The sequence below is a fragment of the Pseudomonas sp. SGAir0191 genome (genome assembly GCF_002812565.2).
Lineage (GTDB): Bacteria > Pseudomonadota > Gammaproteobacteria > Pseudomonadales > Pseudomonadaceae > Aquipseudomonas > Aquipseudomonas parafulva_B.
On sequence record NZ_CP025035.2, the window covers coordinates 229029 to 285869 of the forward strand.

At 60.3% G+C, this 56841-nt stretch carries 51 protein-coding genes, 1 tRNA gene and 1 pseudogene (1 of these 53 cut by a window edge); 25 read left to right on the top strand and 28 right to left on the bottom strand.

Going from position 1 to position 56841, the window contains the following annotated elements:
* The first annotated feature begins 163 nt into the window (after nucleotides 1–163).
* The 6 genes from ssuE to CWR53_RS00995 all read left to right on the top strand — a co-directional run bounded on the left by ssuE (nucleotide 164) and on the right by CWR53_RS00995 (nucleotide 4879).
* Complete coding sequence (gene ssuE, locus CWR53_RS00970; protein WP_058604715.1) at nucleotides 164–757, top strand: NADPH-dependent FMN reductase; 594 nt, start codon at nucleotides 164–166, stop codon at nucleotides 755–757.
* Between the two features lie 84 nt (nucleotides 758–841).
* Nucleotides 842–1807 (top strand): sulfonate ABC transporter substrate-binding protein, encoded by a 966-nt coding sequence (locus CWR53_RS00975; RefSeq protein WP_100850593.1) that lies wholly within the window; start codon nucleotides 842–844, stop codon nucleotides 1805–1807.
* A 57-nt stretch (nucleotides 1808–1864) separates the two neighbouring features.
* Entirely contained in the window at nucleotides 1865–3013 is a 1149-nt protein-coding gene (ssuD, locus tag CWR53_RS00980; protein ID WP_078477820.1) for an FMNH2-dependent alkanesulfonate monooxygenase, read from the top strand.
* A gap of 10 nt (nucleotides 3014–3023) precedes the next feature.
* A complete protein-coding gene (ssuC, locus tag CWR53_RS00985; protein ID WP_058604718.1) occupies nucleotides 3024–3821 on the top strand; it encodes an aliphatic sulfonate ABC transporter permease SsuC in 798 nt (265 codons plus the stop codon).
* Nucleotides 3818–4630, top strand: coding sequence for an aliphatic sulfonates ABC transporter ATP-binding protein (gene ssuB, locus CWR53_RS00990; protein WP_058604719.1), 813 nt, complete (start codon nucleotides 3818–3820; stop codon nucleotides 4628–4630). Before ssuC ends, ssuB begins: the two co-directional genes overlap by 4 nt.
* Nucleotides 4631–4663: 33 nt before the next feature.
* Entirely contained in the window at nucleotides 4664–4879 is a 216-nt protein-coding gene (locus tag CWR53_RS00995) for a molybdopterin-binding protein (protein ID WP_003255829.1), read from the top strand.
* Nucleotides 4880–4906: 27 nt separating this feature from the next.
* Here CWR53_RS00995 and CWR53_RS01000 read toward each other — a convergent pair whose 3' ends face one another.
* The 4 genes from CWR53_RS01000 to CWR53_RS01015 form a co-directional block, all read right to left on the bottom strand.
* A complete protein-coding gene (locus CWR53_RS01000) occupies nucleotides 4907–5539 on the bottom strand; it encodes a TetR/AcrR family transcriptional regulator (RefSeq protein WP_100850594.1) in 633 nt (210 codons plus the stop codon).
* Nucleotides 5539–7131, bottom strand: coding sequence for a glutamate--cysteine ligase (gshA, locus tag CWR53_RS01005; RefSeq protein WP_058637077.1), 1593 nt, complete (start codon nucleotides 7129–7131; stop codon nucleotides 5539–5541). Before gshA ends, CWR53_RS01000 begins: the two co-directional genes overlap by 1 nt.
* A 139-nt stretch (nucleotides 7132–7270) precedes the next feature.
* A complete protein-coding gene (locus CWR53_RS01010) occupies nucleotides 7271–7654 on the bottom strand; it encodes a PaaI family thioesterase (RefSeq protein ID WP_100850595.1) in 384 nt (127 codons plus the stop codon).
* Entirely contained in the window at nucleotides 7654–9978 is a 2325-nt protein-coding gene (locus tag CWR53_RS01015) for a Tex family protein (RefSeq protein WP_100850596.1), read from the bottom strand. The genes CWR53_RS01010 and CWR53_RS01015 overlap by 1 nt, the downstream gene beginning before the upstream one ends.
* 216 nt (nucleotides 9979–10194) lie before the next feature.
* Between CWR53_RS01015 and ompR the strand changes: the two genes are divergently transcribed.
* Complete coding sequence (gene ompR, locus CWR53_RS01020; RefSeq protein ID WP_058604724.1) at nucleotides 10195–10935, top strand: two-component system response regulator OmpR; 741 nt, start codon at nucleotides 10195–10197, stop codon at nucleotides 10933–10935.
* Between the two features lie 13 nt (nucleotides 10936–10948).
* Nucleotides 10949–12262, top strand: a complete 1314-nt coding sequence (locus tag CWR53_RS01025; RefSeq protein ID WP_058604725.1) for an ATP-binding protein — start codon at nucleotides 10949–10951, stop codon at nucleotides 12260–12262.
* A gap of 83 nt (nucleotides 12263–12345) precedes the next feature.
* On the opposite strand, the gene rimK is transcribed toward CWR53_RS01025, so the two are convergent.
* Nucleotides 12346–13251, bottom strand: coding sequence for a 30S ribosomal protein S6--L-glutamate ligase (rimK, locus tag CWR53_RS01030; RefSeq protein ID WP_027914119.1), 906 nt, complete (start codon nucleotides 13249–13251; stop codon nucleotides 12346–12348).
* Entirely contained in the window at nucleotides 13248–13664 is a 417-nt protein-coding gene (locus CWR53_RS01035) for an ATP-dependent zinc protease (RefSeq protein WP_230396037.1), read from the bottom strand. The genes rimK and CWR53_RS01035 overlap by 4 nt, the downstream gene beginning before the upstream one ends.
* A 175-nt stretch (nucleotides 13665–13839) precedes the next feature.
* On the opposite strand from CWR53_RS01035, the gene CWR53_RS01040 reads away from it, so the two are divergent.
* Nucleotides 13840–14241, top strand: a complete 402-nt coding sequence (locus CWR53_RS01040; RefSeq protein ID WP_058604726.1) for an RNA-binding S4 domain-containing protein — start codon at nucleotides 13840–13842, stop codon at nucleotides 14239–14241.
* A gap of 24 nt (nucleotides 14242–14265) precedes the next feature.
* On the opposite strand, the gene CWR53_RS01045 is transcribed toward CWR53_RS01040, so the two are convergent.
* Nucleotides 14266–15060 carry a phosphatase PAP2 family protein gene (locus CWR53_RS01045; protein ID WP_058604727.1) on the bottom strand — a complete coding sequence of 265 codons (795 nt, stop codon included), beginning with the start codon at nucleotides 15058–15060 and terminating at the stop codon, nucleotides 14266–14268.
* A 105-nt stretch (nucleotides 15061–15165) separates the two neighbouring features.
* On the opposite strand from CWR53_RS01045, the gene hslO reads away from it, so the two are divergent.
* The 3 genes from hslO to CWR53_RS01065 all read left to right on the top strand — a co-directional run bounded on the left by hslO (nucleotide 15166) and on the right by CWR53_RS01065 (nucleotide 18535).
* Nucleotides 15166–16065, top strand: coding sequence for an Hsp33 family molecular chaperone HslO (hslO, locus tag CWR53_RS01050; RefSeq protein ID WP_058604728.1), 900 nt, complete (start codon nucleotides 15166–15168; stop codon nucleotides 16063–16065).
* A gap of 179 nt (nucleotides 16066–16244) precedes the next feature.
* Nucleotides 16245–17786: a phosphoenolpyruvate carboxykinase gene (locus CWR53_RS01060; RefSeq protein WP_023535742.1), complete on the top strand. Its 1542-nt coding sequence runs from the start codon at nucleotides 16245–16247 to the stop codon at nucleotides 17784–17786.
* A gap of 311 nt (nucleotides 17787–18097) precedes the next feature.
* The gene (locus CWR53_RS01065; protein WP_100850597.1) at nucleotides 18098–18535 is read left to right on the top strand and encodes a thioesterase family protein; all 438 of its coding nucleotides are present in this window, start codon (nucleotides 18098–18100) and stop codon (nucleotides 18533–18535) included.
* Between the two features lie 50 nt (nucleotides 18536–18585).
* Here the strand turns inward: CWR53_RS01065 and CWR53_RS01070 are convergent, their stop codons facing one another.
* The 3 genes from CWR53_RS01070 to fdhD form a co-directional block, all read right to left on the bottom strand.
* Nucleotides 18586–19065, bottom strand: a complete 480-nt coding sequence (locus CWR53_RS01070; protein WP_058605994.1) for a glycine zipper domain-containing protein — start codon at nucleotides 19063–19065, stop codon at nucleotides 18586–18588.
* A gap of 195 nt (nucleotides 19066–19260) precedes the next feature.
* Nucleotides 19261–21606, bottom strand: coding sequence for an FdhF/YdeP family oxidoreductase (locus CWR53_RS01075; protein WP_100850598.1), 2346 nt, complete (start codon nucleotides 21604–21606; stop codon nucleotides 19261–19263).
* A gap of 5 nt (nucleotides 21607–21611) precedes the next feature.
* Complete coding sequence (gene fdhD / locus CWR53_RS01080; RefSeq protein ID WP_100850599.1) at nucleotides 21612–22442, bottom strand: formate dehydrogenase accessory sulfurtransferase FdhD; 831 nt, start codon at nucleotides 22440–22442, stop codon at nucleotides 21612–21614.
* A gap of 191 nt (nucleotides 22443–22633) precedes the next feature.
* Between fdhD and lysM the strand changes: the two genes are divergently transcribed.
* On the top strand, nucleotides 22634–23074 hold the full coding sequence (gene lysM / locus CWR53_RS01085; RefSeq protein WP_058605997.1) for a peptidoglycan-binding protein LysM: 441 nt from the start codon (nucleotides 22634–22636) through the stop codon (nucleotides 23072–23074).
* 59 nt (nucleotides 23075–23133) lie between these two features.
* Here lysM and yrfG read toward each other — a convergent pair whose 3' ends face one another.
* The gene (yrfG, locus tag CWR53_RS01090) at nucleotides 23134–23796 is read right to left on the bottom strand and encodes a GMP/IMP nucleotidase (protein WP_100850600.1); all 663 of its coding nucleotides are present in this window, start codon (nucleotides 23794–23796) and stop codon (nucleotides 23134–23136) included.
* 63 nt (nucleotides 23797–23859) lie between these two features.
* Here yrfG and nudE point away from each other — a divergent pair, with 63 nt between their 5' ends.
* Nucleotides 23860–24426 (top strand): ADP compounds hydrolase NudE, encoded by a 567-nt coding sequence (gene nudE, locus CWR53_RS01095; protein ID WP_058605999.1) that lies wholly within the window; start codon nucleotides 23860–23862, stop codon nucleotides 24424–24426.
* Nucleotides 24423–25241, top strand: a complete 819-nt coding sequence (cysQ, locus tag CWR53_RS01100; RefSeq protein ID WP_100850601.1) for a 3'(2'),5'-bisphosphate nucleotidase CysQ — start codon at nucleotides 24423–24425, stop codon at nucleotides 25239–25241. The genes nudE and cysQ overlap by 4 nt, the downstream gene beginning before the upstream one ends.
* Nucleotides 25242–25497: 256 nt before the next feature.
* Here the strand turns inward: cysQ and CWR53_RS01105 are convergent, their stop codons facing one another.
* From CWR53_RS01105 to rfbC, 4 genes are read right to left on the bottom strand one after another with little or no spacing between them, the layout of a single operon-like run.
* On the bottom strand, nucleotides 25498–25953 hold the full coding sequence (locus CWR53_RS01105) for a YiiD C-terminal domain-containing protein (protein WP_058605938.1): 456 nt from the start codon (nucleotides 25951–25953) through the stop codon (nucleotides 25498–25500).
* Nucleotides 25953–27356, bottom strand: a complete 1404-nt coding sequence (locus CWR53_RS01110) for a sigma-54 dependent transcriptional regulator (RefSeq protein WP_100850602.1) — start codon at nucleotides 27354–27356, stop codon at nucleotides 25953–25955. The genes CWR53_RS01105 and CWR53_RS01110 overlap by 1 nt, the downstream gene beginning before the upstream one ends.
* A complete protein-coding gene (locus CWR53_RS01115; RefSeq protein ID WP_058605940.1) occupies nucleotides 27353–29167 on the bottom strand; it encodes an ATP-binding protein in 1815 nt (604 codons plus the stop codon). The genes CWR53_RS01110 and CWR53_RS01115 overlap by 4 nt, the downstream gene beginning before the upstream one ends.
* 42 nt (nucleotides 29168–29209) lie before the next feature.
* On the bottom strand, nucleotides 29210–29755 hold the full coding sequence (gene rfbC / locus CWR53_RS01120; RefSeq protein ID WP_100850603.1) for a dTDP-4-dehydrorhamnose 3,5-epimerase: 546 nt from the start codon (nucleotides 29753–29755) through the stop codon (nucleotides 29210–29212).
* Nucleotides 29756–30023: 268 nt separating this feature from the next.
* On the opposite strand from rfbC, the gene aguA reads away from it, so the two are divergent.
* Nucleotides 30024–31130 carry an agmatine deiminase gene (gene aguA / locus CWR53_RS01125; protein ID WP_058605942.1) on the top strand — a complete coding sequence of 369 codons (1107 nt, stop codon included), beginning with the start codon at nucleotides 30024–30026 and terminating at the stop codon, nucleotides 31128–31130.
* Nucleotides 31131–31579: 449 nt separating this feature from the next.
* On the opposite strand, the gene CWR53_RS01135 is transcribed toward aguA, so the two are convergent.
* On the bottom strand, nucleotides 31580–33682 hold the full coding sequence (locus tag CWR53_RS01135) for a TonB-dependent siderophore receptor (protein ID WP_100850605.1): 2103 nt from the start codon (nucleotides 33680–33682) through the stop codon (nucleotides 31580–31582).
* 462 nt (nucleotides 33683–34144) lie between these two features.
* On the opposite strand from CWR53_RS01135, the gene CWR53_RS01140 reads away from it, so the two are divergent.
* A complete protein-coding gene (locus CWR53_RS01140) occupies nucleotides 34145–35464 on the top strand; it encodes an OprD family porin (protein ID WP_058605944.1) in 1320 nt (439 codons plus the stop codon).
* A gap of 69 nt (nucleotides 35465–35533) precedes the next feature.
* Here CWR53_RS01140 and CWR53_RS01145 read toward each other — a convergent pair whose 3' ends face one another.
* Both CWR53_RS01145 and CWR53_RS01150 read right to left on the bottom strand, forming a co-directional pair.
* Nucleotides 35534–36901, bottom strand: coding sequence for an ATP-binding protein (locus CWR53_RS01145; protein WP_100850606.1), 1368 nt, complete (start codon nucleotides 36899–36901; stop codon nucleotides 35534–35536).
* Nucleotide 36902: 1 nt separating this feature from the next.
* Nucleotides 36903–37625, bottom strand: coding sequence for a response regulator (locus CWR53_RS01150; RefSeq protein WP_058605946.1), 723 nt, complete (start codon nucleotides 37623–37625; stop codon nucleotides 36903–36905).
* 139 nt (nucleotides 37626–37764) lie between these two features.
* Here CWR53_RS01150 and CWR53_RS01155 point away from each other — a divergent pair, with 139 nt between their 5' ends.
* Nucleotides 37765–40062 (top strand): TonB-dependent siderophore receptor, encoded by a 2298-nt coding sequence (locus CWR53_RS01155; protein WP_100850607.1) that lies wholly within the window; start codon nucleotides 37765–37767, stop codon nucleotides 40060–40062.
* A gap of 72 nt (nucleotides 40063–40134) precedes the next feature.
* On the opposite strand, the gene CWR53_RS01160 is transcribed toward CWR53_RS01155, so the two are convergent.
* Nucleotides 40135–40341 (bottom strand): DUF3079 domain-containing protein, encoded by a 207-nt coding sequence (locus CWR53_RS01160; RefSeq protein WP_100850608.1) that lies wholly within the window; start codon nucleotides 40339–40341, stop codon nucleotides 40135–40137.
* A gap of 337 nt (nucleotides 40342–40678) precedes the next feature.
* On the opposite strand from CWR53_RS01160, the gene CWR53_RS01165 reads away from it, so the two are divergent.
* On the top strand, nucleotides 40679–41491 hold the full coding sequence (locus CWR53_RS01165; RefSeq protein WP_100850609.1) for an alpha/beta fold hydrolase: 813 nt from the start codon (nucleotides 40679–40681) through the stop codon (nucleotides 41489–41491).
* Entirely contained in the window at nucleotides 41484–42641 is a 1158-nt protein-coding gene (locus CWR53_RS01170; RefSeq protein WP_100850610.1) for a HAMP domain-containing sensor histidine kinase, read from the top strand. Before CWR53_RS01165 ends, CWR53_RS01170 begins: the two co-directional genes overlap by 8 nt.
* Nucleotides 42642–42775: 134 nt before the next feature.
* Here the strand turns inward: CWR53_RS01170 and CWR53_RS01175 are convergent, their stop codons facing one another.
* Nucleotides 42776–43417, bottom strand: a complete 642-nt coding sequence (locus tag CWR53_RS01175; RefSeq protein ID WP_100850611.1) for a hypothetical protein — start codon at nucleotides 43415–43417, stop codon at nucleotides 42776–42778.
* Nucleotides 43418–44398: an ImmA/IrrE family metallo-endopeptidase gene (locus CWR53_RS01180; RefSeq protein WP_100850612.1), complete on the bottom strand. Its 981-nt coding sequence runs from the start codon at nucleotides 44396–44398 to the stop codon at nucleotides 43418–43420. It abuts the gene before it with no gap.
* Nucleotides 44399–44688: 290 nt separating this feature from the next.
* On the opposite strand from CWR53_RS01180, the gene CWR53_RS01185 reads away from it, so the two are divergent.
* On the top strand, nucleotides 44689–44871 hold the full coding sequence (locus CWR53_RS01185) for a hypothetical protein (protein ID WP_100850613.1): 183 nt from the start codon (nucleotides 44689–44691) through the stop codon (nucleotides 44869–44871).
* Between the two features lie 279 nt (nucleotides 44872–45150).
* Here the strand turns inward: CWR53_RS01185 and CWR53_RS01190 are convergent.
* A pseudogene (locus CWR53_RS01190) lies at nucleotides 45151–45840 on the bottom strand (tyrosine-type recombinase/integrase); the annotation flags it as partial.
* Nucleotides 45841–46475: 635 nt separating this feature from the next.
* Between CWR53_RS01190 and CWR53_RS01200 the strand changes: the two are divergent.
* The 3 genes from CWR53_RS01200 to CWR53_RS01210 all read left to right on the top strand — a co-directional run bounded on the left by CWR53_RS01200 (nucleotide 46476) and on the right by CWR53_RS01210 (nucleotide 48936).
* Nucleotides 46476–46628, top strand: coding sequence for a DUF4113 domain-containing protein (locus CWR53_RS01200; RefSeq protein ID WP_017903422.1), 153 nt, complete (start codon nucleotides 46476–46478; stop codon nucleotides 46626–46628).
* 92 nt (nucleotides 46629–46720) lie between these two features.
* Complete coding sequence (locus tag CWR53_RS01205; RefSeq protein WP_100850614.1) at nucleotides 46721–47983, top strand: HAD-IA family hydrolase; 1263 nt, start codon at nucleotides 46721–46723, stop codon at nucleotides 47981–47983.
* Nucleotides 47980–48936, top strand: a complete 957-nt coding sequence (locus tag CWR53_RS01210; RefSeq protein ID WP_017903420.1) for a DNA-processing protein DprA — start codon at nucleotides 47980–47982, stop codon at nucleotides 48934–48936. The genes CWR53_RS01205 and CWR53_RS01210 overlap by 4 nt, the downstream gene beginning before the upstream one ends.
* 497 nt (nucleotides 48937–49433) lie before the next feature.
* Here CWR53_RS01210 and CWR53_RS01215 read toward each other — a convergent pair whose 3' ends face one another.
* From CWR53_RS01215 to CWR53_RS01240, 5 genes are all read right to left on the bottom strand, one after another.
* Nucleotides 49434–50660, bottom strand: a complete 1227-nt coding sequence (locus CWR53_RS01215; protein ID WP_181405451.1) for a hypothetical protein — start codon at nucleotides 50658–50660, stop codon at nucleotides 49434–49436.
* On the bottom strand, nucleotides 50653–51696 hold the full coding sequence (locus CWR53_RS01220) for a nucleoid-associated protein (protein ID WP_100850615.1): 1044 nt from the start codon (nucleotides 51694–51696) through the stop codon (nucleotides 50653–50655). Before CWR53_RS01220 ends, CWR53_RS01215 begins: the two co-directional genes overlap by 8 nt.
* A 1239-nt stretch (nucleotides 51697–52935) precedes the next feature.
* Complete coding sequence (locus tag CWR53_RS01230; RefSeq protein WP_100850617.1) at nucleotides 52936–54255, bottom strand: integrase arm-type DNA-binding domain-containing protein; 1320 nt, start codon at nucleotides 54253–54255, stop codon at nucleotides 52936–52938.
* A 163-nt stretch (nucleotides 54256–54418) separates the two neighbouring features.
* A tRNA-Thr gene (locus tag CWR53_RS01235) sits at nucleotides 54419–54494 on the bottom strand.
* A 98-nt stretch (nucleotides 54495–54592) separates the two neighbouring features.
* Nucleotides 54593–54841, bottom strand: a complete 249-nt coding sequence (locus tag CWR53_RS01240; protein ID WP_058606182.1) for a hypothetical protein — start codon at nucleotides 54839–54841, stop codon at nucleotides 54593–54595.
* A 652-nt stretch (nucleotides 54842–55493) separates the two neighbouring features.
* On the opposite strand from CWR53_RS01240, the gene CWR53_RS01245 reads away from it, so the two are divergent.
* Entirely contained in the window at nucleotides 55494–55769 is a 276-nt protein-coding gene (locus tag CWR53_RS01245) for a DUF3077 domain-containing protein (protein WP_100850618.1), read from the top strand.
* 428 nt (nucleotides 55770–56197) lie between these two features.
* Here CWR53_RS01245 and CWR53_RS01250 read toward each other — a convergent pair whose 3' ends face one another.
* Nucleotides 56198–56841 carry the 3' portion of a methyltransferase gene (locus CWR53_RS01250; RefSeq protein ID WP_100850619.1) on the bottom strand. It continues 562 nt past the right edge of the window, so the window shows 644 of its 1206 coding nt (coding positions 563–1206); its start codon lies beyond the right edge, outside the window — the gene reads right to left on this strand; it ends in the stop codon at nucleotides 56198–56200.

The following is a 56841-nucleotide window of genomic DNA, read 5'->3' on the forward strand; positions in this document are numbered from 1 at the left end:
CGCTTAGCCAAGCAGGGATTTTCGGGCCGTTTCGACGGCCCTTTTTTTTGACTTAAATTACCTTGCAAATATCTAAATAGAATAAACAAAGAATTAAATATGATTTATAGATATATAAGGAAACTGCTAATGTCATTCCACCGTAACCCAAGGAAGCGCAGCAATGCTGGTCGTATCAATCGGTGGTAGCCCAAGTCCTCGTTCACGCTCAGGCGTGCTGCTCGAACGTTCGCGGCAGTGGCTCGAGCACCGTGGTGTTGAAGTCGTCACCCTGCAGGTGCGCGACTTTCCTGCCGAAGACCTGTTGCATGCCCGCTTCGACAGCCCACACGTGCAGCACTTCCAACAGTTGGTGGCCCAGGCCGATGGCTTGATCGTTGCCACGCCGGTGTACAAGGCGTCGTTCGCCGGTGCGCTGAAAACCCTGCTTGACCTGCTGCCCGAGCGCGCACTGGCCAACCGGGTCGTGCTGCCCATCGCCACCGGCGGCAGCATCGCCCACATGCTGGCCGTGGATTACGCCCTCAAGCCCGTACTGTCGGCTCTCAAGGCCCAGGAGACCCTGCAAGGGATCTTTGCCGATGACAGCCAGATCGCCTATGCCGAAGGCAGTAAGCCGGCCCAGCTGGCGCCTGCCCTTGAAGAACGGCTGCACGACTCGCTGGAAACCTTCCACCTGGCCCTGGCCAGGCGCCCGCGCCCGGTCGCACCCGGCGTGCTCAATGATCGCCTGATCAGTGCTCGCTGGAGCATCTGACCCGGCAAACCCGCTGTATCACCTTACTCGCCCGTCAACGAGGCAAGCAGGTGCAACCCGAACCCCATCGCACAGGAGAGCGCCATGCGCACAATCTTCTTGCGTCGTGGTCTGGTCGCCCTGTTTGCGGCGGCTGTGTCCCTCGGCGCCATTACCCAGGCACAGGCTGAAACCCTGCGCATCGGTTATCAGAAATACGGCACCCTGGTGCTGCTCAAGGCCAAGGGCACGTTGGAAAAGCGTCTGGCCGAGCAAGGCGTGCAGGTGCAGTGGACCGAGTTTCCCGGTGGTCCCCAGCTGCTTGAAGGGCTGAACGTCGGGTCTGTCGATTTCGGCGTGACCGGCGAAACGCCTCCGGTATTCGCACAGGCCGCCGGGGCCGACTTGCTGTACGTGGCCTACGAGCCACCCGCGCCCCACAGTGAGGCCATCCTGGTGCCCAAGGACTCGCCGATCCAGTCGGTGCAGGCACTCAAGGGCAAGAAGGTCGCCCTCAACAAAGGCTCCAACGTCCATTACCTGCTTGTGCGGGCGCTCGAAGATGCAGGCCTGAAGTACACCGATATTCAACCGGTCTACCTGCCCCCGGCCGATGCGCGCGCAGCGTTCGAGCGTGGCAGTGTCGATGCCTGGGTCATCTGGGACCCGTACCAGGCCGCCGCCGAGCAGCAGCTGCAAGCCCGCACCCTGCGTGACGGCCAGGGCCTGGTCGACAACCATCAGTTCTACCTGGCCACGCGCAGTTATGCGAATCAGCACCCGGCCGTCATCAATACCGTCATCGATCAGGTACGTGCGGTCGGTGAGTGGTCGCAGGCCAACCCGCAGGAAGTCACCGACCAGGTCGCCCCGCTGCTCGGGCTCGCGCCGGACATCACCCTGACGTCCGTCAAGCGCCAAGGCTACGGCGCAGCGCCCTTGACGTCGGACGTCGTGGCGGCCCAGCAGAAAATCGCAGACACCTTTCAGACGCTCAAGCTGATACCCAAGCCGCTGCGCATCAAGGACGTGATCTGGACACCCCCGGCCAAGGTTGCCAGTGCGCCTTGATTGATCTGCCCGTGCCGGGCGTTCCCCGGCTCAGCTACCCCTTAGGAGACAACTCCAATGAGCCTCAACATCTTCTGGTTCCTCCCCACGCACGGTGATGGCAAATACCTGGGCACCGCGCAAGGCGCCCGGGCGGTGGACCATGGCTACCTGCAGCAGATTGCCCAGGCGGCCGACCGCCTGGGGTTCGGCGGCGTGCTGATACCCACCGGGCGTTCCTGCGAGGATTCCTGGCTGGTGGCCGCGTCCCTGATCCCTGTTACCGAACGCCTGAAGTTCCTGGTGGCCCTGCGCCCTGGAATCATCTCGCCGACGGTCGCCGCGCGGCAGGCCGCCACGCTCGATCGCCTGTCCAATGGCCGGGCGCTGTTCAACCTGGTAACCGGTGGCGATCCGGACGAGCTGGCCGGTGACGGCCTGCACCTCAATCATCAGGAGCGCTATGAAGCGTCTGTCGAATTCACCCGCATCTGGCGCAAGGTGCTTGAAGGCGAAGAAGTCGATTACGACGGTAAACACATCCAGGTCAAAGGCGCCAAGCTGCTGTACCCACCCATCCAGCAGCCTCGTCCACCGTTGTATTTCGGTGGCTCCTCCGAAGCCGCCCAAGACCTGGCTGCAGAGCAGGTCGAGCTGTACCTGACCTGGGGCGAGCCGCCCAGCGCGGTGGCTGAAAAGATCGCCCAGGTGCGTGATAAGGCAGCTGCCCAGGGCCGCGAAGTGCGGTTTGGCATTCGCCTTCATGTGATCGTGCGTGAGACCAATGCGCAAGCATGGGACGCGGCTGAAAAACTCATATCCCATTTGGACGACGACACCATCGCTCGCGCCCAGGCGTCGCTCGCCCGTTTCGACTCGGTAGGGCAGCAGCGCATGGCCGCGCTGCACAATGGCCGCCGCGACAAGCTTGAAGTCAGCCCCAACCTGTGGGCGGGGGTAGGTTTGGTTCGCGGAGGTGCAGGCACTGCGCTGGTGGGCGATGGCCCGACCGTCGCCGCGCGGGTCAAGGAATATGCCGCCCTGGGCATCGACACCTTCATCTTCTCTGGCTACCCGCACCTTGAAGAGTCATACCGGGTGGCCGAACTGTTGTTCCCGCACCTGGACGTACAACGGCCTCAGCCTGCGACCAGCGGCGGCTACGTGAGCCCGTTCGGCGAGATGGTTGCCAACGACATCCTGCCCAAGTCCGTGGCCCAGCGATGAGGGGCATTGTATGAGTCGGAAAACCTCGAATACCGTGATAGAGCGCTTGGCGCCCTGGGCGCTGCCGGTACTGCTGCTAGCCGCGTGGCAACTGGCGGTCAGCGCGGGCTGGCTGTCGACCCGCATTCTGCCAGCGCCCAGCGCTGTGCTGTCAGCCGGCGTCGACCTGGTACGCAGCGGAGAAATCTGGACGCACCTGGCCATCAGCGGCTGGCGTGCCGGGCTGGGCTTTCTGATCGGTGGCAGCATCGGCCTGGTGCTGGGCTTCATCACGGGGCTGTCCAACTGGGGCGAGCGCCTGCTCGACAGTTCGGTGCAGATGATCCGTAACGTGCCGCACCTGGCACTGATTCCGCTGGTGATCCTGTGGTTCGGTATTGATGAGTCGGCGAAGATCTTTCTGGTCGCGCTGGGCACGCTCTTCCCTATCTACCTGAATACCTATCACGGCATCCGCAATGTCGACCCGGCCCTGGTGGAAATGGCACGCAGCTATGGGCTTTCGGGGTTCAGCCTGTTTCGCCAGGTGATCCTGCCCGGTGCCTTGCCTTCGATACTGGTGGGCGTGCGCTTCGCACTGGGCTTCATGTGGTTGACCTTGATCGTCGCCGAAACCATTTCGGCCAACGCCGGCATTGGCTACCTGGCGATGAACGCCCGGGAGTTCCTGCAGACCGATGTGGTGGTGCTGGCCATCGTGCTGTACGCCGTGCTCGGCAAGCTCGCCGACCTGGCTGCCCGTGGCCTGGAACGTGTGTGGCTGCGTTGGCATCCGGCTTATCAAGTTGCCAGGAAGGAGGGCGCATGACCGTGCTCAAGGACAATCCGCCACATCTGCTGCGTGGTATCCCATTGGCCGCCAAAGGCCTGCGTAAAACCTTCGGCTCGCGCGAGGTGCTAAAAGGCATCGACCTGCATGTCCCGGCCGGCCAGTTCGTCGCCATCGTCGGCCGTAGCGGCTGCGGCAAAAGTACCTTGCTGCGCCTGCTGGCCGGGCTCGACCAACCGACGGCAGGGCAACTGCTGGCAGGTGCTGCACCGCTGGACGAGGCTCGGGAAGAAACCCGCCTGATGTTCCAGGACTCGCGGCTGCTGCCGTGGAAAAAGGTCATCGACAATGTGGGGCTTGGCCTGTCCGGCGATTGGCGTGCCAGGGCGCTGGATGCGCTGGAGGCAGTGGGCCTGGCCGACCGCGCCAACGAATGGCCCGCGAGCCTCTCGGGCGGGCAGAAGCAGCGCGTTGCGCTTGCCCGCGCATTAATTCACCAACCGCGTCTGCTGCTGCTGGACGAACCGCTAGGTGCGCTGGATGCACTGACGCGCATCGAAATGCAGCAACTGATCGAGCGCCTGTGGGGCCAGCATGGTTTCACCGTGCTGCTGGTCACCCATGACGTCAGCGAAGCGGTTGCGGTGGCCGATCGCGTGATTCTGATCGAAGACGGCGAAGTCGGGCTCGACCTGACGGTCGACCTGTCACGGCCACGACCGCGCGCCTCGCACCGCCTGGCCGCGCTTGAAAGCCAAGTGCTCAACCGAGTCCTTTCTGCGCCGGGCACTGCGCCCGAACCGGAGCCTGTTGCCCCCCTGCCCACGCAGTTGCGTTGGGCGCACTGAACCCCCAGAAGCCATCGAAAAGGAAACACGCCAATGACCATCAAAGCCATCAACGTCCGTAATCAGTTCAAAGGCACCGTCAAGGAAATACTCGAAGGCCCGGTGCTGTCGGAGATTGACGTCCAGACCGCCTCGGGTATCGTTACATCGGTCATCACGACCCGCTCCGTGCGGGAACTGGAACTGCAGGTGGGCAGCGAGGTGATCGCCTTCGTGAAGTCCACCGAGGTGTCCATCGCCAAGCTGTGATCGAGCACGGGGCCGCCTTGCGGCCCCTCAGTGCGAGCGCTTGACCAGAAAAGGTGGCAGGTACAAGCCCAGGTAGGCTTCGAACACCCGCTTGCCTTCTTCGGCCATGCGCGGGGTGATGGTCTCGTGCAATTGCATCGACCGGGCATACACTCGATCGCTCAATTCCATGGCCAAGGCGAACACATCCACATCCGCAGGCATCACCGGCAAGTGAAAGTGCTGGTCGAACAACCTGTGCATCAGGGCACCGAGCTCCATGTCGTGCTGCCGGTCGGCCTGCATGACCTCGCTGAGCCCATGCTGCGCCAGGATCAACTGCCGCGCAGCGGCGTCCCCGTTGTAGATATTCAGCATGCGTTGCTCGATCAACCGCGACAGCTCATGCCAGCGAGTGAGCGTGCTGCTGTCGATCGGCGCGCCAAGCGCCTCGCGGAAAACCCTGTGCACATCGGCAGTCAGCGCTTCGAGCAGCGCAGGCACGCTGGCGAAGAAGTGGTAGACCGACGACGGCGGGATTTGCGCGCGCTCGGCCACGCTGTAGATCGACAGGCCAGCCACCCCGCCCTCTGCCAGGAGCTCGCGGGCAGCTGCCAGGATCGCTTCGATCCGGGCCTGGCTGCTGGCGCGTGGCTTGCGCGCTGAGGTGTTGCGGGTCATCAGTTGCTGATTGCCAGGATACTGGCCTGGTAGGCGCCCACGAAGGTATCGAACTCGCCCACTTCTTCTTGTTCCATCTGCGATTGCTTGGCCAGGGACTCGCGTGCCTGTGTTTCGAAGGCCTGCTGCTGGTCGGGGCTCAGGGGCTGTTCGCGCAGTGTCTGGGCGTGGAGACGACTTTGGCGCAGCGAGAACGCGATGAAACTCTCGTCATGCTCGGTCATGCGCGCCAACACCTGGGCCGATGGGGTCAGCTCAGGGTCGTCGACTTTCGCCTGCTGGGCTTGCAGGGCCTGGACGTGATCATCCCCGCCCTGGGCCTGGTCGAGCAGGTTGGCCAATTGACCGATCTGAGCAATCAACTCGCTGGCCCAGTCTTTGAGAGGTACAGGCTGCCCATCACGCTGCAACTTCAGGCCTGGACGCCGGCCTTCTTTGACCACGCTCAGGAAATTGCTGGTGCACTGGCTGCATTCGTTGTTGTTGAGCTGCGGGCTGTCGTCCAGCGCGCAGAACAGCAGAAACGCATCGAGAAAGCGTGCCTCGGTGAGGTCGATGCCCACCGGCAGGAGCGGGTTGATGTCCAGGCAGCGCACCTCCACGTACTGCACCCCGCGCGAGGTAAGCGCCTGGATTGGGCGCTCGCCTGAGTAGGTCACCCGCTTGGGACGGATGTTGGAGTAGTACTCGTTTTCGATTTGCAGAATGTTGGTGTTCAGCTGTACCCACTCGCCATCGACATGGGTGCCAACCTCCACATAGGGTGGGTACGGCGTGCCCACCGCCTTGCGCAGGCTGTCGGTATAGCTGGCCAGGTTGTTGTAGCAGGGCGTCAGGCCCGCCTGGGCATTGCTCTGGTAGCCCAGGTCGCTCATGCGCAGGCTGGTGGCGTAGGGCAGGTAGAGGGTTTCGCCATCGAGCTCTTCGAGCTGATGGGCGCGACCCCGCAGGAAGCCCTTGTCCAAGGCGGGCGAGGCGCCGAACAGGTACATGAGCAGCCAGCTGTAGCGACGGAAATTGCGGATCAAGGCAATGTAGGCGGCCGATTGGTAATCCCGTTCGTTCTCAGTGCTGCCTTCGGCTTCGCGCAGCAATGGCCACAGGGCCTCGGGCAGCGAGAAGTTGTAATGGATGCCGGCGATGCACTGCATGGTGCGGCCGTAGCGCAGGGCCAGGCCCTTGCGATAGACATGCTTGAGCTTGCCGATGTTGGAGGTGCCGTACTCGGCGATGGGGATGTCTTCTTCAGCCGGCAGCGAACACGGCATCGACGGGCTCCACAGGTACTCATCGCTCAGCTTGGTATAGACGAACCTGTGAATCTGCTCGAGGTTTTCCAGCACCGCGGCGGCGTCAGGCAGCGCAGGGGTGATGAATTCAAGCAGTGATTCGGAATAATCGGTGGTGATCTGTTCGTTGGTCAGCGCCGCGCCCAGTGCCTCGGGGTGCGGCGTCTGGGCCAGACGGCCACTGTCTGTCACGCGCAGGCATTCGCGCTCAATGCCGTGCAGACACTGCTTGAGCAAGGGGAGATTGGCGCCGAGCAAGCTCAGGCGGCGGTTGAGGAGTGTGCTCAAGATGTATTCCTTCACGCGTCAGTCGCCCCAATATGGGGGTAGAAAGGACGGTCTACAAGGGTAGGGGGAAGGGAACGGGCGTTGTCGCCTGGTTTACCGCGGCCCCAGCAGTGCGCGCGCACTGCCGAAGTTACCGCAGATAGTGCTTTGTGAGCTAGAGAGCGACGAAGGTTCCTTGCGCCTTGGCCACCAGCTTGTCGCCCTGGACTACGTCAGCGTCGACCACCAGCGTGCGCTTTCCTGCGTGCAACACCCGAGCGGTGCACAGCACCTCGCCATCGCTGACGGCGCGCAGATAATTGATCTTGCATTCGAGGGTGACGCTCTGCTGGTCGAAGCCGTGGCTGGACGAGCAGGCCAGCCCCATGGCGATGTCCACCAGGCTGAAGATCGCCCCGCCATGAAGCTTCTGGCCACGGTTGCGCAAGTGCGGCGCCACCGCCAGGCTTACCTCGGCAACGCCCGCATCCAGGCGTTGCAGGCTGCAGCCCAGCAGTTGGCTGAAGGCGCTTTGTACGTACTCCGGCGCCACGTCCATCACTTCTTCTTCAACTGCTTGGCGTTGGCGAACAGGGCAGCCATGGCGTTGTTGGCCGGCGCTGCAGTGGCGGTCTCGCGCTGACGGGGCGCCGGTTGCTGACGGCCACCCCCCTGGCCACGTCCGCCACCCCGGTTGCCTTCGACCTTTTCGCCCGGCGTGTCGCTCATGCGCATGGACAGGCCAACACGCTTGCGCGGGATGTCCACTTCCATGACCTTGACCTTGACCACATCGCCAGCCTTCACCGCTTCGCGTGGGTCCTTGACGAACTTTTCCGACAGCGCCGAGATGTGCACCAGCCCATCCTGATGCACGCCGATATCCACGAACGCGCCGAAATTGGTGACGTTGGTCACCACGCCTTCCAGGATCATCCCAGGCTCCAGGTCCTTGAGGTCCTCGACCCCGTCCTGGAAGGTGGCCGTCTTGAACTCCGGGCGCGGGTCGCGGCCAGGCTTGTCCAGTTCCTGCAGGATGTCGGTCACCGTGGGCAGGCCAAAGGTTTCGTCGGTGAACTTCTTCGGGTCCAGGCGCTTGAGGAAACTGCTGTCACCGATCAGCGAGCGGATGTCCCGGTCGGTATTGGCAGCGATGCGCTGCACCAGCGGGTAGGCCTCGGGGTGAACGGCAGAGGCGTCCAGCGGGTTGTCGCCGTTCATCACGCGCAGGAAGCCTGCGGCCTGCTCGAAGGTCTTCTCACCCAGCCGGCTGACCTTCTTCAAGGCCGCACGGGTGGCAAACGGGCCGTTGGCATCACGGTGGGCCACGATGTTCTGTGCCAGGGTCGTGTTCAAGCCCGAAATACGCGTGAGCAGGGCGACCGACGCGGTGTTCACGTCCACGCCGACGGCGTTCACGCAATCCTCGACGACGGCGTCGAGGCCGCGTGCCAGCTTCACTTGCGACACGTCGTGCTGGTACTGGCCCACGCCGATGGACTTGGGATCGATCTTGACCAGCTCGGCCAGTGGATCCTGCAGGCGACGTGCAATCGAGACCGCGCCACGGATCGACACATCCAGGTCGGGGAATTCCCGAGCCGCCAGCTCCGATGCCGAGTACACCGAGGCGCCGGCTTCGGAGACCATGACCTTGGTGATCTTCAGGGCAGGGTACTGCTTGACCAGGTCAGCCACCAGCTTGTCGCTCTCGCGGCTGGCGGTGCCATTGCCGATGGCGATGAGCTCGACCGAATGCTTGGCGCACAGCGCAGCCATCACCGAAAGCGTGCGGTCCCATTCGTTTCTGGGGGCATGGGGATACACGGTTGTGTAGTCGAGCAGCTTGCCAGTGGCATCGACCACGGCGATCTTGCAGCCTGTGCGCAGGCCAGGGTCGAAGCCCAGCGTGGCGCGCGGGCCGGCAGGCGCTGCCAGCAGCAGGTCATGCAGGTTGTGGGCGAAGACGTTGATTGCCTCACCCTCGGCATTGTCGCGCAGTTCCCCGAACAGGTCGGTCTCCAGGTGGGTGTAGAGCTTGACCTTCCAGGTCCAGCGCACCACTTCGCCCAGCCATTTATCGGCCGCGCGGCCGCGGTTCTCGATGCCGACGTGCTCACCGATCATCAATTCGCACGGGTGCAGGGTACCCGGCAGCTCTTCGCCCACTTTCAGCGAGGCGCTGAGCACGCCTTCGTTGCGCCCGCGGAAGATCGCCAGCGCGCGGTGCGACGGCGCGCTGCGCAGCAACTCGTCATGGGCGAAGTAGTCGCGGAACTTGGCGCCTTCTTCTTCCTTGCCGGGCACCACGCGCGCGCTGAGCACCGCCTCCTGCTTGAGGAAGCTGCGCAGTTTGTCGAGCAGGGCTGCATCTTCGGCGAAACGCTCCATGAGGATGTACTTGGCTCCTTCAAGCGCAGCTTTGACGTCTGCCACGCCCTTGTCGGCGCTGACAAAGCGCGCCGCTTCGCTTTCCGGGGCCAGGGACGGGTCGGCGAACAGGCTGTCGGCCAGCTCGCCCAGGCCAGCTTCCAGGGCGATCTGGCCCTTGGTGCGGCGCTTTTGCTTGTAGGGCAGGTAGAGGTCTTCGAGGCGCGTCTTGGTGTCGGCCAGCTTGATCTCGCGCGCCAGTTCCGGCGTCAGCTTGCCTTGCTCCTCGATGCTGGCAAGGATGCTGATGCGGCGCTCGTCGAGTTCGCGCAAGTAGCGCAGGCGCTCTTCCAGGTGGCGCAGCTGGGTGTCGTCCAGGCTGCCGGTCACCTCTTTGCGGTAACGGGCGATGAAAGGCACGGTAGAGCCTTCGTCCAACAGGCCCACGGCCGCCTCGACCTGTTGTGGGCGTACGCCCAGTTCCTCGGCGATACGGCTGTTGATGCTGTCCATGTAAACCACCTGACGTTCTTGAATACGGAGTCGCCGGTGGGCCTTTCGCCCGGCGGCGCTGGATGAAAGCGGCGCATTATACCCATCGCAAACGGCTTGCGGTGATGGCCTGGCGCCAGTTGGAAGTGGCGTCCCGGGAAAAATCTGCTAACAATGCTCACGGCACGCGTTGCAGCGGCTACGCCATAATGCGCAGCGATACCAGAGGAGTAATTCATGACCGGCACGCCAACTACCGCTGAAGGTGAAAAAATTCTGATCGTCGACGACGATCCAGGGCTCAGCAGCCTGCTTGAACGTTTCTTCACCAGCAAGGGTTATCGTGCCCGCGCGGTCCCCAACACCGAGCAGATGGACCGCCTGCTCCAGCGTGAAGTGTTCAACCTGGTGGTGCTCGACCTGATGCTGCCGGGCGAAGACGGCTTGTCCGCCTGCAAGCGCCTGCGCCAACAGAACAACCAGATCCCCATCATCATGCTCACGGCCAAAGGTGACGAGCTCAGCCGCATCAAGGGCCTGGAACTGGGCGCTGACGACTACCTCGGCAAGCCGTTCAACCCCGACGAGCTGATGGCCCGGGTCAAGGCCGTGCTGCGCCGCCAGGCGCCTTCGGTACCCGGTGCGCCGGGCAGCGAGGACGAGTCGGTCACCTTCGGCGACTACGAGCTGTCCCTGGCCACCCGCGAACTCAAGCGTGGCGACGAAGTGCACATGCTCACCACGGGCGAATTCGCCGTGCTCAAGGCCCTGGTGATGCATGCCCGCGAACCGTTGACCCGCGACAAACTCATGAACCTGGCACGCGGGCGTGAATGGGATGCGCTGGAGCGCTCCATCGACGTACAGATCTCGCGCCTGCGCCGCATGATCGAGCCAGACCCGTCCAAACCGCGCTACATCCAGACGGTATGGGGTGTGGGCTATGTGTTCGTACCGGATGGAAACGCCGCTAAATGACGCTGCTGCCTAGATGAAGACGCCGCTGTGGTTTCCGCAGAGTTTCTTCGCGCGCACCTTGTGGCTCGTGCTGATCGTCGTTCTGTTCTCCAAGGCGTTGACCCTGGTCTACCTGCTGATGAACGAGGACGTATTGGTCGATCGTCAGTACAGCCACGGCGTGGCATTGACCTTGCGCGCCTATTGGGCGGCCGATGAAGAGAACCGTGACCAGATCGCCGAGGCGGCAGGCCTGATCCGGGTAACCGGTGCTGGCGTACCGGAGGGCGAGCAGCACTGGCCCTACAGCGAAATCTACCAACGGCAGATGCAGGCAGAGCTTGGCGAGGACACCGAGGTGCGGCTGCGCATCCATGCACCGCCTGCCTTGTGGGTCAACGCGCCCAGCCTGGGCCCGGGCTGGCTGAAAGTGCCGTTGTACCCCCACCCGTTGCGCGGGCAGAAAATCTGGAACGTGCTGGGCTGGTTCCTGGCCATTGGCCTGCTGTCCACCGCCTCGGCCTGGATATTCGTGCGTCAGTTGAACCAGCCGCTCAAACGCCTGGTGTTCGCCGCGCGCCAGCTTGGCCAGGGGCGCAGTGTGCGCCTGCCAGTCAGCGACACGCCCAGCGAAATGACCGAGGTGTACAAAGCCTTCAACCAGATGGCCGAAGACGTCGAGCAAGCCGGGCGCGAGCGCGAGTTGATGCTGGCTGGCGTGTCCCACGACTTGCGCACCCCGCTGACCCGGCTGAGGCTTTCACTGTCCTTGCTCGGCAGCGACAGTGAGCTGAGCGACGATATGGTGCGCGATATCGAAGACATGGACGCCATTCTCGACCAGTTCCTGGCGTTCATTCGCGACGGGCGGGACGAGCCTCTCGAAGAAGTCGATCTTGGCGCGTTGGTGCGTGAAGTGGTCGCACCCTACAACCAGCCCGAGGAACGTGTTCGCTTGTGCCTGGAGCCCATACCGCCGTTTCCACTGCGCCGGGTATCGCTCAAGCGCATGCTGGGCAACCTGATTGGCAATGCCCTGCACCATGCGGGCAAGGGCGTCGAGGTTGCAGCCTATGTCTCGGGGGACGAAAGCGCCCCGTATGTGGTGCTGAGCGTGCTTGACCGAGGGGCAGGGATCGACGAATCCGAGCTCGAGACCATCTTCAACCCGTTCATTCGGGGTGACCGTGCCCGAGGCGGCAAAGGCACCGGGCTGGGCCTGGCCATCGTCAAGCGAATCGCCGCCCAGCATGGCGGCAACGTCGAGCTACGCAATCGTTCTGGGGGCGGTATCGAAGCGCGGGTACGGTTACCCTTGGGGCTGCTGTTGCCGCGCAACGCTGTCTGATCGCAAGTCTGGTCTGGCGTGCTTCCAGGGGCCGATCAGCCACCGAGGAAGCAGGCTGGCCTGGTAGGCGGCCAGCGGCGCGATCAGCCCTTGCCCTTGGTTCGGGTCTGATTGGGCCCGCCGTTCTTCTCCAGGTGTTCGAAGATCATGCCGGCTACGTCCTTGCCGGTAGTCACCTCGATGCCCTCCAGCCCCGGTGACGAGTTGACCTCCATCACCAGTGGGCCGTGGTTGGAGCGCAGAATGTCGACGCCGGCCACGCTCAAGCCCATCACCTTGGCTGCGCGAATGGCCGTCATGCGCTCTTCCGGGGTGATCTTGATCAGGCTGGCAACGCCACCACGGTGCAGGTTGGAGCGAAACTCGCCGGGTTTGGCCTGGCGTTTCATCGACGCGATTACCTTGTCTCCCACCACGAAGCAGCGGATATCAGCGCCACCGGCTTCCTTGATGTACTCCTGGACCATGATGTTCTGCTTGAGCCCCATGAAGGCTTCGATCACAGATTCGGCTGCCTTGGTGGTTTCGCACAGCACCACGCCAATGCCTTGGGTGCCCTCGAGGACCTTGATCACCAGCGGGGCGCCGTGGACCATCTGGATCAGGTCCGGAATGTCATCGGGCGAATGGGCGAAGCCGGTTACCGGCAAGCCAATGCCGCGGCGCGACAGCAATTGCAACGAGCGCAGCTTGTCGCGCGAACGTGCGATGGCGACCGACTCGTTGAGCGGGTATACCCCCATCATTTCGAACTGGCGCAGCACAGCGCAGCCATAGAAAGTGACAGAGGCACCAATGCGCGGGATGACTGCATCGAACCCTTCCAGTGGCTTGCCGCGGTAATGAATCTGCGGCTTGTGGCTGGCGATGTTCATGTAGGCCCGCAGGGTATCGATCACCACCATCTCGTGACCACGCTGGGTACCGGCTTCGACCAGGCGGCGGGTGGAATACAGACGCGGATTACGCGAAAGCACAGCGATCTTCATGCAGCACCTGTCAAGGTAGTGTGGGTGGCCGGAAAGGCAGGTTTGTCTTGTACGTACTTCAGGCCCGGATTGACGACCAACTGGCCGTGAATCAGGGCCTTGGAACCCAGCAACAGGCGGTAACGCATGCTCTTGCGGCAAGCCAGGGTAAATTCGACGGCCCATACCCTGTCACCCAACGCGAGCGTGGTGCGAATGACATAACGGGTTTGGGCGTGGCCATTGGAGCTTCGAATGGTTTTCATGCTCACCAGCGGCGCCTCGCAGCGGCGGTGACGCAATTGCACGATCGAACCCAGGTGCGCAGTGAATCGGACCCACGGCTGGCCATTGCGTTCGAAAGGTTCTATCTCGGTGGCATGCAGGCTGGAGGTGCTGGCGCCGGTGTCGATCTTGGCGCGTAGCCCTGCCACGCCCAGCTCGGGCAAGGCTACCCATTCCCGCAGGCCAATTACAGTCAGATGATCAAATGTCTTCACGAAACGCACCCAGCGGATGAGAGAGTGAACTGTAAGCATGGCGGGGAATTTTTGCATCCGATGCTTACGGTAGTACAGTTCCCCCAATCACGGAACTCGAGGTATCGGGATGGCACAGAAAGTCGAAGATGACGACAAGGTTCGCCTGGACAAATGGCTGTGGGCGGCGCGTTTCTACAAGACGCGTGCGCTGGCCAAGGCGGCCATCGAAAGTGGCAAGGTGCACTGCCGTGGCGAGCGATGCAAACCGGGCAAGGAGCCGCGGGTGGGCGATGAATTCGTCCTGCGTACGGGCTTCGACGAGCGCACGGTGGTGGTAAAGGCGCTGTCGGCCGTACGCCGCGGTGCACCGCAAGCGCAGGCCCTGTATGAAGAAACCGAAGAAAGCGTGCGCCGGCGCGAGCAGGCTGCGGCGCTGCGCAAGGCCGGTGCCACCGGTGTCACCACCGATGGGCGGCCGACCAAGAAGCAGCGCCGCCAGATACATCAATTGCACGGAAGCTTCGAGTAGCCGGGGCCGCCAGGCGGTCCAGGCTTAGCGCAGCACGGCCATCCGACCGACCAACGGCAACCTGCCCAGCAGCCTGAACAGCGGGGCGGTCCAGCGCACCAGCGCAGCACTGCTTCTGGCCGCCAGGGGCGTGTACAGGCTCCAGCCCAGAGCCAGCACCGCCATCAACAGGCCGCCGATGTAATCATCCTGGCCCCAGTGTGCGCCAGCGACCAGGCGTGGCAGCATGAACAGCACCGCCAGCCCCCAGATCACCAGGTACTGCCCGACGCGGCGACTGAAGACGCTCATGAACAGCGCCCAGATGAGCAGTACCGAAGCATGATCGCCCGGGAAGCTCTTGCTGGAACGGTCCTTGAGCTCCCAGGTTGCCTCCAGGTGTGGGTAGTAGTCACTCAGGTGCACGGCGCCATCGAGCATCATCGATGGGCTGTTGTGTTGCCAACCGGCAGCGTCGACCCACTTGGAAAACAGTGCTCGAATCACCACTAAGAGCAGTAGCGTGACCAGAAAGCCGAAAAATGCCTGGCGAACCTGGGCGGCCTTGAATACCCAGTCGCCCCGGATCAGCGTGGCCAGCAGGATCAGGCCGACGACGATGTCGAACGGGCGCAGGCTGCCGACGGTCCAGATGTAGCGCCAGGCGGTGCTTTCAGCCAGCGGTGCGTTGAGGCTGTGGAACAGCCATTCGTCGAATGTCAGGCACAGCATCTGGCCAACAGGCCATAACCAGAAACACAGTAGTGCTATGGGCAGTAGCGTACAGGCTACCAATGGCCCCCAGGACCACCTCGCTTGGAACAGTGGTCGATTGTCCATAAGATACCTCGATCTCCTAACGGGAATGAGCGCCCGAAACGCTCGACGACGGGATTGCAAATCCCGGCAATTATCTTGTCATTATTTTCAGATAGCCAGACAACCATGAGCGATTTGCCAGATACAGATTTCACCCAACGTTTCATCTTCGACGAGCGCGATGTGCGCGGCGAGTGGGTGTCTCTCGATGACAGCTACGCCGCGGTGTTGGCGCGTCACGAGTACCCGGCGCCGGTCAAGACCTTGCTCGGCGAGCTGATGGCCGCCACCGCGCTGCTGGTCGGTGCCCTCAAGTTCGACGGCCTGCTGATCCTGCAGGCGCGCTCGGAAGGGCCTATTCCATTGCTGATGGTCGAGTGCTCCGGGGACCGAGACATCCGCGGCATGGCCCGCTACGAGGCCGACCAGATTGCAGCCGATGCCACCCTGTCCAATCTGATGCCAGGCGGGCACCTGACGCTGACCATCGATCCGGTCAGGGGCCAGCGCTACCAGGGCACTGTCGAGCTCGACGGTGCCGACCTCTCGGAATGCTTCACCAATTACTTCGTGCAATCCCAGCAGCTGAACACTCGGTTCTGGCTGCACGCCGAGGCGGGCAAGGCCCGTGGCCTGCTGCTGCAGCAACTGCCGCGCGACCGTCAGCCCGACGACGAGGAACGTGAAGACAGCTGGCAGCATGTAGTTGCCCTGGCCAAGACCCTCAAGCCGCAAGAGTGGGCCGAAGCCAACGAAACCCTGCTGCACCGCCTGTACCACGAAGATGCCGTGCGCCTGTTCGACGTCCAGCCCCTGCGCTTCAACTGCAGCTGCTCGCGCGAGCGTTCCGGCAATGCGCTGGTAAGCCTGGGTGAAGCCGATGCCAAGGCGTTGGTAGAGGAATGCGGGGGTACGGTGGAGATCGACTGCCAGTTCTGCAATGAGCGGTATTTCTTCGATGCCAGCGATGTCGCACAGCTCTTTGCCGGCGGCGGCACGGACTCTGCCTCAGAAACTCTTCACTGAAACGTTTCACTACAGGAGATTCTCCTGTCGAATTGCGCAAAAGCTCGGTTCTGACAGGAGGGGCCTACTTTTTTTGGGCGTTTCTGGCATAATCCGGCCACTTTTTTCGCTGTAGTAGTTTTTCTGAAACGACTACAAAACGTTTGGAGCACTCGGCCTCGGGCCGGATGGGGTATCTCATGACGCAAGCCAACAACACCGTGTACACCGACCTGAGCGTCGATGAGCTGGTAAAAGAAGCGCTGCAACGCGGTGAAGGTGTACTAGCCGACACGGGTGCACTGGTCGTGGAGACCGGCCACCGTACCGGCCGTTCCCCGGCTGACCGTTTCATCGTCGAAGAACCTTCCACCCAGGACGCCATCGCCTGGGGCCCGATCAACCGCAAGTTCCCGGCCGACAAGTTCGATGCCCTGTGGGACCGCGTCGAGGCGTTTAACAACGCCCAGGATCACTTCGTTTCCTACGTCCACGTAGGGGCGGCGGCCGAGCACTACCTGCCGGTCAAGATGACGACCCAGACAGCCTGGCAGAACCTGTTCGGGCGTTGCCTGTTCATCAACCCGGAGCAGTTCAACCCGGCTGGCCGTGGCGAGTGGCAGATCCTCAACGTCGCCAACTTCGTCTGCGAGCCTGAGCGTGATGGCACCAACTCCGATGGTTGCGTGATCATCAACTTCGCCCAGAAGAAAGTGCTGATCGCTGGCATGCGTTACGCTGGCGAAATGAAGAAAGCCATGTTCTCGGTACAGAACTTCCTGCTGCCGGCTGCCGACGTATTGCCAATGCACTGCGCGGCCAACATCGGCGAAGAGGGTGATGTCACCCTGTTCTTCGGTCTGTCCGGCACCGGCAAGACCACGCTGTCGGCCGACGAGAGCCGTTACCTGATCGGTGACGACGAGCACGGTTGGGGTGAAGGTGTCGTCTTCAACATGGAAGGTGGCTGCTACGCCAAGTGCATCGACCTGTCCGAGAAGAACGAGCCGGTCATCTGGAAAGCCATCAAGCATGGCGCCGTCCTGGAAAACGTCGTGCTCGATGCCAACAAGCACGCCGATTACAGCGACGTCAGCCTGACCCAGAACAGCCGCGCCGCCTACCCGCTGGAACACGTGGCCAAGCGCTCCGAGGCTAACCTGGGTGGCGAGCCGAACGCGGTCATCTTCCTGACCTGCGACCTGACTGGCGTACTGCCGCCCGTATCGATCCTGAACAACGAGCAGGCGGCCTACCACTTCCTGTCCGGCTACACCGCGCTGGTCGGTTCCACCGAAATGGGCTCGGGCGGCGGCATCAAGTCGACCTTCTCCACCTGCTTCGGCGCGCCGTTCTTCCCGCGCCCTGCTGGTGAGTACGCCGAGCTGCTGATCAAGCGCATCAACGGCTTCAACTCCAAGGTCTACCTGGTCAACACCGGCTGGACGGGCGGTGGCTACGGTGTGGGCAAGCGCTTCAGCATTCCGACCACCCGTGCCGTGATCGCTGCCATCCAGAGCGGCGCGTTGGTCGGTGCTGAAACCGAGCACCTGGACATCATCAACCTGGACGTGCCGAAGTCGGTACCAGGCGTCGAGACTGACCTGCTCAACCCGCGCACCAACTGGGCTGACAAGGCTGCCTACGACGAAGCCGCCAAAGGCCTGGCTAACCTGTTCATCGAAAACTTCAAGAAGTTCGACGTATCCGACGCCATCAAGGCTGCGGGTCCTCAGCTGTAAGCTGAAGCAGGTTGTATTAAAAGAGCCGCCCTTCGGGGCGAATGCTGTTCACTTGGGGCCGCTTCGCGACCCGTCGCGGCACAAGACCGCTCCCACACTGTCCTGTGAGCCCTTAACTCAAGCGCCACGCAGTCAGGGTGGGAGCGGCCTTGTGCCGCGATGGGCCGTGAAACGGCCCCAACGATCTTAAGTGAACAGCATTAGTCCTTAGGGGCGGCTTTTTGCTGGCGGCTTCAAAAGGGTTAATTCGATCAAGCGGCTCATTTTCTGGTTCACTGTGTACACCCAATGTGAAGCCGCGAGCCCGCCCGATGATCCAGCCTCCCCAGCGTACTGCCTTTTCCCACGTGCATCCGATCCTGACCCGCGCGCAAGACAACGACGCCAACGGCCATATCGCCGGCTCGACCGTGCATGCGTACTTTGAAACGACCATCCAGTCTTTTCTGATTGAGCACGCGGAACTGGACCTGCGCGACGGCGAACTGGCGGCGTTTGTGGTCACCTCGGCGGCAGACTTCTACGCCCTGCCGGGCTTTCCGGACGTACTGGAGGTGGCGCTGGGGGTGACGCGTCTGGCTGGGAGCACCGTGGAGTACCGGCTGGCGCTCTATCGCCCTGGTGAGGCCCAGGCTTGTGCGGTGGGGACGGTGGTGCAGGTGTTCATTGACCGAGCCAGTGGCCAGCCGGTAGCGCTACCGGCGCAATTGGCAGCGAGGTTAGCGACGCTTGCAGAGCGGGCTCAATAAAAACCCCGCCATCAAGGCGGGGTTCTATGCGCAGCGGCTACCCTGACTCATCAAGGGTGGCGATGGCGGCCGTGCTTGCGGTGGCCATAATGGTGACCACGGTCCCAGTGACGACGGTCGTCGTAGTCGCGGCGGTAGCGGCGATGGTCGCGGCGATCATCCTGATCGGCCTTGTTGCCCATATAGTTGCCAAGGGCACCGCCTGCGCCACCGCCAGCGGCTGCACCAATGTAGCTGCCGGTGGTGCCGCCAACGCTACGGCCTACTACGTTGCCGCCTGCTGCGCCGAGCGCACCGCCGATGGCCGCTTCGCCGCGCTGACGCTTGTCGGCGCCGACCGCACTGCCGGCGGCGCCGCCCAGGCCTGCGCCAATGGCGCCGCCAGTGCTACCACCGATGGACTGGCCTACGACTGAGCCCAGTACCCCACCCAATGCGCCGCCAATGCCGGCCTCGGTGGAGCCGCCTGCCATGGCAACGCCGCTGAGCAAGCCAAAAGACAACAACAGAATCGAGGAGTACTTCTTCATTCAAGAGAGCCTCAAAGGGATGACGAGGCGAATGTGCTTCTATCTGCGTCCAGTGGCAACGAATATCCGACGAATTGCACGGGTTGTACACAATTCGTCAACTCGTTGATTTATAAGTGAAACTTTGTCTTTTTTCTGCGGTCTTATGCTCTTGTGACATAGCCCTGATCCTGCATTGGACCAGGGCTTTTTCATTCAGAGAATTCGTCCGTCGTCCTCGGCGCGTTCCAGCTTGATGGCAATGAACTTGGACGTTGGCGTGTGGCTACCCTCGCCAACGCTCTCCAGCGGTACCAGCGGGTTCACTTCTGGATAATAGGCCGCTGCCTGCCCGGCAGGTATGTCGAACGCCAGCAGGGTAAAGCCGCGCACTCGGCGAACATGCTCATCCCCCCACAGTGAAACGATGTCGACCTTCTGGCCAGGCTTGAAGCCCAGCCGAACGATGTCGGCTTCGTTGGCGAACAACACGTCGCGCTGGCCGCGCACGCCTCGGTAACGGTCGTCCAGGCCATAGATGGTGGTGTTGTACTGATCGTGCGAGCGCATCGATTGCAACACCAAGTCCGGCACCTGGCCGCTGGCACGCACGCGCTCGTCAAGCAGCGAATCTGGCAGCAGGTTGGCCTTGAAGTTTGCGCGGCCATTGGCCGTGGCCCACTCGCGCCGGCCGGCGCTATTGCCCAGGTAGAATCCCCCAGGCTGCCGCATGCGCTGATTGAAATCAGAGAAGCCTGCAATGGTGTCGGCGATCAGAGCTCGAATACGGTCGTAGTCGGCCACCAGCCATTGCCAGTCCACAGGGTGTTTGCCCAGGGTGGCAGCAGCGATGCCAGCGATGACCGCGGGCTCAGACCGCATGTGCCGGGACAGTGGCTTGAGCTGGCCGTTGGAGCCGTGGACCATGCTGAACGAGTCTTCGACGGTGACCGCTTGAGGCCCGTCCGCTTGCATGTCGATGTCGGTACGGCCCAGGCAAGGCAGGATAAGCGCCTGCTTGCCGTGAACCAGGTGGCTGCGGTTGAGCTTGGTGCTGATGTGCACGGTCAGTTCGCAGTTGCGCAGCGCTCGCGCCGTGCGTTCGGTGTCGGGTGTGGCCTGTGCGAAGTTGCCGCCTAGTCCGATGAACACCTTGGCGTGCCCTTGGAGCATGGCATGGATGGCTTCGACGGTGTTGTGCCCGTTCTTGCGCGGCACCGGGAAGCCGAAGCGCGCTTCGATGGCGTCGAGCAGGGCGGCCGGCGGACGCTCGTTGATACCCATGGTGCGGTCGCCCTGCACGTTGCTGTGACCGCGAACCGGGCACAGCCCGGCCCCTGGCGCGCCGATGTTGCCGCGCAGCATTTGCAGGTTGACCAGTTCCTGGATGGTCGGCACCGAATGACGGTGCTGGGTGATGCCCATGGCCCAGCACATGATCACGCGTTGGCTTCGGCAGTACATGCGGGCGGCCAGTTCGATGTCTTCGAGTGCCAAGCCCGACTGCTGCTGGATATGCGCCCAAGGCGTGGCATCGACCACCGCCAGGTAGTCGTCCAGACCGTGCCCGTGCTCGGCGATGAAGGCGTGGTCGAAGACCGCCGGCTCACCCTTGGCCTGCGCTTCACGCTCCCATTGCAGGGCGAACTTGGCCATGCCGCGCAGCATGGCCATGTCGCCACCCAGGGCCGGGCGGAAGAACGCGGTGTTGGTGGGGCGGTCGCTGTTGGTCAGCATCTCCAGCGGGTTTTGCGGGTGCTGGAAGCGTTCCAGGCCGCGCTCCTTGAGCGGGTTGATGCACACCACCTGCGCACCGCGTTTCACTGCATCGCGCAGCGGGTCCAGCATGCGCGGGTGGTTGGTGCCCGGGTTCTGGCCCCAGACGAAGATCGCGTCGGCGTGCTCGAAATCCTCGAACGTGACGGTACCCTTGCCCACCCCCACGCTCTGCCCCAGCGCCACACCGCTGGCCTCGTGGCACATGTTCGAGCAGTCCGGGAAGTTGTTGGTGCCGTAGGCGCGCACGAAGAGCTGGTAGAGGTACGCCGCTTCGTTGCTGGCGCGCCCGGAGGTGTAGAACTCGGCCTGGTCAGGGCTTGCGAGCTTGTTCAGCTCTCGGCCGATGAGGGCGAACGCGGCGTCCCAGCTGATGGGCTGGTAGCGATCAGTGGCGGCGTCGTACACCATCGGCTCGGTCAGTCGGCCTTGGTACTCCAGCCAGTAATCGCTTTGCTGCAGCAACGAGGTGACGCTGTAGCGGGCGAAGAAGGCAGCGTCGACGCGGCGTTTGGTGGCTTCCCAGTTGACCGCCTTGGCGCCGTTTTCGCAAAACTTGACCATGCCGCTTTCAGGCGAGTCGCCCCAGGCACAACCTGGGCAGTCAAAGCCGCCGTTCTGGTTGGTCTTGAGCAGGGCACGGATGTTCTTCAGCGGGTTGTCGCTGCCCACCCAGGCTTTGGCCACGCTGCGCAGTGCACCCCAGCCGCCGGCAGGGCCGTGGTAGGGCTTGTAGCGAGGGGAGGAGGCTGGGGCGTTTTTCGGAATAGGCTGGTACGAGGTCACGGCTGTTACGACTCCGCCGCCGGGCTGTAGACCCGCGGTGCGCTGTGTTTGGGCAAATGAATGAGGTTGAGGTTGTGCCTGCGTGCCCATTGCAGGGCCAGGCCCGTAGGCGCCGACAGGCTGACCAGGGTCTGGATGCCGGCACGCAGCACCTTCTGGATCAATTCCAGGCTGCAACGGCTGGTGACGATGGCCAGGCCGCCGTCGCTGTCGATACCCTGACGCAACAGTGCGCCAATGAGCTTGTCGAGGGCGTTGTGCCGGCCAATGTCTTCGCGGCCCAGCAGCAGTTCGCCATAGCGGTCCATGAACAAGGCCGCATGCACGGCGCCGCAGTGCTGGCCCAGCGGCTGAAAGGCGTCGATCCGCTGGCGCAGGCCGACCAGCCACTTTGCAGGCGGCAACGGTGCGCCCGGCAATTTGGCCAGGTCCGGCAGCGCCTGCTCCAGGGCTTCGACGCCGCACAGGCCACAGCCGCTGGTGCCGGCCAGTTGGCGGCGTTGGTTCTTCAGGTTCCAGAAGGCGCGGCTGGAGATTTCCAGGTCTGCATACATCGAAGCGCCGCTTCCCGACAGTTTGACGTCGTAGATTTCGGCAGTGCTTTCAACGATGCCGCTGCCCACACTGAAGCCAACGGCAAAATCTTCCAGGTCGGTCGGGCTGACGAGCATGACGGCCTGGTTCAGGCCGTTGTACACGATCGCCAGGGCGACTTCTTCGGCCAGTGGCGTTCTGCCGGGCTGGCCATCGCCGAGCTGGACGTAATCATAGGTAGTGCTGGCGGCGGGCATGGCTAACGGTAACGATGCCGCACACAGCGGTGGCTTGCTGTTCATCCAGGCGTGCTCTTGATCGGCGACGGGCGCCGGCTTACTGAGGCTACAAGCCTAGGCTTGCCTGCCGGCGACGTCTAATTGCTAGGGTCTATGCCGTGATAGACCGCGTCGATAGGTCGCAGTGCGATGACCGATTGAGTCTTGGCCCAGACTTCACTGTCCAACGGTTTCACATCAACAAGGAGAGCGTCATGAGTCTATTCAGCTTTGTGAAGGAAGCAGGCGAGAAGTTGATCGATCTGCTGACCCCCGGCAATGCCAAGGCCGAGGAGCAGTTGAAGAAGCACGTCGAAAACGTCGGGTTGGGTAACCCCAACATCACCGCCACCGTGGAAGGCGACAAGGTCACCCTCAAGGGCGAGGTGGCCAGCCAGGAAGAGAAAGAGAAGATCATTCTGGCAGCCGGCAACATTGAAGGCGTGGCCAGCGTCGACGACCAGATCACCGTCACCGGCCCCGTAGCCCAGGCTGCGCGCTTCGTGACCGTGGAGAAGGGCGATACCCTCAGCGCCATCTCCAAGAAGGTCTACGGCGATGCCAACAAGTACCAGAAGATCTTCGAGGCCAACAAGCCCATGCTGTCGGATCCGAACAAGATCTATCCGGGCCAGGTGCTGCGTATTCCCGAGTAACCGATAGGCCCATCCAGAGGCTTGTCACCGCAACCCGCGCCCATGGCGCGGGTTTGCGTTCAAAGACCGTTCAGCAATTCCCGATAGTCTTCGACAGCTGCGAACTCTGCGGTGTCTCGAGGCTGCGCCTGGCTGTCCGGCTGGCGCACCGCCAGCAAGTGGGCCACGCCGAATTGCCGGGCACTGCGCAAAATGGGCAGCGTGTCGTCGATGAACAGGCTGCGGGCAGGTTCAAAGCCGATATCGGCCTGCAAGGCATCCCAGAACTGCGGGCTCTCCTTGGGAAACCCGTAGTCGTGGGAGCTGATCATGCGGTCGAAGTAGGGTGCCAGTTCGATGCGTTCGAGCTTGAGCGAGAGTGAATCGCGGTGTGCATTGGTGATCATGATCACCCGCTTGCCTGCCTGGCTGATCGCGGCCAGAAAGGTATCGGCATCGGGCCGCAAGGCGATCAGGTCGGCGATTTCGCGCTTGAGCTCGCGGATCGGCAGGCGCAGCTCACGGCTCCAGAAGTCCAGGCAATACCAGTTCAAGGTACCGGCGTTGCGCTCGAACAGCGGCTCGAGTTCCAGCTGTGCCATCGCCCGGCTCACGCCGTGCAGCTCTGCATAGCGCTGCGGCAGGTGCTCCAGCCAGAAGCGGTTGTCGTAATGCAGGTCGAGCAGTGTGCCATCCATGTCCAGCAGGACGGTATCGATGGCGGACCAGGGAAGAACAGGCATGGGAAACTCTCGTTCGGTCGGCAAGCCACGGTATAGTAACCCGTTCACGCCAAGGAGCCCCCCATGCGCCAGAAACCTACCGTCCTCAGCCGCGAGATCGTCGCCAGCAGCCGCCTGTTCCGAGTCGAGGCCGTCGAGTTGCGCTTCAGCAACGGCGTGGAACGCACCTACGAGCGGCTGGTGGGCCGGGGCAATGGCTATGGTGCGGTGATGATCGTGGCCATGCTCGATGCCGAGCACGCTGTACTGGTGGAAGAGTACTGCGGTGGGACTGACGAATATGAACTGTCGCTACCCAAGGGCTTGATCGAACCGGGCGAGGACGTGCTGGCGGCAGCTGACCGGGAGCTCAAGGAAGAAGCCGGCTTTGGTGCACGGCAACTGGAGCACCTGACCGAGCTTTCCCTGTCCCCGGGCTACATGAGCCAGAAGATCCAGGTGGTACTGGCCACCGACCTGTATGAGGAACGGCTGGAGGGCGATGAGCCGGAGCCGATGGGCGTGGACAAGGTCAACCTGCGGGAGCTGTCGGCCTTGGCCATGCACCCGCAGTTCAGCGAAGGGCGTGCGCTGGCTGCCTTGTACCTGGCGCGTGACCTGCTGATCCAGCGCGGGGTACTGGCACCATGAACGATCAGCAATTGATGCAGGACGTGGTGACGTTGGCGCTGTCGGCGGGCGAGGCGATCCTGCCGTTCTGGCGCGCTGATGTGGCCGTCGTCAACAAGGCCGACGACTCGCCCGTCACGGCTGCCGACTTGGCAGCACACCAGGTGATTGCAGAGGGCTTGCAGGCCCTGGCCCCGCACATTCCCGTCCTGTCCGAAGAAGACTGCGATATCCCGTTGGCGGAGCGCCAGACGTGGCGCCGTTGGTGGTTGGTCGACCCGCTCGACGGCACCAAGGAGTTCATTGCCGGCAGCGAGGAATTCACGGTCAATATTGCCTTGATCGATCAGGGCGAGGTGGTGTTCGGGGTAGTATCGATGCCCACTTCGGGGCGTTGCTACTTTGGAGGGCGGGCACTGGGTGCCTGGCGAGCGGAGCGGGGTGAAACCGCGCAGGCCATCCAGGTACGCGCCATCCCGCCTGCCGGGTCGCCGTTCACCGTGGTTGCCAGCCGCCGGCACTCCAGCCCTCGGCAAGAGGCTTTGCTGAACGGGTTGAGTGCTGCTGTGGGGCCGCTTGAGCTGGTTTCGGTGGGCAGTTCACTGAAGTTCTGCCTGTTGGCCGAAGGCAGCGCCGACTGCTACCCACGCTTGGCGCCGACCTCCCAGTGGGACACGGCGGCTGCTCAGGGTGTGGTCGAGGGTGCCGGGGGCGAGGTGATCGAGGTCGACGGCCAACCCTTCCGGTATCCGGCGCGCGAATCGTTGCTCAATCCCTACTTCCTTGCCCTGCCGGCGGGGGCTGGCTGGCGAGAGGCCTTGCTTGGGCTCGTTTGATTGGCGAGGGTAAGTGTGGCTTTAGGGGTTGAAATTGTTCATGGGTAGAGGACCGAAGGGGCCGCTTTGCGGCCCATCGCGGCACGAGGCCGCTCCTACCCGGAAATCGGCCAGCCTTCAGATGTGCCGCTAGGCAGTCGCTCCCCCTGTAGGAGCGGCCTTGCCGGGGCGCCGGACCGGCCGCGATGGGCCGCAAAGCGGCCCCAGATTCGCGGCGTCAAGACCGCCTGTTGATCTCCCGCGATCAACCCGCCGCTCACCTGTGCAACACATACTGCCCGCTGAACATCACCGCCACTTCATCACTGCCCACATTGCTCACCGTTGTTTCCAGCGTCAGCCGTGCCCGCCCACGCCGCTGATACATTGCCAGGAATCGCGACCAGGCCTTCTCGTCCGGAGCAGCGCAACTGGCCACGGCAGCGCCGGTAACCGGCAGCGGGTAGCTGATCTGCCCCTCCTGAATGACGATGTGCCCATCATCGATGCCCAGTTCCTGTAGCCGCAGGTGCAACCAGCCCCAGCCGGCCAGTACCGCTGCGCAGTAGAGGCTGCCGCCGAACATGGTGTTCTTGTGGTTGACGTTGGCGGCCAAGGGCAGTTGCAGGCGCAGGGTATGCTGTTGCCAGTCCAGTACCTCCAGGCCCATGTCCCGGGTCAATGGAATATCGGAGTGAAGCACTGTCTGCAGAGGGTGAATCGGTTTGCTCATCAACGGGTTTCCTCATGGTCGTCATGGCCACCGCCGCCGCCTTCGAAGCTCAGGCCATGCTTGCGCAACTTGTCGTGCAGCGTCTTGCGTGGAACACCCAGCGCTTCGGCCAGGCTACGCAGCGAGCCGTGCGGCTGAGCCAGTTCGGCCGTGATCAACGAGCGCTCGAAGTGCTCGACCTGCTCGCTCAGGTTGCCGGTGACGGGGGCGGGAGCGTGGGTTGCAGGCGGCGCCTGGCCATCGAGCGCCAGTTCCAGCCCGAGGGCGAAGCGCTCGGCCGCGTTTTGCAGTTCGCGCACGTTGCCCGGCCAGTCATGGCGCAGCAGCAAAGCCCGTTGCGCGGGTTGCAGGGCGTGCGGCCCCAGGCCATGGCGCTGACTGGCGGCATCGGCGAAATGCTGGAAGAGCATCAGGATGTCGTCGCCACGTTCGCGCAGCGGCGGAATGCGCAAGGGCGCGACGTTCAGGCGGTAATACAGGTCGGCGCGAAAACGCCCCTGGTCGGCGGCCTGGCGCAGGTCTTCCTTGGTGGCGGCGATGATGCGGATGTCCAGCGGTATCAGCTGATTGCCACCCAACCGCTCGACGACGCGCTCCTGCAGCATGCGCAACAGCTTTACCTGCACATCCAGGCTCATGCTTTCGATTTCATCGAGGAACAACGTACCGCCATTGGCAAATTCGAATTTGCCGATGCGGCGTTTTTGCGCGCCCGTGAAGGCGCCGGGCTCATGGCCAAACAGCTCGCTCTCGACTACCGATTCGGCCAAAGCGCCAGCGTTGATGGCCACGAAGGGCCCGTCCCGGCGGCTCGACAGGTCGTGCAGGGCGCGGGCGACCACTTCCTTGCCAGCCCCGGTCTCACCAAGGATCAATACGTCGGCTCGCGTGCCGGCCAGTGCGCCGATCTGCTCGCGCAGACGCTGCATGGCCGCAGACTGGCCCACCAAACGTGTGGCCAGTTGCTGGCGGTCGCTCAATGCCATGCGCAGGCTGCGGTTCTCCAGCACTAATTGGCGCAGTGCCAGGGCGCGGCGCACGCTGTCGAGCAGGGCGTCGCTGGCGAAGGGCTTTTCCAGGAAGTCGTAGGCACCGGCGCGCATGGCTTGTACCGCCAACGGGACATCGCCGTGCCCGGTGATCAACAGCACCGGTAGCTCGCTGTCCAGGCCATGCAATTGCTCAAGCAGCTGCAGGCCATCGATACCCGGCATGCGGATATCGCTGACTACAACGCCTGGCCAGTCTGCCGGGATACGCTCGGCCAGACCATGGGCATCGGCCAATGCCACGACCTTGAGCCCGGCCAGGTCCAGCGTCTGGCTCAGGGCCTGGCGCAGGTGTGCGTCGTCGTCGACCAGGATCACCTGGGCGAGACTGTCGATCAGTGTCTCGGGGCTCATGCCGAAGAATCCTCTGAATTGGGCAAGGTGGCACCCGGTGGGGCTACGCGCATTTTCAAGGTCAGCAACGCACCGCCCTCGGGGTGGTTGGCCAGCAGCAGCTCACCCCCTAGGGTGCGCATCAGGCTGTCACAGATGGCCAGGCCCAAGCCCAGCCCCTGGGTGCGGGTCTTGGTGGTGAAAAAGGGCTCCATGGCATGCTCCAGTGCCTGACGGCTGAAGCCGGGGCCGTTGTCGCGAATGGAGAGATAAACGCAATCGTCCTGCTGTTCGGCACTTATCCACAGCCGGCGCGGGTTGGCCTTCTCGGTCAACGCGTCCAGGGCATTGGCCAGCAAGTTGCCCAGTACCTGGCGCAGGCGGGTTTCGCCCGCCTGTACCCACAGCGTGGCTTCCGGCAGGTCGCGCACCAGCTCAACCGCCATTGCCCGGCGACGTTTGGCAAGCAGGGCCAGGGCGTCGTCCAGGGCCGGTTGCAGGGCTACGCTTTCTGGAGCGTGGCGGTCGCGGCGGGCAAAGGCGCGCAGGTGGGCAATGATCGAGGCCATGCGCCCGGTCAGCTCGCCGATCAGTTTCAGGTTGCCGCGCGCGTCTTCGGTACGTTGGTGGTCCAACAGGATCTCGGCGTTTTCGGCATAGCTGCGAATGGCTGCCAGGGGCTGGTTGAGCTCATGGCTGATACTCGCCGACATGGTGCCCAGCACCGACAGCTTGCCTGCCTGCACCAGTTCGTCCTGGGCCCTCACGGCCTCCTGCTGGGCATTCTCACGTTCGAGCACGGCGCTTTTGAGGCGCGCATTGAGCCCTTCGAGGTCGGCGGTACGCTCGGCCACCCGCTGTTCGAGTTGCTGGCGCCCGCGGGCCTCGAAATCGATGCGGTCCATATAATGACGGCGCCGCTGCATCACCAGGCCGGTCAGCAGCACGATGACCAGCAGAGCGCCGGCACCGATGGCCGTGACCGTTTGCGCGGAGCGGTCCACCAGGATGCGCGGCGCAAGTATGCTGACCTGCCAGCCGGTTTCTGGAATGGCCCGGGTCTGGGTGATCCAGGCATCGTCACTGATCACCAGCGGCTGGGGGGCCTGGGTTGGGTACGGCTGGATGGCGATGATGGCCTGGCGCTCGGCTGCGGTCAGCGGCCGGGTAGCGCGAAAACGCCACTCCGGGCGTGACGTGAGGATGACCACGCCGTTGTGATCGGTCAGCAACAGTTGCTCGGGCGTGCGGCCCCATAAGGTCTCGGTATGATCGAGGTCAACCTTGACCACCAGCACACCGACGGTGCGTTCGCCGTCGCGTACGGCGGCGGCGAAGAAATAACCCCGCTTCGCGGACGTTGTGCCCTGGCCGAAGAAACGACCGAGGTGCCCGGCCATGGCTTCGTTGAAGTAGGGGCGAAACGCGAAGTTGCGCCCTACGAAGCTGTCGTGTTTGTCCCAGTTTGAGGCCGCCAGGGTATTGCCGCTGACGTCCATGAGGTACATCACCTCGGCGCCGGTCTGCTGCACGATGTTTTTCAGCAGGCGGTTGGCATTGGTGACCGCTTCCAGGCGAAACGGGTCGGCCAGCACCCCGCGCAGGGCTGGCAAATCGCCAAGGATCTGCGGCAAGGTTTCATAGCGGTGCAGCGTGCCCAGCAGGTTGGCGACATACAGGTCGAGGGTCTGCCGGTTCTGCGAGGCCAACTCTTGCCGGTAATAGCGCTCAGCCAGGTGATGCAGCGGCCATAGCAGCGGCACCAGGCACAGCGCCAGTAAAGCCAGGCTGCGCCAGCGAGGGCGGCGAGGAGGGGTGTTCTTGGCGATCATCACATCATTGCGTCAGAAGAGTCTGAAGCAATTATGCGCTAGTTAAGGCAGCACTTGTGCTTCTGCCCACGACACGCCCAGCTTGTCCTTGTCTGAGAGCACAGGCGGCTGTTGCAGGCCCCAGTCGATGGCCAGTGTCGGGTCGTTCCAGCGGATGCAGCGGTCGGCCTGTGGGTTGTAGTAGTCGGTGGTCTTGTACAGAAACTCCGCCGAATCGCCCATCACCGCAAAGCCATGGGCAAAGCCTGCCGGGATCCAGAGCTGACGATGGTTTTCCGCCGACAGGTGCACTGCCACCCACTGGCCGAACGTGGGCGAGTGCCTGCGCACATCCACGGCCACATCGCGGATCTCGCCCTGTACCACGCGCACCAGTTTGCCTTGGGTATTGGCCACCTGATAATGCAGCCCACGCAGCACGCCCCGGCCGGAGCGCGAGTGGTTGTCCTGGACGAACTCGACCTCGGCGCCGGTCAGCCGGGCAAACTCGCGGGCGTTGAAGGACTCGAAGAAAAAACCTCGGCTGTCGCCGAACACCTTGGGTTCGATGATCAGCACTTCGGGGAGGGTAGTGGGTATCACGTTCATCGGGAAACACTCTGCATGCTGTGCGTTATGACCCTAGCTGGCAGAAGCGTGCTTGTCCTGTCGAGCAAGGCGCGCGGCACTGCTCTGGTCAATGCTAGGGTGAAGGTTGCGCCTGACCGGCGTCACGTATTTGCCGATTATTATCGAAATATTGTGTCGGGCTATTCAGGATCATGCGGCATTATTCTGTTTCAACACGGATTTATATCGGTTATAAACGCTTTTTACGCCCATACCCTTCCGGGCAGGGCCATGACAGAGGTCAACGATGAAAACCCTCACTTCCACGCCCCGTGCCGATGGTTTCCACATGCCCGCCGAATGGGCCCCGCAAACCCAGGTCTGGATGGTCTGGCCCGAGCGGCCGGATAACTGGCGCCTGGGCGGCAAGCCGGCACAGGCGGCCCATGTCACCCTGGCCAAGGCGATCGCGCGCTTCGAACCGGTCACCGTGGGCGTCTCTGCCGGCCAGTATGAAAACGCGCGTCGCCTGCTGGACCAGCCCAATATCCGGGTTGTCGAACTCAGCAGCGACGATGCCTGGGTGCGTGATACCGGCCCCACTTTCGTGGTCAACGACAACGGCGAAGTGCGCGGCGTAGACTGGGACTTCAACGCCTGGGGCGGCTTCGAGGGTGGCCTGTACGCACCGTGGAACAAAGACGAGGCGTTGGCTGGCAAGGTGCTGGAGATGGAGCGCTGCCAGCGTTATCGCACCGAAGGGTTCGTGCTCGAAGGCGGCTCGATCCATGTGGACGGCGAAGGCACGGTGATCACCACCGAAGAGTGCCTGCTGAACCACAACCGTAATCCACACCTGAACCGAGAGCAGATCGAAGCCGTGCTGCGCGACAACCTCGCGGTCGATACCGTGGTCTGGCTGCCGGACGGCCTGTACAACGACGAAACCGATGGCCATGTCGACAACTTCTGCTGTTACGTGCGCCCAGGTGAAGTGTTACTGGCCTGGACAGATGACGCGAACGACCCCAATTACGCGCGTTGCCACGCGGCCATGGAAGTGCTGCAGACCACCCGCGACGCCAGGGGACGGGCCTTCGTCGTGCACAAAATGCCAATACCCGGGCCGCTGTACGCCACCGAAGAGGAATGTGCCGGCGTCGACCAGGTGTCGGGCAGCCAGGAGCGTGACCCTTCGGTGCGTCTGGCAGGCTCGTACGTCAACTTCCTGATCGTCAACGGCGGCATCATCGCGCCGAGCTTCGACGACCCGGCCGATGCCGAGGCCAAGGCCATACTGTCGAGCATCTTCCCTGACCATGAGGTGGTGATGATCCCTGGGCGGGAATTGCTGTTGGGCGGCGGTAACATCCATTGCCTGACCCAGCAGCAGCCGGCGCCTGTGCACCGTTGATGGCCCGTGGGGCGCGGCGAGGGTGTACGCTCGCTTCCCAGCCCGGCGACGCCTGGCATGTGTAGTGGCATAGCTTTTGTATTGTTTTTCAAACAGATAGCCCGGTGTCACCGGGTTATCTGCTTGTAACACTACTTGCGTAGGTTAGCTGCTCACGGGCCAGGAGTACGTGTAGAAATGAATGCAGCAAGTGAGTCGGCATTGCGCCCATTGGCAATAGACCACGCATCGCTCGAGCGTTTGACGAAGTGGTTGAGGCACCATGGAAGCAGCAGGGTCAGGACGACCGACCCACGACGGCTACTTGCCGGGCGTTACCCCGAAGGGCTGATCAGCGAGGCTGAGCTTCATGCGTTGATGGCGGTGTGGCGTTAGCCGCGACCCAACGTTCCTCAAACCCTGTAGCACACGGGCAGGGGCAGCCTCGCAAAGGCTGCCCCTGTTGACGTTCAGAAGCTGTAGGTGCCTGTGACGACCAGGCTGCGCGGGTCGCCGACCTGGATCTGCGCTGCACTGGTCGCCGAACTGTAGTAAGTCCGGTCGGCAATGTTGCTCAGCGCCGCCCGCACGTCCCACTCCTGGGTGCGGTACCCGGCCAGCGCATCCCAGCGGCCATAACCTGGCAGGGCCGTGGTGTTCTGGTTGTCGGCATACCGCTGACCGACCAGCGTAAGGCCTGTTTCTGCGTACCAGCCCAGTTCTGGTTTCCAGGTGACGAACAGGCTGGCGTTACGCTTGGCCACGTCATTGATCCGGTTACCCTGCTGGCCATTGTTGTCCTTGACGATCGTGACATCTTGCAGACCAACCCCGCCACGCACGTACCAGTTGCCAACCACATTGCCCATGGCGGTCAACTCGATGCCGCGCGAGCGCTGCAGGCCACTGAGCAAGGTGACTTCCGGGTCAAGCGGGTCGCGGGTACGACGGTTGTACAGCTCGAGCTCATAGACCGCCAGGGTGGTGGTCAGGCGTTGGTCGAACCAGTCGCTCTTCACGCCAACCTCCTTTTGCCGCGTCAGCTCGGGCGCTGTCTCGTTGCTGTTGCCCGGTGCGCCCGGCGTTATACCGATCAGGCCACCGCCTACTGGCGAGAAGGTCTTGCTCCATGATGCGTAGAACGAATGGTCCTGCCACGGGGTATACACCACCCCGATGCGAGGGCTGGTAGTGCGGCTGCTCTGTTTTTCGGACAGGCTGCGCACCTTGTTGGTGGTCTGAACGTCGAATTCATCGAAACGCACGCCTGCCAGCAACTGCCATTGATCGTTCAGGCGCAGCTGGTCTTGCAGGTACAGGCCTCGGCTTTGCACCACGGTGTGGTTATTGCTCGACATCACCATGCGACCGTTGTGCTGCCTGCTCCGGTCAGGGTCGTACAGGTCCACGGGCGGCACGGGCCTGCCGCCGACGTTTGCCGCAGCCGCGGTGTACAGGGTGGGGTCGCGGCGTTGGCTGCCGAATTCCAGGCCCAGCAGTAGCGTGTGTCCCAGGCCCAGTGTGTCGAAGGTGCCTTCGGCTTCCAGGGTATTGAACAGGTTGCGGGTGTTCAGGTCCTGCTGCCAGCGCTGGCGCGTCACTGTGCCATTGCTGGGGTTGTAGGCGGTGGGGTAGGTGTTGTCGAATTCGCTGTCGAGCTTGAACAGGCTCAGGGTATGACGCAGTTGCCACGCATCGTTGAGCTCGTAGTTCAGGCGTGACCGCAAGGACTGCGCCTGGTCATCGATGAAGTCACGCTGTGTATCGCCGTAGGTCGTGCTGCGGCTGACATTCGCGGGGCGACCATCGACGCCGGGGATACCGCGGTCCGGCGTGCGGTTGAAGCGGCTGTACTCGTATTGCACCAGCCAGTTCAGCGCCGGCGTGACCTGCCAGCTGACCGAGGGTGCGAACAGCTGGCGGCTACCGTCGACACCGTCACGGAAACTGTTGTTGTCCTGATTGCCCATGTTCAGGCGCAGGCTGACCGTGTCGCTGGGGTCTGCGCTGAGGTCGGCATACAGGCTGCGCAGGTCCTCGCTGCCTGCCTGTGCCTCCAGGGTAGAACGACGGCCTGCCTCGGGCGCCTTGCTGACGCGGTTGACGATACCCCCCTGGCCGCCCCGCCCATACAGCACGGCCGCAGGGCCTTTGAGCACATCGACCCGTTCGATGCTGTGCAGGTCGCGGATGTACTGGCTGTCATCGCGCACGCCGTCCAGGTAGAAGTCATTGCCGGCTTCGAAGCCGCGAATGCGCACGCTATCGAAGCGCGTGTCGGCACCACTGCTGACGTTGGGGATACCTTCGAGTGCCTTGCCCAACGTGTTGCTGCCGTAGTCCAGCACCTGCGAGGTCTTGACCGTGTCCACGGCCTGCGGCACGGCGCGTACGGCGGTGGCGGTTCGGGTCGCAATACTGACCTCACGCACCCGCGGGCTGTCTTTGTCCCGCTCGCTGTTGGCGGTGACGGACAGTTCAGGCAGTGTAGTAGTGGCGGCACTTGTGGGGCTGGCAGCCAGCAGGCATGAAATGGAGAGCGTAATAGGAGCGAGGCGAGAAGGGGCAGGCATGACGCGCGTTTGACCGGGCAGTAATGAAGGCGCGAATGATAATGGGTGCTATTTGCTAATGCTCGCCTATTCTGGATTCTGGATTTTTACGTTTGTATCACTTTGTAACTATTTAGAATGGGGACCTAAGTGAACTTGTCGCCTTGATCAAGATGACTTTTCAATACCAAGAAGGAATATCCTCCTACAGCTTTAGTTCTAAAGAAAATGCCTCGTGAACGACCAATTTATTAGTTATATCAACCTGCATTTCACGTTTTTTTGACATTTGTAATCGCACGCCGCTAGGATTCGGCCACGCCTGCTGGCCAATCCGTTTGGCCATGCTGTTGCCAAGGCCGGCCGCGTTTACCGGCAAAGGGCTTTTCTGGCAGAACCTGCATAGCGTCGAACCTACGAAGGGGCGTTGGTTCATGGCGTCATTACGCAGCGCGTTTTCGATCAAGAAATAAGGAAAATAACATGTTGAATACCAGGATCAGCCTGGTCGCCCTGGCGATGTTCGCCGCGACCCAGGCCCAGGCCAATGACCAGGCCGCCAGCAACGGCTTCATCGAGGACAGCCACGCCAACGTCCTTCTGCGCAACGCCTACATCAACCGTGACAAGAAGCACGGCACCGATGACCAGATCGAGTGGGGCCAGGCATTCATCGGCAACTTCTCGTCCGGCTTCACCCAAGGCACCGTCGGTGTCGGCGTCGATGCATTCGGCCTGTACGCCTTGCGCCTGGACGGCGGCAAGGGCCACAACGGTGGCGGCGGCGTCGACTTCTTCAAGCCGCACGAGACCACCAACGCCGAGGGCAATGCCCGCTCGCCGCACAACCTGGCCCGTGCCGGTGCTGCCGTGAAGTTCCGCATTTCCAACACCGTGCTCAAGTACGGTGACCAGATGCCTGCACTGCCAGTGCTCCAGTACGACGATGCGCGCCTGCTGCCGGAAAGCTTCACCGGCACCCTGATCACCTCCAAGGAAATCGAAGGCCTGGAGCTGAACGCCGGTCGCTTCACCCAGGAAGCGCGCAAGAGCGCCGAACGCCGTGATGGCGGTGGCCTGAAGTCGATCAACGTGTTGGGCGGTAGCTACAAGTTCAACGACAACTTCACCGCGTCGCTGTACACCGCCGACACCGAAGACGTGATGAAGAAGCACTACCTGGGCCTGAACTACGTCTACGCCATCGCCGACGATCAGTCCCTGACCCTGGACTTCAACGGCTACAAGTCGAGCATCGACAACAAGTACGTGCGTGAAGCGGGCCTGAACGGTGACTCGAACACCATCTGGAGCCTGGCTGCTACCTACGCCTATGGCGCCCACTCGTTCACCCTCGCTCACCAGCGCAGCACCGGCAGCACCGGCTACAACTACGGCTGGTACCAGAACCAGGGCGGCGTGGGTGACGGTGGCTCGACCATCTTCCTGGCCAACTCCTACTGGTCCGACTTCAATGCCGAGGACGAGCGTTCCTGGCAGCTGGGCTATGGCCTGGACTTCGGTGCCTACGGTATCCCTGGCCTGACTTACAAGCTGGCCTACGTGGTAGGTGACAACATCAATACCCGCAACGTCGCCAATCCACAGGGCTTCGGCGAAGGCAAGGAGCGCGAGATCTTCAACCAGATCCGCTACGTGGTCCAGGAAGGCCCGGCCAAGGACCTGTCGGTCAAGCTGCGCAGCTCGTTCCTGCGCACCAACAATGCCGTGCGCCAGAACGGTTACAACGACGACGGCAACGAAGTCCGCGTATTCGTCGAGTACCCGATCAGCATCTTCTGATCCGGTCACCCACGCAGGCCACCTTCGCACCGCGTGCGCCGGTGGCCTGAGCCCACGGGCTGCCCATGTCTAGACCGGCAGCTCGATGGTCACGCGCAACCCGCCCCCCTCACGGTTGTGCATCCGCAACGCCCCCCCATGGCTGGCCATGATCCGCTCGACGATACTCAGCCCGAGCCCATACCCGCCGGATGCCTGGTTACGCGAACGCTCGCCACGTACGAACGGTTCGGTGACGGTCGCCAGCAGGTGCGGCGCAATGCCTGGGCCTCGATCCTCGACGTGAACCAGCACCCGTGGCCCTACGCGCTCCACCGACACACTCACCTGACTGGCATAGCGCAATGCATTGACCAGCAGGTTTTGCAGGCAGCGCTGCACCATCAGGGCATCGACGCTCACTACCCCGCCATGACCGTGCACAGGGATGGGTTCGTCGACAGTGGCCAGCTCCGCACACTGGCGTACAACCAGGCGATCAATGTCGACCGGCTGCAGGTTTTGCTGCTCGCCCGCACGCAGGTAGTCCAGCACCTGGCCGATCATGTCGTCCATCTGGGCAATGTTCTGCCGCAACCGCTTCCTGTGTTCGTCATCGGGCATGCGCTCCAGGCGCAGGCGCATGCGCGTCAACGGGGTGCGCAGGTCATGGGAGACGGCGGCGAGAAAGTAAGCCTTGTCGTTGACCATGGCGATCAGGCGCTGCTGCATGGCGTTGAAGGCCTGCGCGGCCTGACGAACCTCGTCGGGGCCGTCGAGCGCCAGCGGCGGTTGTTCCAGGTTGCTGCCAAGCGCCAGCGCTGCATCCGCCAGGCGGCGCAGCGGACGCAGGCACAGGCGCACGGCAATCAGGCACACCACCAGCACGGCGACAATGCGCAGCGCGTACACCCGCAACAGGTAGTCGCTGATCAGCAGCCAGGCGGACTCGCCGCTCCAGCCTTGCAGTTCCTGCCCGTCGATGGTCAACCAATGCCCGTCTGCCAACGGCACCGCAAACTGAAGATGGGCCTGGGCCGTGCGCAGGCCGAACAGGCTGCGCCAGACGATCGGCTGGCCCAGTTCGTCGGTCAACTGCACCTTCATCAAATGCACCTGCGGCTCACGGCCAAGCTCGTATTTCAGTGCCTGGTGAAGCAGCAACTCGACCCGTTTGCGCCCGCGCCGTTCGTCCTGCTGCGGTGAGGGCAGCTGCTCGGCGCAGCGTAGTTGATAATGGGCCGGCACCTTGAGCACGCCGGCATGACAGCTGGCCTGCTGGATGAGCGGGGCGCTGCGCGCCGCAATCAAGCGCACGGGGGCTTCGAACACCTGGGCGAAGCGCACATCGAACCAGATGCTGCTGGACATCAACTGGATGGCCAGCGTGCCGCCCACCATGATCAGCATCAGCTGCCCGAACAGCGTGCGCGGCCACAGTCGGCGAGCCCAGCGCATGTCAGGCCGTGGCCTGGCTCTGAGCAATGCTCAGCAGATAACCTTCATTGCGAATGGTGAGGATCTGCGCCACATCGCCCGGCGCATGGCGCAGATGCTGGCGCAGGCGGCTGACGCACATGTCGACCGAGCGGTCGTCGGGCAGGTGGTCACGGCTGAAGGCACTGCGTGTCAACTGGTCGCGAGACACCACACGGTTGTCGGCTTCAAGCAGTTCGCGCAGTACCCGGTAGTCGGAGCGCGGCAAGGTCAAGGTTTGCCCATCGGGGCGCGTCAGCAGGCGCTTGATGTGTTCCAGGCGAAAGCCTGCAAAGACATGGGCTTGGACCTGAGTCGGTTCCTGTACGGCAGCCTCCAGCCGGTGGGGCCTGCGCAGCACGGCCTTGATCCGGGCAATGAGTTCCCGGGGTTCGAAAGGCTTGGCCAGGTAATCGTCGGCCCCCACTTCCAGGCCGATGATGCGGTCCAGTGCGCTGCCCTTGGCCGACAGCATGATCACCGCCAGCCCTGGCTGGGCCTGCAACTGACGGCACAGGCTCAGGCCATCTTCACCGGGCAGCATCAGGTCCAGCACCACGAGGTCCACCTTTTGCCGCGCCAAGTGCTCGTGCATCTGCTTGCCGTCGGTAGCCGCCAGTACGGCATAGCCTGCGTCGCTTAGGTAATCGCACAGCAGCTCGCGAATCTCGTCGTCGTCATCAACAACCAGCAGGGTTGTGCTCATCTGAAAAACACCTGTGAGGCGGGCGTCGTTAGCGCCCGTTACGTTGCATTACATTCCCGTACATGTCGGGTGTAGAGCCCAGAGGACTGATCCCTAGAATCCTAACAAAAAATCATCTGCAAATACGAAGCCTTCCCAAATGAACCCCCCAAGCATCACCAATACCTTCACTACAATCATCTGTGGCGGCACCCGCCTCAAGCCAATTGCCTTCTTCGTCGGCCTTGCCATCAGCAGTGGCGTCATGGCCGCCGACAGCGCACCTTTGGTACTCGATGCCACGCAAGTCGAAGACAGCGCCCTGCTGCCCCAGGACGATGCCGGCCAGCTGGGCTATACCGTCGAACGCACGCGCAGCTCCACTGGCCTGGCGCTGACCCCACGGCAAACGCCACAGTCGGTCACCACCATCACCCGCCAGCAGATGGATGACCGCGCCATCCACAGCATCGAGCAGGCGCTGGAAACCACCCCAGGGGTGACTGCCAGCAAAGCCGAAGTGGGCGGACGCACCGATTACCGTGCCCGTGGCTACTCCATCACCAACTGGAAAATCGATGGCCTGCAGGCACCCGGCGCGTCGGACTTCAGCGGTAGCGGCAACGCCCTGAACATGGACCTCTACGAGCGCATCGACATCGTGCGTGGTGCCAACGGCCTGCTCGGCGGAACCGGTGACCCATCCGCCACCATCGACCTGATTCGCAAGGCACCCACCCGCACCTTCGGCGGCAGCGCGTACGCTACCTACGGCAGTTGGGACAAACGCCGCCTGGGCGCCGACCTGAACCTGCCGCTGTCCGAAGACGGCCGCCTGCGCTCGCGTTTCGTGGTGACCCAGCAGGACGCCAACTCGTTCCGCGACTACCAGTCCGACCGTTCACGCGCAGCCCTGGCCAACTTCGAGTTCGACCTGGACGATGCCACCACCCTGGGCGCCGGCTACCAGTACGAGTACAACAAGGTGGTGGGCGGTGGTTGGGGCGCCAACATCCCCATCTGGTACCGTGACGGCAGCAAGACCGACCTGCCACGCAGCGCCAACCTGGTTCCGAGCTGGAGCTTTGGCGAATACACCACCCGCACCGCCTTCGGCTCGCTGGTGCACCGCTTCGACAACGACTGGTCGCTGGACCTGAAAGCGTCCCAGAGCACCACCGACGCCCTCAACCACCGAGGCCTGGGCAAGGTCAACTCGGCAGGGCGCGGCCGGTTCGGCGGCTACTGGAATCAGGACGGCAGCGGCGCGGTGCTCAACGGTCTGCACAGCTCGAGCGACACCACCCAGCAGTCAGCGCAGGTCGACCTGTCCGGCCCGTTCCAATTGTTCGGCCGTACTCACCAGGCCATGGTCGGCTACAACGACAGCCGTAGTGTGCAGTGGTCGCCGGAGTACCGCTGCAGCATGGTTGGCGGCGGCAAGATCACCGATCCGGTAGTCGGCTGCCAGTTCCGCGCCAACAATGGTCTGCCCATCAGCGATTGGCGCAATGGCGTGGACGGGGACTATGACCTGCTGGCTTCGCAGACCGGCAAGCACAGCAAGACCACCACTCGCCTGCAGGGTATGTACGCCGCGACCCGCCTGAGCATCACCGACCCGTTGTCGGTGATCCTGGGCGTGCGCACCACCGACTACTCGGCCATCACCCGCAGCGTGAATGCCGTGCGCACCAGCCAGGAAGAAAACGGCGTCGTGACCCCCTACCTGGGCGCGGTGTACGACCTGAACGACACCTACTCGCTGTACGCCAGCTACACCGACATCTTCAACCCGCAAACCCAGGAAACCAGCGCTGGCAGCCGGGTCGAGCCGATCCGTGGGCAAAGCTACGAGACGGGCATCAAAGGCGCCTGGTTCGACGGTCGCCTGAACGCCTCTGCGGCGTACTTCCGCACCAAACAGGAAAACAAGGCGGTATTGGACGGCGGCCTGTCCACCCCGACCGGTGGCGATGCCTACAAAGCAGGCTCAGGCCAGGAAACCGACGGCATCGATCTGGAAATCGCCGGCGCCCTGACCCCGGACTGGAACGTATACGCCGGCTACACCTACCTGCACTTCCGCCGCGTTGACAGCGACGGGCGCAGCGACCCTTCGCACCTGTTCAAAGCCTCCACCACCTACCACCTCAGCGGCCCACTCGACCGCCTGACCGTAGGCGCTGGCGTTACCGCGCAATCCAACATTCGCGCCATATCCAGCCCGGCGGGCCAGCCTGTCAACGGCGTGAGCAGCGGCGCCACCGACGTGAACTGGTCCGGCTACGCCATCTGGAACGCCATGGCCAAGTACCAGGTGACCGACGACACCAGCGTGACCCTCAATGCCAACAACCTGTTCGACAAGCACTACTACACCCGCTACGGGTTCTATGCAGGGGCCGTGTACGGTGACCCGCGCAGCTTGTCGCTGACCGTCAACACCACCTTCTGATCCACATCGCAATGACGACTACCTCACCAGCACCGAGCGGGTGAGGTGGTTCATGCAGGGCTGAAGGCGCCGTCAGAGGGTGGCGGGCTTCGCGTTATCCACAGCGGGCGGCTCGAACCGGTCATCGAAACTGTCCCAGTCCTCGCCGAACAGCTCCATCGGGTGCATGGTCCGGTCGGCACCATTACCGCAGGCCAGCGCCTTGGCTGGGCAATACAGATCGCAGCCCCAGCAAATGCGCTCGGGGTGGCTGGGGTGCTTCGGGAATTTCTTGGCCATGAGGGGCCTCCGGCAAGCAGTACACGACCTGAGCCTAACCCTCCTGGCTCTGTTCGGGTTGACCGAAGTCAAGCACCAGCCAGGGGCATCCGGATCATCACCAGACCCTTTGGACCCAGAAAACAGGCAGAAACTTCTACGTCGCTTGCCTATATAGCGTAAGGTGGGCGTCCCGATCCGTGAACTGTTTCTGCACAAAACCCCACTAAGCACTTAGCGGGGCGCTGACGCGTTGCTCAACGGCACCTACCCGAAGGGCTTCTCTCAACTATTCTCAGCAAGGACTTGAACGGATCGTGACAGCTCAGCATGACGTTGAACGGTATTCGGGAGAGGTATGACCCTGCAAAAACGTAACAACGTCCAGGTAGCCGGAGCGGGTGACGTAACCCTCGTTCTGTCCCATGGCTTTGGCTGCGACCAATCCATGTGGCGGCTGCTACTGCCGCACTTTCTCGAACGCTTCCGGGTCGTCACCTACGACTTGGTCGGGGCAGGGCGCTCGGACCTCAGTGCCTACAAGCACGACAAGTACGCCACGTTGTGGGGCTACGCCAGCGACCTCAACGAAATCATCGACGAATACGCCCAGGGCCCGGTCATCGTGGTCGCCCACTCGGTCAGCGCCATGATCACTGCCCTGGCCGAACGCCAGCGGCCGGGCCGTCTGATGGGGCTGGTCATGGTGGGCGGTTCGCCCTGTTATGTGGACGACGAGGCCTACACCGGCGGTTTCACCCCCGATGAAGTGCACGACCTGCTGACCACCCTCGACGAAAACTACCTGGGCTGGTCCAGCTCCATGGCCCCAGTGCTGATGGGCACCCCCGGCCAGCCGGCCCTGGAACAGGAGCTGGCCAGCAGTTTCAGCCGCACCGACGCCCAGATCGCCCGGCATTTCGCCCGCGTGATCTTTTTGTCCGACCACCGCAAGGACGTGACGGGCCTGCAACTGCCTACCCTGATCGTGCAATGCACGGGCGACCCCGTGGTGCCTGTGGCGGTGGGTAAATACCTCAACACCGTCATGCCGAGCAGTCAGCTGAGCATCATCGAGAACATGGGCCACTACCCCCAGCTGAGCGCGTCAGGCGCTTGTGCTGCCGCGATGGACGAGTTCTTCACCCACCTTGGCCTCGACCATGGATAACACGGCGCTGCTGTCCACCCAGCTCTTCTTCGAGCACGCACCCTGTGCCCTGGTGGTGATGGCGCCCGACGGCACCCTGGTGCGCTGCAACCAGACCCTGGCCGACTGGCTGGGATACGACAGCGCCACCTTGCACGCGATGAGTTTCGACCAACTGCTGCCCGCCGACGGCCGCGTGTTCCTGCTGACCCACTGGGGCCCACTGCTGAACATGCAAGGGTCCATCTCCGAAGTGAAGATTGCCCTGCGCCACCGTGACGGCCGCAAGCTGCCCATGCTGCTCAGCGGCGTACGTCGCGAAAGCGATGACGGCATTCGCTACCACCTGGCGCTGTTCAGCGCGCTCGAAAGCACCAGCAGTGGCAAGGCCGCCCTGGAAGCCATGCAACGCGCCGAAGAAATGCTGGCGCAGAAGATAGAAGCCGAAAGCGCCCTGCAACGCGCCCAGGCCGAACTCGCCGCCGCCTACCAGGAAGTCCAGCGCCGCGCCGTCTTCTCCGAACAGATGGTCGCCATCGCCAGCCACGACCTGAAGAACCCCCTGACCGCCATCCAGATGGCCGCCTCCATGCTTAAGCACGATCTACCGAGCGACCGTGCCCGGCGCTTACTGACCGGCATCGACAACTCGACCGAGCGCGCGCTGCGCATGATCATCGACCTGCTCGACTTCGCCTCAGTCAGGCTCGGCCCCGGCATGACCATCCGCCGCGAGCGAGTGGACTTGGTGCGGGCTGTGGATTATTCGGTAAGCGAGCTGAAGGTCGCCTTCCCCGATGCCCAGATTCGGCATTACGCCCGCGGCCGGCGCGTGGTACAGGTCGACCCGGATCGGTTGCAGCAGGTGATTGGCAATCTGGTGGCCAATGGCGTGGCCTACGGCGACCTTCGCTATCCCATTACCTTGACCACGGACTTCTCAGATGACGCGGCGGTGGTGAGTGTGCATAACCATGGTGCTGCGATCGATGACGCGCTACTGCCCACGTTGTTCGAGCCGATGACCCGAGGCAGCGATTGCCAGGACACGGTGCGGTCGGTGGGGCTGGGGTTGTTTATCGTGAAGAAGATTGCCGAGGCGCATGGGGGGAGTGTGAGCATGTGCTCGGATGAGGTGTTGGGGACACGGTTTGAGGTTTGGTTGGGGTGAGGGGGCTTGGGCGGGTGCGCGCCAACGCCGAACTGAGGACACCGGAAACTAAAAGCCGCCCATTGAGGCGGCTTTAGCATGTTAGCTGGGGAGCTTTCGATTTTGCGGGTTGAATATTTCCGCCAGTGATTACGCTAATAGGACAGCAACCAGCGAATGTCCGCGCAATAGCTGTGAAGGCATTCTAGGCAGTGATTCTCGTCCCGGCCTGCGCCGAAAGCAGCTCTCAGGACCTTGTCGTACTTGTCCTCCTGAACTTCTTTACGGGCAGCAGACACCATATCGTTGACATACTCGAAGCCAGCGTAATCGATGAGATCCACCATGCAGCTTTCCAGGCAAACGACCTTCGTCCTTAGGTATTCAAAGGCATCCAGATTGCCATAATTGCAAATCGCTTTTAGCGCACGCTTGTCCCCGGTTAGAAGCTGGTAGCTCCGGTCGTTGACGTGATGGTCGTACGCGTGCATGAAAAGGGTCTGCTCTCCCGGATCGATTTCGTCAATTTCTTGAAGATGGTCAAGCAAATCATAATCTGTTGGCCCGACGCCCAGAATCGAGCAACTTTCTAAAAACTCGCTGATGCGCTCATAAGCTTGAACACTACCGACATATTTGCGGATAGAAAGGTCAGCATCACGGAGACGTAGGCTGTAGCTCATGGTGTTGAGCACGTAACAGTCTTTTCTCTTGGTATCCATCGAAGCCAGCGTGTCCCCTATAAGATCACATTGAGCCAGCTTCACGATGAGATCGTTGTCGGACAGTAGGATCATTCAGGAACCAACTAGAGTCCCTAGGATGCCTAGATTGTCTTCCTTGATATCGTCTGGAAGGTTCTCATACAGATGCCTGTCGATGACCTCTTTATCAGACTTGCCGTCAGCTTCACAAAGAACCTTCAACGTGTTAGCGCACAAACCCCAGAAATCGCCATTGTAGGCGCAGTTCAACAACACATGATTAGGGGCAATTTTGTGTTCTTTGCCGTACTCCGTAACAGTCTTTGCGAGAGCCATAGGCTTTTGGAACGAAGTGAGACGAAGATTGCCCTGATGACCGGCTAGCAGTTCGAGCGCATAGCAATCAGCTTCCCGCTCGGCATCATCTTTTCCGTCCGGTTCTTTCTCGATTTTGGTGTCGATTATAGCCCCATTGGCATCAAGGTGGCCCAAGGCTACATGGCCCAATTCATGGGCAAGATGGAAAAGCATAAAACCGTAGGCTCTACGAGAAGAGAGCACAATACTAGGCCGCCCTTTGGTCGACATGGCAATGCCGTCCATCTTCTTACGCATCAGCGAGGACGCCAGATGGATAACAGGTATTCCTTTCTGCCAGCAATACGCCACTAATCCTTCCAGATCCACCCATTTCCGGCCTGTGGCAAGAATGTGAGCGCGAACCTCAGCAGCTGAACCTGGGCGAACAAAGTCGTGGTCGATCGAAGACAGTACGATCTTTGAAGCACTGCGGGCCAGTGCTACAGCCAGCTCGACGTCATCTTCAGTTGTACCTTTTGCCAGCTTAAACCGTCGTTCGGCCGGAAGGTCGAACTCTACCCGGGGAGGGGACTCAACGAGTGGGCGGATCTTCAGGTTTAGCGCCTTAGCAACGAAAAGCTTTGCCTGCTGAAGACCGGCCGCAGTCTCGGCAATCTCATCATCCCACCATGCAGGAAGGATCGCTCGTACGTCCGGCTTTTTCATTCCGTGACGACTGAGTGCGGAGTACAGACTTTTCATGTTGTCAGTCATAGTCACCCCTCCTCATCAGCTTGGTGTCAGCGGCTTTGGCTCGGCACGGATGATATCAGAATCATACGATTTTGCACGATTCATCATAGCTTGCCATTGACGATTCTGATCGACAGCACTTTTCTGTTCATCTGACTGCCCTGTACGCGTTGAAGTGCATTCGGGACTCAAAGCACTGGATGGCCGGTGGCGGACGGTTCTAGATTAGAGGCTTGGCCGCCTCAGGCTGAAAAGCCATCCTGTCTATGATTCGCCTCCATGCACGCATGTGGCCGAGCGACCTTTAGGTCATGACGCGTGGCGATGAGCTGCTCATTCCGCGACCAATTGATATCCATCAACTCCTGCATACCCTCCCTGGCTTTGGCGAGCTATTGCCAGGCCTGCTCCCTTTGATGGCGAAGCAGCACGACTCGGTGTGCAGCGATCTCTTCATGGGTGGTCATCCCCAGCTCGAACCGCTGGTGATCTAGGAGCACCGCGCAACCCTTTCTCCTTTAAAGCTGTATGAAAGTACATTGTCGCCTTGCACCCGGCGTGCCGAGCTAGGGTCGACAGCATGCAGGCTAGCGCGGTGCTGACCCTGCGCGCCCACGCCTGCGGGCTAAACCGGTCGGAATTTCGGCGCTCATGCAGCCAGGTTGAAATCGCTCTGTGCTTGGGCTTTGGCAGGTGTAGTGGAATGTCGGTGTTCTGCAAATCCCTGCGGCAAGGGGCTTTTGGTGGCGAAGAGGAGCTGTACCGTCTCGTACTGGGGAATGTGGGAAAAGATAAAGAAAATACTTAACCAGAATATCCCCGGCCATCTTCGTATTCCTTGTGTTGAAGGGCACTCCGTCTAGCGCCGGGCGTGTGTCAAGGATCTCCCAAATTCCGCGCTTGAGGTCAACTCATTCCCCCGGGCGAACCGCAGTTCACTGGAGCGTACGAATACATGCAACGACAGCATCATCGTGAGGCGCGTGAGCGGGCGACCTCTGTAGTCCCCAATGCATGCCAGTAGCTCTGGCAACCTCGATAAGGGTAGTGCGGGTCGATGAGTTACCCGTGGGTGTCTTGATCGGGCCATCTAGGTCGTAAGCCGGGTTCGCCGTGATCAGCCGCAGCCGTTTGGACTCGCGCATGATGCTTTGAAGGTAGTTCTTGATCCTGAGCGCCACGTCGGGGATGCCGCGCTTCGTCACGGCTTCCAGTGGCTGCATGAAGTCATGGGTGTCCAACTCAACGATTGCCCTGGCACCGATCAAAGGGAATATGTGGGTTTATAACCGGCTGAGCACAGTCTTGGCGTGGCCGGGCGCCCGCTTCGGCACCATGCTCGCGTGCCAGTCGAACGCAACGCTTTCGAAGGTGCGGCCGTTGATCACGGTTTGGATGGGGTCTATGCCGTTTGCGAGCTGCTGCTTGATCTCGAAGCACTTACGGCGTGCACCCAGGCCAACCTTAATTAGCGCTGGCTACCCTCGGAATCCGACTGAACCCCAAAACGAAAAAACCCGCCATAAGGCGGGTTTTTTCGGGGGTTCCAGAGATTTTGAAAGCCTTCTCTGAAACCTTATATGGTGCCGGCACCAGACGGACGGTTTCTTGCTATAAGGGCAGGGGATTCGCGGGGCTGGAATTTGGTGGATTTTGTGCCGTACCTCATAGAGTAACTATAAATAAATCAGCTGTTTATGGATTATAGTGGAATCGAACCGGGCATTTCGACAGGTATGATTGCACTTTGACGAAGTCCGATAACGAGAGTGAATACTGCCAGATCAAAGCTCAAACCGAGCTCTCATTAGGATGAAGAACCTGAGAGAAATGAGCCCTCAACGAACTGGGTAAGTAGTCCCCCCTTTCAATACACCGACACTCAGCTTCGATACGAAATCGAAGGGAGCAGCACGATCATTGGCCCCCGACGTTTGTATCGGCCAAAGTGCAGTGGTTTTTGAGGGCGTAAACGTGGGCATCGGCGCGGTTATTGCCGCTAATGCGGTGGTGACAAAGCATGTGTTTCTGGACCTGCGACAGCCTCGTGAATTACCGATGAGCTGTTTTGGGTGGCGCAGCCGGCTTCGGAAAGGTTATGCCGGTGCTGGACCAGATCAATGGGCGTTGGGGGCGCGGGACGTTGAAGGTCGCGACTGTGCCTGTCGCGCCGGATTGGAGGATGAAGCGGGATCTGCTCAGCCAACGGTACACGACCTGCATGGCGGAGCTGTTCACAGTCAAAACATGAGGCTGGGTGGACCGTATTCGCTAATGCCATATTGACATTGATGGCCATTAGGCATCACTGTATTTCTTTTGACTGCACAAAGGGAATTTGGGATGTTTAATTTGGTGATTTTTGATTTAGATAACACATTGGCTTCAACTGATGATCTGGAAGAGTTTCGAGGTCGCGCACATCTAGGCGGGCAAAGTCAAAATTACAAAGATCGGTTGGTTGCTAAGATCGAAGAGCAGAAGCGTCGATTGTTGTCGATAGAGTTCTTTGAAGATCTGCGAGATAACAATCCAGACATCAAGCTGGCAGTTTTTACCAAGTCACCTAAGGAATACGCCAATATTGTCTTGGAAGAAGTTTACCCAGAAATCGAGTGGGACTCCGTCGTAGCATTCGAAGACGTGAAACACACGAAGCCGGATCCGGAAGGGATTTATTTGGCTGCAGAGGACTGTGGTATCACTCAAGGTCAAGCAGTTTTGCTAGTGGGTGACGACCTCGGGGATGTCGAAGCGGCTTACAGCGCAGGAATTCGTGTGGTATTGGCCGAACTCGAAGACCAAAAGAATTATGAAGCGAGAAAGCGAATTCCTGACGCGTCAGTTGTCAAGGAAAAAACAGTTTACGAAGCGATTGTTGACATAAAGCAGAAGCTCCCAGTCCTCGAGCGACTAGTAGAAGGCGGCGACTCAAACAGCACTTACTTTGGGAGAGTGTGCCGGATTGGACACTTTCCGCCGAAGTCTATAGCAGAAGCGAGGCACCCGCTGCAGGTTATTTCTTTGGGTAGATTGTTCACAGAACATAAGGCGCTTAAAGAAAGACGGCAATGGCATGCTCTTACTGATGAGATTGTGAAATTCAAAGATACTGATAATTTCCCGGCAGAATGGGCGGAGTGCGTCCGAGATGCAATTGATGACCAAATTAAGCAGTACAGAAAAAGAAAAGGCCCGAGCCACATGTTTAAACGGTACAGCGTGCTAATCACAGTTGCACCCACAAAAGCTGACAGACCGCCTCGAATGGAGAACTTTCTTGAACTGATCGGGGCCTCATGCGATGAGAACCCTCTGTCAAACAGCTCGGTTGAAATCGCTCCTGAAGCATTTGAGTTCTCTGCAGAGGCGAGATCCCATCATGGTGAACACTTGTCCCAAATTCAGCGGTTTGAAAATGTCCGTGACTGCTTGTCGGTAGGCGACGACGACTTCGAAGATAAATTAGTTTTCTTGATCGATGATGTTGTCACCACAGGGGCGACTCTCTACTATATGGACAAATACAGTAGGGAGAATGGCGCGCAAGAGGTGTTTTGCATTAGCCTGGCGCACACAATCTCAGCACCCAGAGAAATAAGATGACGAGCGATGACGCTTACAATGCTTTGATCCTGAGTGGGTTAAAGGGAGTTGGGCCTAGCACGATTGAAAAGGTGCTGGGGCTTACTTCCTATCCACTGAAGACGACTCTTGAGCTTTGTGAGTACGCCTACGAGCTGCGTAAAAATTCCTTGACTGTTGAGCAGTACGATGAGGCTCGGCGGTATGCCGACTTTCAGGTGGATATGGCATTCAAGAACGACACGAGGATCATTAGCCTATTGGATGCTGAATTTCCGAAGATCTTGGTGGCCTCTGGGGTCCGTCTTGCGGTTCTTTATGTCAAAGGAAATATAGACGCGCTGAATATCCCTTCGGTAGCTGTAATTGGAACAAGAGAGCCTACAGCCCATGGTGAAGAAATAACAAAGCGAATAACGGATTGGATGGTTCAACAGGGATGGGCGATCGTAAGTGGTCTCGCATTGGGTTGCGATAGCATTGCACATAAGCAGGCAATCGAATCGGGAGGCAAAACAGTAGCTGTCATGGCTCATGGCTTGCAAACTATCTCACCGTCGCGGAATGTAGAGCTAGCGACATCAATACTATCCAGCGATGGAGCATTGGTGTCGGAGTTTGGTTTCGATATAAAGCCAACTCCAACCAACTTTGTTATCAGGGACAAGACCCAGTCCGCCCTTTCTCGCGGAGTGATAATGATCCAGTCGGATTTGGTAGGGGGAAGCTTGCATGCATCCCGGGCAGCAATCAAAGACCAGCGCCCGCTGATTGTTCCATTCCCAACCGATAAGGATATAGCACATTCTGAAAGCAAAATTTCAGCAAATCTCTTGCTGGCTTCAGACGATGCCATAGGCAAGTGCAACTTGTTGAAGTGTGTTCCCGCCGGATTGGAAAATCTTCATGTTGTTAGGCGGAAAGAGGAGTACGGTAGAATGTTGGAAATCCTATCTAGGGGACTTTCTCAGTAATAGGCCGCATCTGTTGATAAGGCTAGCAGCAATTTCTGAGTTTGATGAAACTCCGCCGCGTTGTCAGAAGGAGGGGTAACACCATGCTTGTGCCCTGTAAGCATGGTGTTAGTTTTCTCAACCACATCTACTAGATCACACAGAACTTGAAGCAAGTTCAGCCCCGCATTGCGGAGCTTTGACACGGCACCAGACGAACGGTTTCTTGCTGTGAGGGCAGGGGATACGCCGGGCTGGAATTTGGTGGTTTTTTGCATACTTCATAGGGTAGCCACAAATAAATCAGCTAATTATGGTGTTTCGTTGAGTCGAACCGGGGCTTTTGTTTTCGTTGATCTACGATTAAATAGTTGGCGCTGACGCGAATGTACTGTCGCTGGGGTGGATTAATATTCTAATGATGTTGGCGGGGTTCCAGCTTAAATTAATTCTTGGCGAAATTTTAATGAGGGTTTGCTAGGGGGAGGTATGGCGTAGAAAGAATAAAACGTTAGCGGTCAGTATTTTCGGCTGCGCAAAGGGTTTTTAAGAAAAACACCTATGGTAGAGGCGATTCGTACAAAAGCGTATACGAAAAGTGCAAAGGCTATTACCAAGCAAATCTCTATAGGGATTTCTTTGTTATTAGAGAAGTAGAAGAATAGAGCGCTCGCCGCTGCGAGTGCAAGGGCGACAATTAGTGAGACTATCTCAAGCAAGATGTACTGGTACAAGAAGCGCGTTTCAAGGAGCTTGTATTGGTCGTCAAATTGTAATTTTACGGATGAATGTTTTTGTTTTATGAGTTGAAGTTCGTTGTTTATCTCGTTCAAAATAGAGAGAAGTGTGTTTCTTTGATTTAGTATCAATAGCATCATGAACGCAGCGAAAGCTATCGCTCCGCAAAATATGATTAGATTCTTGAGCGTCATGCTATTGCTTGTTTCGTACTGGCTCCCCACTAAGATCAAAGAGGCAGGAACGACTAAAAGTTGATTCTGTATGTCGGAAAATACTTTATTTATCCTGGTTATGAATTCGAATTTGCTTTTTTCTACTTCTGCTTTTATTTTTTGGAATGAGAATTCTGAGACGTAAAGCTGATAGCTTGAAGAGACTCTACGGTAGAATTCTTCAAATTTTTCGGCAATTAGGCCTGTTGATAGTTTTTTGTCAAATTCATTGTGAAACTCTAAGAGCACTGACTTGATTATGGTCTTTTTCTGTTCCGAATGTATGTCGTCCTCGACGAATTTTTCTTTAAATTCATCAAGTCGACAGATTGGCGATAAGTGCTCTGCTGAATAATTTATCTGTAAGTCAAATTTTTCTCTATGGAAAAAAATAAGCTTTGAAATGTCGCCTTGATGATCAGATATTTTCTCAAGTAAAGAAACTAGGCATGTATGCTCTAGGTATGACTTAACTGGAGTAGGGCATTCATTAATTTCGCCGTTGTATAGAAAGTCAAGATCTGCAACGTAAAAGGTGGTCGGAGCTTTTCTCTTTCTCGATGGAGCGGTCAGTAAATCTGCCATCGACGCAGAGAAATACTCTGTGGCTGTTGATGTTGCTCTGAACGTTACAGATTTAGTATTGGGGTCATTTGCTATAAGTACGTCATGTGTCTCGAGGGTACTAACGATTTCCTCAAAGTCATGATCAGAGGCTATACCTGATACACGTCCGCGAGACATTTCTCGTTTCTCGAGTCTCCGATATATGCTGACAAGACTGTCAAGCATAATCTTCTGCGTCCACTAGTTCGCCAAGAGCACGCTTCATATCATTGACTAGTTCTTCTGGTGGGGAACTAATAATGATAGTATCGCTGTCTGGGTCATAGCGCACAGTTTCCTGCCTCAGGTCGTCAACATCGAAGCTAACACTAATGCTACCAAAACGTCGGCTTACGCGCATAAGCTTTTTGTATGAGGCCGGATTGGGGGAAAATACTTCATTTACCTCAAATGCACTTTCTCGGACAAACAAGGCAAACCCTTCAGGGTTTTGGTCATCGATGTGGGCAGAAAGTGCTGTCAAATTTACTGGTTCGTCATCATGTTTTTTTGTGTTGCAATAGTTGTATAAGCTATCGCGCGCTTGTTGGCATCGTTCTGGTGTCCAATCTTGCTCAGAACAATAGGCTTCGGCGGCCTTTATAACCATTTCGGTGTTGTGCTTTGCGTCTGTATATTCAGTGCAAGATATAGCTGTCCTGAAGTAACGCGTTACATCGGCATCGCCTGCTCTTCGCTTAATGAACGAAAGATACGGTTGTTCATCTCTCAGAAGCTTTTCAATGTCAATTCGCGCAGCTTCATGAAGGTGAGATATGTCAAAAGACAGAGAGTTGTTGAGGTCTAAAGTTGCCTCGTCAATGCCGACACCCTCTTTCAGCTTGAGCATTGCGATCAAAAACCACTCGCGGCCTTGGTTGTTATATCTTACGAAAAGTGGCCAGCTTGTTGTTGCCATGAACTGATCTTGCATGCGATCTGATAGTAAAGTGCTAGTGCTTACACTTAGCTCTACCAAGTCAATTTCGGCTCTCAGGTATCTTTTTAGTAAAGCAGGGAACGCATGCAGCAGAGGGTCGGCACCAAAAGTTCCGTAGCCATTACTTAGCTTTGTGTAGAGAGCGAGTACGTCGGTGCAAAGGAGATCAAGCCTTTCATCAATGGGCAATAATTCTTCCCTTGGGCGGATGGTCGTTGACCCCTCTCCCGAAGTCTCTTTTGCCTTGAGTACCCCATGAATGATTGACTCCCTGACTTCCATCTCAGCTCGCTTCCTTCGTTGTTATTGGAGCAAAAGCTCCACGTTATTGGTAGTGGTAGGCTTTTGCCATCCTATCGCCATCATAGGGGCTTTGTTGATCTTGGCAAGGGGCGGACCCAGCTGCGGAGCTCTTGGGGCCTTTCCAATAACTCAAATTCATCAATTCAGCATGAGCGACCAGTGTAGTGGTCTTGACTGTATCCCAATGGGCGCTATCCAACCGATCGTTCAAAGCCAACGCCCCCCGCTTAGCTCAATCGCCTGCCGTAGCCAGAATTACGACGGTCGCGCCTACCCACCAATGCCATGTCGCTCACCTCATCGTCCGCTCTCCGATCCTCGCCCCACGTCATCCCGCCAAGAATGCTCAGTGTTATCAGGGATCAAGGCCCCTGCGACCTGTGGGGAATGTCCTCTTCGCGGGACTGGCGGCTCCTTACGTCCGGGAGCAAGGGCATCTCATGATCTGGCCTCCTGAACACCGTTACCGGTGGGCGGGTGGAGGCAGAACTGGCTGACGAGACCAGCGCCTGAAGATCCTGAGTCGGGTGAACGCAGCAATGCGATGACCGGGGCATGCCTGACTGTCAGTCAGGTGCAGTCCATTCCTTGGTCTGCAGCACCATCATCTGCATGGCTGTTGCTGGTGACATCGGCGTTTGTCACGCCGATTGTCACGAGGGGGAATGCCGCATAGCCTTGTGCGATCAGGGTTGCAGCAGTGGTAGTAGTGCCCGTCTCTTTCCAGAAGAAAGAGACGGGCGCAGGTTGGCGCAAATTTTCGGCCAAGCGGATAGGTTGCTGCAGGGCAGCGAGGTACGGAGTATCTGGCGCACGAGCGCTATATGTGTAAGAGCATTCATCACATGGGTTGTGACCGGGCGAGCTGCCGAATGCTAATCGCCCTTGGGGAGAACCACCGCGAGAGCGGCGTGGCCTTGAAGGTTCGGGCCACCTGGGGTGCTGTCATCGACAGCTCTTGCAACTCCCGCTCTACGCCTGTGGACAATATTCGTCAAGCAAAGCGATTTCAGGTATTTAGCACCTGTGGATAAAACTATCCCCCGGTGGACATCAGTGGTTTTCCACAGACGTACTCTGTGCCAACAGTTTTTTTCTAAGGTATGGTCCATTCAAACGGGGCGGCTATGCAGCCCCGTTTGAATGGACCCGCGCGGAGGAGCTTCATGTCGGTGCTGTGGGTAACTTCACAGCGAGTTGAGGTGGTGGTGCGGCGGGTTACTCGGTCCTCTTGGCACTGCGAAGGCGCGTGACGTTCTCGCCCGTCTGCTTGGCAAACTCATGCGGCGTCACATGGTCCTCGCGGTTCGCCTCCAGAAACCGGCCCCACCAGGTCATGATCATCCGGCGCTCTTCGAGGAACTCGGCCTTGTGGGTGTAAGCGGCCCGTACGTTGTTGCGTTCCTTGTGACTCATCTGCCGCTCGATTGCCGTCTCCGACCACAGCCCGGACTCGACCAGCGCACTGCACGCCATAGCTCGGAACCCGTGGCCGCAGATATCCACCTTGGTGTCGTAGCCCATCGTCCTGAGCGCAGCATTCACCGTGTTCTCGGACATCGGTTTCCACGGTTTGGCATCCCCCGCGAACACCAGGTCGAACTTGCCGGTGAGCGCGTGGATCTGCTCAAGCAAAGCCACTGCTTGCGGCGATAAGGGTACAACGTGGATGTCCCCGGCCATCTTTGTACCCCTTGTGGAAAACGGCACGCCGTCCAGCGCCGGGCGGGTGTCGGGGATTTCCCAGATTCCGCGCTTGAGGTCGAACTCGTTCCAGCGGGCGAAGCGCAGTTCACTGGACCGTACGAATACATGCAACGACAGCATCACCGTGAGGCGCGTGAGCGGGCGACCTTTGTAGTCCTCGATGCATGCCAGTAGCTCTGGCAGCCGCGATAAGGGTAGTGCGGGTCTGTGAGTTACCCGTGGTGTCTTGATCGAGCCATCGAGGTCGTGAGCTGGGTTCGCTGTGATCAGCCGCAGCCGTTTGGCTTCACGCATGATGCTTTGCAGGTAGTTCTTGATCCTGAGCGCCACGTCGATGGTGCCGCGCTTCGTCACGGCTTCCAGTGGCTGCATGAGGTCGTGGGTGTCCAACTCAACGATTGCTCTGGCACCGAGCAAAGGGAATACGTGAGTCTTCAAACGGCTGAGCACTGTCTTGGCGTGGCCGGGCGCCCACTTGGGCACCATGCTCGCGTGCCAGTCGAGCGCAACGCTTTCGAAGGTGCGGCCATTGATCACGGCCTGGGTCTTGGCTTGTTGCTTGGACTGGATCGGATCTATGCCGTTTGCGAGCTGCTGCTTGATCTCGAAGCGCTTGCGGCGTGCGTCGCCCAGCCCGACCACCGGGTAGCTGCCGAGGGCGGTCAGGCCTTCGCGGCCATCGGGTTTCACGTACCTGAGCCGCCAGCCTTTGCGGCCGTTGGGTTGCACAAGGAGGTAGAGACCGTCGCCGTCGAATAGCTTGTACTCGCGCTCTCTGGGCTTTGCCGTGCGACAGGTGGTGTCTGTAAGCGGGGCAGTGGTGCGGGCCATAAGGGTAGTCTCCGATATCGAAACGGACCTCTATCCTTAAAACTACCCTTATTAGCGCTGGCTACCCTCGGAATCCGACGGAACGCCAAAACGAAAAAACCCGCCAAAAGGCGGGTTTTTCGTGAATTCCAGAGATTTTGAAAGCCTTCTCTGAAACCTTATATGGTGCCGGCACCAGGAATCGAACCCGGGACCTACTGATTACAAGTCAGTTGCTCTACCAGCTGAGCTATACCGGCAATGGGGCGTCATTATAACGATCGTTTGGCGTGTGTAAACCACTTCCTTGCGATTGTTTGAAAATGACCTAAGTCACCGACCCAAAAGGGGAATTTTCTTACCAGCCGCGGTGGATGGTGGTGACGCTTGGCTCGGTCTTGCCGGGGTTGAAGAACAGCTTGTCGTTGTCGCAACCGCGCTTGCGGCAGGGGGTGTCGGCGCGTAGCGGCAGGCCTCGGTCGCCGCCCAGCTGCATGCCGGGGTGGTTCCAGCCGAGGTTGCCGGAGGCGGGGTGCGAGGGGGCGCTGGCGCAGGCGGTGAGGGCCAGGGCGAAGGCGAGCAGGGCGAGGGGCTTGGCTTGGGTCACGAGAGTCAGGTCCATTGTCGAATCTGGCGCAACGCCAGATGGCCGCAGGGCTGGCAGGCAGCGCGCGACGTCACTTTTTAATGATTTGGGGGGCGCATGATACACGGTTATGGTGGCGGGGATTAGGGGTGGGGTGTTGCGGGGAGTGTGCGGTGGGTCATGGAATTGGAAGTTGGGTGGGGTTTGAGAGAGAGGAGGTGGGTGGGGGCGGTGTGTGTAGGGGGGGATATGTGGTTTGGGGTGGGAGTTTTGGGGCCGCTTTGCGGCCCATCGCGGCGCGAGGCCGCTCCCACACGGGGATGAGTTGGGCTGGAGTGTTGTAGCTTGCGAGCCTTGGTTTTGTAGGAAATGTCTGGACTATCCGGCTGGAGGCTTCTGCAAGTTTAGTTATCGGACGTATCCTACGCGCTCTGCCGAAGTATCACCGTTGTCTGGGAAATACCTCACGGATACCTTTGCCCCGTCGCTCTGGCGACCGGGTGTGAGAACCCGACTTCGAATAAGCGCTACCTGCAATGGTGGCCGTGCGCGGGCAGGCTTTGGTCTGGCCGGGGTTCCTTATTCACTCGGTTTCTCACCCTGCGTACGGCTGCCACCCTATCCGTGAGAAGGTTTGCGTGGCGGCTCCTGTTTTCGAATAAGGAACCAAGCCATGGATAAGAGCAATTCAGACCTTGTCACCACCGCAGGCGTAGAAACCTTCCTCCAAGCCGGCACCCCACCCGTAAACCTCCTTCGCGTTCAACCCGGCATCCCGGTGGATGCTGCGTACGAACATGTCTCGATCCTGATGGGTTACATCAGGCACCTGGTGCGTGAGGGGGATATGGAGGATGACCATAAGCTGCTCGGTGCTGCGGATTACCTCTGCGACATGGCCAACGCCTTGCTGAACGACATCGAAATCGCCAAAGGCAAGCGCCACTAGCGAAGGCCCACCAGAACCTCGGCTGCATGGATGACCATAGGGCCAGGGTGCCAAGCGGATAGGCAACCCGTTTTTAGGCACCCGCCCAGTTCTTTGATAACGACCCGCAGAAAACAGACTTCAAAATTTCAAGGCGATGGCATGCACTGAAGCCATTCCCAATTCCGGCATGGCAACCCCACCCCCTACGCACCAAACCTCTCTGAAATCAACAAAAAATCGCCCCCGAAAAATTGCTTATGCACAAGCGGCATCGAATGCTTGTGCCAATGGCATAACTCAAGCCTCAACCACCCGAATTTGCGCAAATGCCTGTTTTTGCTGGTCTTGAACGTGATTTTGGAATAAGCAAATCCATCTGGATGGCCGCGTACACCAACAGGTAACCCCAAGCTTGTTCACAGACTTATCCACAGGTTGTTCTGCGGCTATCTGTCGCGCTCGGCAAGGATCATCAGGTTGCGTGGGGTAAGGGCATAGTCGCAAAACACGCCCAAATGCACGTCATAGCCCTGTTCGGTCAGAAAAAGGGCACGATCCAATGCCAGCCAGAGTTCGAGCGGGCGTCGGAACAGGTTGCGCAGGCGTTCGAGGTTACGGACCTGCGCCAATCGCTCCCACCCCGCCGACTCCAAGGCCGCCCAGTCGATATCCCCATGCAGCTCCAATTGCTTGAGCGCCGCCAGGTCACGGCAATACTGCTCGAAGGGCTTGGCCAGCCAGGCCACCGGCAGCGATGGCGTAGGCAGGTACTGGTCGGTCTGGCGCTGCTGGCGTTGCAGCAGGTCGAAGCCCAGGCGGCGGGCCATGGACGTGTCGCGCTGGCGGCGTACGCGGGCGCCGGCGGTGACGGTTTCGCTCAAGGGCAGGCCAAGGTCATCCAGCGACAGCTGCAAGGCCGAGGCACGGGCAGCTGTGGATAACGCTTGGTACTGGGCGGTGGCAATGCGGTTGTAGCAGCACGGGGCCACGGCCAGCTGTGGGCAGTTTTGCTGGCTGGCCAGGCGCAGCAGCTGGACATGCAGGTCGCCGCAAGCGTGCAGCGCGACCACGCTGGTGTCCGCATCCAGAT

Coding starts and splice junctions, on each gene's coding strand:
- CWR53_RS01110 (WP_100850602.1), bottom strand. CDS start 27,356: ATGAGCCCCGAGACACTGATCGACAGTCTCGCCCAGGTGATCCTGGTC.
- CWR53_RS01135 (WP_100850605.1), bottom strand. CDS start 33,682: ATGCCTGCCCCTTCTCGCCTCGCTCCTATTACGCTCTCCATTTCATGC.
- ssuB (WP_058604719.1), top strand. CDS start 3,818: ATGACCGTGCTCAAGGACAATCCGCCACATCTGCTGCGTGGTATCCCA.
- CWR53_RS01115 (WP_058605940.1), bottom strand. CDS start 29,167: ATGATCGCCAAGAACACCCCTCCTCGCCGCCCTCGCTGGCGCAGCCTG.
- CWR53_RS00995 (WP_003255829.1), top strand. CDS start 4,664: ATGACCATCAAAGCCATCAACGTCCGTAATCAGTTCAAAGGCACCGTC.
- CWR53_RS01245 (WP_100850618.1), top strand. CDS start 55,494: ATGGATAAGAGCAATTCAGACCTTGTCACCACCGCAGGCGTAGAAACC.
- aguA (WP_058605942.1), top strand. CDS start 30,024: ATGAAAACCCTCACTTCCACGCCCCGTGCCGATGGTTTCCACATGCCC.
- ssuE (WP_058604715.1), top strand. CDS start 164: ATGCTGGTCGTATCAATCGGTGGTAGCCCAAGTCCTCGTTCACGCTCA.
- CWR53_RS01060 (WP_023535742.1), top strand. CDS start 16,245: ATGACGCAAGCCAACAACACCGTGTACACCGACCTGAGCGTCGATGAG.
- CWR53_RS01070 (WP_058605994.1), bottom strand. CDS start 19,065: ATGAAGAAGTACTCCTCGATTCTGTTGTTGTCTTTTGGCTTGCTCAGC.
- CWR53_RS01140 (WP_058605944.1), top strand. CDS start 34,145: ATGTTGAATACCAGGATCAGCCTGGTCGCCCTGGCGATGTTCGCCGCG.
- CWR53_RS01230 (WP_100850617.1), bottom strand. CDS start 54,255: ATGGCCCGCACCACTGCCCCGCTTACAGACACCACCTGTCGCACGGCA.
- CWR53_RS01065 (WP_100850597.1), top strand. CDS start 18,098: ATGATCCAGCCTCCCCAGCGTACTGCCTTTTCCCACGTGCATCCGATC.
- hslO (WP_058604728.1), top strand. CDS start 15,166: ATGAGCGATTTGCCAGATACAGATTTCACCCAACGTTTCATCTTCGAC.
- CWR53_RS01025 (WP_058604725.1), top strand. CDS start 10,949: ATGAAGACGCCGCTGTGGTTTCCGCAGAGTTTCTTCGCGCGCACCTTG.
- CWR53_RS01145 (WP_100850606.1), bottom strand. CDS start 36,901: ATGCGCTGGGCTCGCCGACTGTGGCCGCGCACGCTGTTCGGGCAGCTG.
- fdhD (WP_100850599.1), bottom strand. CDS start 22,442: ATGAACAGCAAGCCACCGCTGTGTGCGGCATCGTTACCGTTAGCCATG.
- ompR (WP_058604724.1), top strand. CDS start 10,195: ATGACCGGCACGCCAACTACCGCTGAAGGTGAAAAAATTCTGATCGTC.
- CWR53_RS01015 (WP_100850596.1), bottom strand. CDS start 9,978: ATGGACAGCATCAACAGCCGTATCGCCGAGGAACTGGGCGTACGCCCA.
- CWR53_RS01185 (WP_100850613.1), top strand. CDS start 44,689: ATGACGCGTGGCGATGAGCTGCTCATTCCGCGACCAATTGATATCCAT.
- CWR53_RS01180 (WP_100850612.1), bottom strand. CDS start 44,398: ATGACTGACAACATGAAAAGTCTGTACTCCGCACTCAGTCGTCACGGA.
- CWR53_RS01170 (WP_100850610.1), top strand. CDS start 41,484: ATGGATAACACGGCGCTGCTGTCCACCCAGCTCTTCTTCGAGCACGCA.
- CWR53_RS01200 (WP_017903422.1), top strand. CDS start 46,476: ATGCCGGTGCTGGACCAGATCAATGGGCGTTGGGGGCGCGGGACGTTG.
- CWR53_RS00975 (WP_100850593.1), top strand. CDS start 842: ATGCGCACAATCTTCTTGCGTCGTGGTCTGGTCGCCCTGTTTGCGGCG.
- yrfG (WP_100850600.1), bottom strand. CDS start 23,796: ATGCCTGTTCTTCCCTGGTCCGCCATCGATACCGTCCTGCTGGACATG.
- CWR53_RS01165 (WP_100850609.1), top strand. CDS start 40,679: ATGACCCTGCAAAAACGTAACAACGTCCAGGTAGCCGGAGCGGGTGAC.
- CWR53_RS01010 (WP_100850595.1), bottom strand. CDS start 7,654: ATGGACGTGGCGCCGGAGTACGTACAAAGCGCCTTCAGCCAACTGCTG.
- lysM (WP_058605997.1), top strand. CDS start 22,634: ATGAGTCTATTCAGCTTTGTGAAGGAAGCAGGCGAGAAGTTGATCGAT.
- CWR53_RS01175 (WP_100850611.1), bottom strand. CDS start 43,417: ATGATCCTACTGTCCGACAACGATCTCATCGTGAAGCTGGCTCAATGT.
- CWR53_RS01105 (WP_058605938.1), bottom strand. CDS start 25,953: ATGAGCAAACCGATTCACCCTCTGCAGACAGTGCTTCACTCCGATATT.
- CWR53_RS01220 (WP_100850615.1), bottom strand. CDS start 51,696: ATGGAAGTCAGGGAGTCAATCATTCATGGGGTACTCAAGGCAAAAGAG.
- CWR53_RS01040 (WP_058604726.1), top strand. CDS start 13,840: ATGGCACAGAAAGTCGAAGATGACGACAAGGTTCGCCTGGACAAATGG.
- CWR53_RS01215 (WP_181405451.1), bottom strand. CDS start 50,660: ATGCTTGACAGTCTTGTCAGCATATATCGGAGACTCGAGAAACGAGAA.
- ssuC (WP_058604718.1), top strand. CDS start 3,024: ATGAGTCGGAAAACCTCGAATACCGTGATAGAGCGCTTGGCGCCCTGG.
- rimK (WP_027914119.1), bottom strand. CDS start 13,251: ATGAAGATCGCTGTGCTTTCGCGTAATCCGCGTCTGTATTCCACCCGC.
- rfbC (WP_100850603.1), bottom strand. CDS start 29,755: ATGAACGTGATACCCACTACCCTCCCCGAAGTGCTGATCATCGAACCC.
- CWR53_RS01000 (WP_100850594.1), bottom strand. CDS start 5,539: ATGACCCGCAACACCTCAGCGCGCAAGCCACGCGCCAGCAGCCAGGCC.
- CWR53_RS01150 (WP_058605946.1), bottom strand. CDS start 37,625: ATGAGCACAACCCTGCTGGTTGTTGATGACGACGACGAGATTCGCGAG.
- CWR53_RS01205 (WP_100850614.1), top strand. CDS start 46,721: ATGTTTAATTTGGTGATTTTTGATTTAGATAACACATTGGCTTCAACT.
- CWR53_RS01160 (WP_100850608.1), bottom strand. CDS start 40,341: ATGGCCAAGAAATTCCCGAAGCACCCCAGCCACCCCGAGCGCATTTGC.
- CWR53_RS01045 (WP_058604727.1), bottom strand. CDS start 15,060: ATGGACAATCGACCACTGTTCCAAGCGAGGTGGTCCTGGGGGCCATTG.
- cysQ (WP_100850601.1), top strand. CDS start 24,423: ATGAACGATCAGCAATTGATGCAGGACGTGGTGACGTTGGCGCTGTCG.
- nudE (WP_058605999.1), top strand. CDS start 23,860: ATGCGCCAGAAACCTACCGTCCTCAGCCGCGAGATCGTCGCCAGCAGC.
- CWR53_RS01210 (WP_017903420.1), top strand. CDS start 47,980: ATGACGAGCGATGACGCTTACAATGCTTTGATCCTGAGTGGGTTAAAG.
- ssuD (WP_078477820.1), top strand. CDS start 1,865: ATGAGCCTCAACATCTTCTGGTTCCTCCCCACGCACGGTGATGGCAAA.
- CWR53_RS01155 (WP_100850607.1), top strand. CDS start 37,765: ATGAACCCCCCAAGCATCACCAATACCTTCACTACAATCATCTGTGGC.